Genomic DNA, 56,328 nt, shown 5'->3' on the forward strand with positions numbered 1-56,328 from the left:
ACATAGAAGATCGCACCAAGACACCGCCCTGGGGCGGGAATATATCGGCGGATATAACGAACCTTTCCAACTACTTTGTGTCATCGACTGGCCGGGATCTAATCGAACTTCTTCAAGAAGGGTTGGAAGCGTCGCGTGATGAGCGCCGTGTGACTGAGATTGTTCAATACTGATCGTGCGATGCTGGCACTCTTACCTAACAGGCAATCCCGATCGGGAATGGTCGAGATCTCGCAATCGTTCTCGGAATCGATCCTTTTTGGGAAAGGCGGCAGCTGCCCAATGTCTGCTATCGCGGCCTGCCTCAGCGAAAGCGGCCAGTCCGCTTTCCTTCCCAATTCGGCCATTTAGCTTACGCCTGCCAAATCCTATGACGAGGGAGACCCTGGACGCCGCGACCGTTTTCCGAGAGGCTTGGCGTCGCATGCGCTCGCAACAGCCGCGGACATGCGAAAGCCCCGGCGTGCGGGGGCACGCCGGGGCTCGCTGACCGCCAGTACAGGGGGATCTCAGCTGGCGGTGAGGCGGATCAGCTTGTCCATCGGCAGTTGCGTGCCGTTGACGCCGAGCGTGACCGAGCCGCCGGCGCCGCCGCCGACCACATCCTGGACGAGACCGGTGCTGGTGATGTCGACCGGTACCGCCTGGCCGTTCGCATCGATGCCGGTCAGCGACAGCGTGTAGGCGCCGTCCGACGCCTTCGATCCGTTTGCCAGCGTCCCGTCCCAGGCGACGCGGCCGGTCAGTCCGTCGGGCGCGATATCGCGCGTCGCGACGGTCTTGCCCGACGCGTCCGCGAACGTTGCGGTCAGCGTGGTGATCGCGCGGTCGGTCTTGTACCCCCATTGCGCCGGGCCGGTCGACGACAGGCCGGAGACGGGCGTGTCGAACGACGCCTGCCGGCCGATGAAGCCCGAGGCCTGCGCCATGTTCTGCGTCGACAGCTGCGTGAGGATCTCCTGCAACGTCGAGGTCTGCTTCGTGGTCTGCTGGACCTGCGTGTATTGCGCGAGCTGTTGCGTGTATTCGGTCGAATCCATCGGCTTCAGCGGATCCTGGTTCTGCATCTGCGTCGTCAGCAGCTTCAGGAACAGGTTGAAGTCGGAGGTCGCGCCCGAGACCGTGCCGTTCTTATCCTGCGCGGTCAGGGCGGTGCCGATCGTGGAAACTGTCATGCTGTCATCCTCAGGCCATCAGGTCGATGCGGCCGCGCGGATTGAGCGGTCGCCAAACGGGATCGATGTCGGCGCCGCCATCGGCGTCGGCGTCATCGGAATAATAGGGGCTGGCCGGCTGGTGCTGGCGCGGCTGGCCGTCGGCCGTGCCGTTGCCCCCGCTGCCCGTACCGCCACCGGTTCCGGCGCGCGTATCGAAGCGGAGGCTCTGCTGATCCGCGCGGACGCCGGCATCGCCGAGCGCACGGTTGAGATCGGCGCTGTCGCGCCGCAACAGGTCGAGCGAGGCGGGATTGTCCGCCGAGACGACCGCGCGCAGCACGCCGTCGTCGTCGAAATGCATCCGCACCTCGATCCGGCCTAGGTCGCGCGGGTCGAGCCGGACCGTCATCGCCTCGCCACCGTCGGTGCGGACGTGGCGCGCGATCGCGACGCCCATGTCGTGGCCCATCTGGCCGGGGGTTGGCGTGACGGTGACGGTGGCCGTGGCGGGCGTCGGTGTCGACGCGGTGGCGAGCGGCTGAGCGCTTGCCGCGGTCGGTATTGCCTGGGCGTGCACGGGCGTGACCGCGGACTGCAGTGCCGACGCGGTGTCCGCCTGCTGTCCGACGATCGGGGTACCGGCAGGCAGCGCGTCGGTTTTCAACAGCGGCGCAAAGGGCGTTGCGGAGTCCGTGGGCTCCGCGCCTGGGGTCGCCTGCGTCGGCGTCCCGGCGTCGGGCGAGGCTGCGATTGAGCGTGGCGCGGTCCGGCCGGCACCTGGCGATGGGGGCGTCGCATCGTCGTCGGAGCGGATGTTGGCGGCGGCCTGGTGCGGCGTCGCCATCTGCGCCACGGCGTTTGCCGGTGGTGTCACGAGCACGCCCGGGGGTGGTGGCGCGGTGTCGGGTGCCGGCGACCTCTCTGCGGTGCCCAGGTTCTCGGCATTCGGTGCGGATGAGGGGGCGGCCGTGTCGTCCGGCTCCGTCTGCGTCACGCCGGCTTTCCCGCCGCGTGTCGCTGTGACGGGACGTCCCGTCATCGTAGTGGCAGCAGCCGGGACTGCCGCCGTTGGAGCTGGCGTCATTGCGGGATTGGCGGACGACGCCGCGGTGGGGGCCAGAACTGTTGCGATCGCTGGCGAAGTCTGTTTCGTCGACGGCAGCGTGCGATCCGCCACGGTCTCGTCTTCAGAGGCCGGCGTGTCCTTGACCGCGCCGCGCACCGAAGTCGCTGGCGCGATCGGACTCGCTTTCGGAGACGGCGAAGCGATTTTCGACATCGCTATCGCGGTCGTCGAAGCCGGTCCCGGCGCGAGCTTAGCGGCGGGAGAGGACGAGATTGCGTCGCCGGTACCATTAGCGGTCGGCGTGGACGGCTTCACCTCGGCCTCGGTCGTGGTTGCGGGCAGCGCGGTCTGCGATGACCGATTGCCGATAGCCGCCGGCGCGAGGTCGGCGCGCGCAAGCTCGGTGGTCGGCGCCGGCGTAGCGACTGCGGGCGATACGGCTGTGTCCGTCGACTCCGTCTTCGCTTCACCCGCCACAGGGGCCACGCCTTGTGTATCCGAAACGCCCGTCGCCGGGCCCGGCGTGGCAGCGACCGACGGCGCGCCGAGGGTCGACATCGCGGGCATAGCGGTCGCGAGCCCGTAGGTGTCGGCGATCAGTCGCGGGGCGGGGGGCGACGACGCCGCCGCCATCTGTGCCAGCACGATCGGTGCGCCACCCGATCGGGCAGAGGCGAAGGGTAGCTGTGACGTCGCGTCGGCAGTCGTCGCGATACGCGATCCTTGCCCCGTTTTCGTCGGGCCGAACCCCGTTCCGGCGAGCGCCGCATCGAAGCCCGTGTCGGGCGACGTCGCCGGGCGCTGACCGGCCACCGCGACGGCGTCGAGACCTGGCAACACGGAGAAGCTCGGCGGGGTCATGCGTGTCCTCGACGCGGTGATCGGCGTATCATGGTCTTATTATAGGCGGTTCTCGGACTGTCGGGCGCGGCGGTCACCCGACGACCCCGAGCGACCGGATCCGCGCTCTCGCGTGGACTTCGTTCTGCGACAGGACGACGGTGGCGGGGCGGACGCGTTCGATAATCGAGCGGACGAACGGCCGGATCGCCGGATTCGTCAGCAGGCACGGGATCTCGCCCTCGGTCGCGAGCCGGTCGAAGGTCTCGCGGATCGCGGCGAGGAATGCGTGCAGGCTCGACGGCGCCATCGCCAGATGCCGGTCGTCGCCTTGCCCGACCAGGCTTTCGGCGAACGCCTCGTCCCATTCGCCCGACAGCGTGACGATCGGGATTGCTCCTTCGCGCGTCTGCTGCGCCGAGATTTGGCGCGCCAGCCGGCCGCGGACATGCTCGGTCATCTGGGTGATGTTGGAAGTCAGCGGCGCCGCCTCGGCGATGCCCTCGAGGATCGTCGGCACGTCGCGGATCGAAATCCCCTCGGCGAGCAGGTTCTGGAGGATGCGCTGCACCCCCGACACGCTGATCTTGGCCGGCACGATATCGGCGACGAGCTTTTCCGACTCCTTGTGGACTTCGTTGAGCAGCTTCTGCGTCTCGGTGTAGCTCAGCAGATCGGCGATATTGTCCTTCACCAGCTCGGTCAGGTGGGTGGTGATGATCGTGCCGCAATCGACCACGGTCAGACCGCGCATCCCCGCCTCGTCGCGCAGCTCGCGGTCGATCCACAAAGCGGGCAGGCCGAACACGGGTTCGCGGGTCGCTTCGCCGGGCAGCGACAGCGAGTCCTGCGGCGGGTTGATCACGAGCAGGCGATCGAGCCGGATCTCGCCGCGCGCGGCCTCGGTCTCCTTGATGTGGACGACATATTCGTTCGGCTTCAGCGCCATGTTGTCGAGAATCCGCACCGATGGCAGCACGAAGCCGAAATCGACCGCCATCTGCCGGCGCAGCGCGCGGACCTGATCGTCGAGTCGAGGCTCGCGGCGTTCGTCGTTGATGATCGGCAGCAGCGCATAGCCGATCTCGATCCGCACCGCGTCTATCGCCAGCGTGCGCGAGATCGGTTCCTCGTCGGGCATCGCATCGGCATCCGCCGCGGCCTTGTCCATGCGATCCTGCACCACGCGCGTGCGCGCATCGCGATCGAGCTTGTACGCGGCCCAGCCGCAAGCCGCCGAAAATATTGCGAACGGGATGAACGGCAGGCCGGGGATGATCGCCAGCATCCCCATCATCACCGAGACCATCCCGAACGCCTTGGGATAGCGGCCGAGCTGGTCGCCGAGCGCGGCGCCGGTCTTGCCCGCGACGCCTCCCTTCGAGACGAGCAGGCCGGCGGCGATCGACACGATCAGCGCTGGGATCTGGCTGACCAGGCCATCGCCGACCGTCAGCAGCGTATAGGTGTGGAACGCCTCGCCGAACGGGACGCCGTGCACCGCGACGCCCATGATCAGCCCGACGAAGACGTTGATCGCGGTGATCAGCAACGCCGCGACCGCATCGCCCTTCACGAATTTCGACGCACCGTCCATCGCGCCGTAGAACCCGCTTTCGGCTTCGACTTCGGCGCGGCGTTCCTTGGCCTGGCGTTCGTCGATCGTGCCGGCGTTGAGATCGGCGTCGATCGCCATCTGCTTGCCGGGCATCGCGTCGAGGCTGAAGCGCGCGGCGACTTCGGCGATACGGCCGGCGCCCTTGGTGATGACGACGAAGTTGATGACGATCAGGATCGCGAAGATGGTGAGGCCGATCACGGTCTCGCCGCCGATCAGGAATTCGCCGAACGCCGCGATCACCCCGCCGGCGGCATGCGAGCCCTCATGGCCATGCGCGAGGATCAGCCGCGTCGAGGCGAGATTGAGCCCGAGCCGCAGCATCGTCGAGATCAGCAGGATCGTCGGGAACGCCGACAACTGGAGCGGCTTGTCGATGAACAGCGCGGTCATCAGGATCATCACCGACAGCGTGATCGACAGCGCCAGCCCGAGATCGAGCATCCAGCCGGGCATCGGCAGGATCAGCATGCCGATGATCGCGATAACCCCGACCGCGAGCGCCATGTCGCGATTGGCGCCGATGCGCTGCAGGAAATTGGCGATGACTGGCGGCATGGCGATGCGGGTCCGGATCAGATGAGGAGGGAGGCAAGGGCAGGTAGCGGGCCGGATCAGGTGGCGGGGATGATCGCGATCCCGGCTTCGACGAAGCTCTTCAGCTTGTTGCGCATCGTCCGGACCGAAATGCCGAGGATGCCCGATGCGGAGGTGCGGTTGCCGCGACAGCGCTCAAGCGTCTTGAGGATCAGCGCGCGTTCGACATCCTCGACGGTGTGGCCGACGAGACGGTCGACGCCGGGCGTCGCCTCGTCGGTGGTGCGTGCCAGCCGCGTGCCGTCGGCGAGCACCAGATCGTCGGGACCGACCACCGGGCCGCGTGCGAGCACGGTGGCGCGGTGGACGACATCCTCGAGTTCCTGGACGTTGCACGGCCAGCTGTGGCGCGCGAGCAAGGCGAGCGCGGAGTCGGCGATCGGGCGGACCGCGATCTGTTCGACGCGCGCGGCCTGCTCCGCAAAATGCGCTGCCAGCGCGGGGATGTCGCCGACCCGGTCGCGTAGCGGCGGCAGTGCGATCCGCACCGTCCCGAGCCGCGCGGCGAGGTCTGCATGGACCGTCCCGGCGGCGGCGGACACTGCCAGATCGGCGTGCGCGGAGGTGATGATCCGGGTGTCCGCATAGCCCGAGGCGAGCGCGTGCGCGAGCCGGGTCTGCGTGTCGAGCGGCAGGCGATCGACCTCACGGAGGAACAGCGTACCACCGCGCGCCTCGTCGAGCTTGCCCCGCCGCGGCGGCAGGGCGCCACCCGCGGCGCGGCCGAACAGTTCGGCTTCGATCGCGGTCGGCGTGCCGTGCGCGGCGTCGACGATCAGGAACCGCCCGGTGCGTCCGGAGATCGCGTGGATCGAGCGCGCGAGCATCGTCCGCCCGGTCTTCGGTTCACCGACGATCGACAAGGCGATCCGGCTCGGTGCGATCGACCAGGCATAGCCGACCGCACGGACGAAGCTCGCGTCCTTGCCGATCAGCGTGCCCGGTGGTGCGGCCGCCGCGTTGGTGAGGATCGCGGCGATCAGCGCGTGGTCGGGTGGCAGCGAAACGTAGTCGCGGGCACCCGCCCGGATCGCAGCCACCGCCTGCTCGGCCTGAACGTCGATCCCGCAGGCGATCACCGGCACCACGAACGCCTCGACGCGGAGGCTAGTGATGAACCCGGCGACATCGGCGGCGACGTCGATCATCACCAGCCCGACGCTGGTCTCGCGCAGGATCGCCAGCGCCGTATCGATATCGTCCGCGATCGAGACGGTCGCACCGTTGTCGCGCGCCATCTGCGCGGCGACCTTCAGGACCGTATCCGCACCGATCAACAGCAGATGGGGGTCGTCGCCCGTGCGGATCACGCGCGGTTTTCCTGCTGGAGGATTTCGGTCAGCGTGATGCCGAGCATGTTGTCGATCAGCACCACTTCGCCGCGGGCGATCAGGCGATCGTTGACGAAGATGTCGACCGGTTCGCCGACGCGGCGATCGAGTTCGACGACCATCCCGGCCTTCAGCTTGAGCAGGTCGCCGATCAGCATCTTCGATCGGCCGAGGACGGCGTGAACCTTGACCGGCACGTCGAAGACCGCCTGCAGATCGGCATTGCCGGACATCGCCGCGGCGGCGACATCGGCGGGGTCGTCGAACTCCTCGAGGAACGCGACGGGCACGATGTCGTCGGGGTCGGTAAGATGCGGCACGGGGTTGGTCATCTGCGTATCCATCATGCGTTCATCCATTGGCGAATTACGGCGGCGGCTTCGGGCGGGGCCGCGGTGATCGCGTCACCGACCCGGCGAAGCGCGCCGAATTTGACTTGGCCATCGACCTGCGCGAGCGCGATTTCCTCATCGAGCGCGGGGCCGTTGGCTTCGAGCAGCGGGCGCTGGACCCCGCCCGGCACGGCGCCGGACTGGTCGGGCAGCGCCGCCAGCTCCGCGGTCTGCGCGGTGAGCAGGCGCTCGGCCGCGGTGCCGGTTTCGCCGTTCGCCTGCGGCCGGATCATCCTGAGCGCGACCAGCCCGACCCCGGCGATGAGCAACAGCTTGCCCAGCATCCACAGCTGATCGACGGGCAGCCGCGACAGGAAGCCGGAGTCGGTATCCTTGAGGCTGTCGTCGGCGGCGAACGCCATGCTTTCGATCACGACGCTGTCGCCGCGGGCAGTGTCAGCGCCGACCGCATTCTCGACCAGCCGGGTCAGCCGCTGGATCTGCGCCGCGGGTAGCCCCTTGGCGCCGCCATCGACCATCACCGCGACCGACAGCCGCTTGATCCGGCCAGGTGCGCGGTCGACGACGCTGTGCGTCTTGCTGTTGTCGTAGGTCGTATCCTCCGACGTCTCGTCATGCGCTTCGCTGCGGTTGGTCCCGGTGCCGCCGGCCTGGGGCTGTGCGTCGGGGAGCTGCCGGGCGATGCTGGCGCCTTGCGGAGCGGCCTGCGTGTCGGCGTTCTGATCCTTGCCGGAGACCGACACCTGATGCGCGATCACCTGTTTGTCGGGATCGAAGACGTTGGATTCCTCCTGCGTGCGGTCGCGGTCGATCTCGGCGGAGACTTCGGCGCGGACCTTGCCCTGACCGACGATCGGCGCGAGCATCGCCTCGATCTCGTCGCGCATGCCGGATTCGACGGTCGCCTGGCGTTCGTCGATGTCGCTCGATCCCATCGTTCCGGCGTCGCCCGCGCGGGCGAGCAACGCGCCGGTCTGATCGACGATCGAAACGGACTCGGGCGACAGGTCGGGTACCGAGGACGATACGAGGTAGCGGATCGACTGGACCGCTTCGGCACCGAGCCGACCCTTGGTCTTCACGGTGACCGCTGCGCTGGCCTTGGTGGTCTGGGTCGCGAACATCGCGCGGTCGGGCATGACGATATGGACGCGCGCGCGGGAGATGCTTTGCAGCGTCTCCACCGACTTCGCCAGTTCGCCTTCGATAGCGCGCGTCTCGTTCATCTTGGCGCGGCTGGCGGAGACGCCGAACGGCTCCTCCTCGTCGAGCACGTCGTAGCCGATCTTGCCGCCCAGCTTCTCGCCGGCCATGCCCATCCGCAGTTCGGCGAGCTTGTCCTCGGGCGCCATGATCGAGGTGCCGTCGGCCGACAGCTGGAAGGCGACGTTCTGCGCCTTCAGCTTTTCGGCGATCGACTGCGCCGCGCTCGGGTCGAGGTCGGTGTAGAGAAACCCCATAGTCGAGTCGCCGCCGCGCGTCGCCACCACCGCGAGAACGGCGAGCAGCGCAGCAGCGATTCCTCCCATCAGGAGCAGGCGCTGGCGACCGATCTGCCCCAACACTGTCCGTATCTGATCCAAGCGAAACCCCATTCGAAACGGCAGCAATGCCTGATTTCATTATAGGAGAGACGCGAGGCGGCAGTTCTTGCCGGGCGGAAACTTTTGCCGACCGGTCCGCGCAGCGTTGCGCGCGATCATAAACGGTGGCCCCCGGAGCCAGGCGTCAGGTATTCCATGCACGCCGTAAGCCTGTTTCCCCGCGAAGGCGGGGATCCAGACTGGGCTCCCGCCTTCGCGGGAGAACAAGGAAGGGTGTGGCTCCGTCGAAAGGCAAAGGCGCTAAGTTTCGATCCTCCCCCTGCCGGGGAAGGATTCAGCGTTAACCGTCGACGCGTTCCAGGACCGGACCGAGCGCTGCCTCGATGGCGGCGATGCGTGTTGCGGCTTCGAGGACGACGCCGCCGCGGTCCCAGTGGATATGCGCGTCACCGATCGCCAGCGCGGCATCCGCGTGGACGGTCAACGCGAGATGGCGGCGGTCGCCGTTCTGGCGGATCGCCACGAGGCGTTCGATCTCGGGGACCAGATCGGGTGCGACGGCGACACCGATCTCCTGTCCGCGCGCGACCTGTTGCAGCGCGCGGCCGATCGCCGCGTCGATCGCGCCGCCGGGATATTCGACGAGCGCGCGACCGGCGAGCAGCTCCGCGGCGACGATCGCGACCGATGCCGCCTCGCGTGCGGCCTCCTGTGCCACGCTTTCGAGCTCCGCCTCGACCGTCTCGATCGTCGCATGGAGCGCGTCGACCGCGGCGAGCAGCGCGGTATCGCGATCGGACTGCGCCTGGGCGAGGCCTGCGTCGAACCCGTCCGCCCGGGCGACCGCGACGTGGCGGTCGCAATCGGCACGGGCGAGCGCGAGTTCGGCCTCCAGCGTCGCGATCATCAGCTGGAGATCCTCGGTCTCCGCATGCGCGGTACGGAGCGGGACGGCGGTTTCGAACACGCGATCGAACGCGAACGGGCGGATGTGAAAGGCTGCGTCCATGGTCTCAGACGATCATCGCATCGTTGCTCTTCGGATCGACCAGCAGGATATCGCCGCTGTCGGCGAGCTGCTTGGCGAGCCGGACGAGCGCGGTCTGCGCCTCCTCGCAATCGCGCGCGCGGACCGGCCCCATCGCCGCCATGTCCTCGCGCATCAGCTTTGCCGAGCGCTCGGTCATCGTACCGAGGAACAGCCGGCGGATTTCGTCGGTGGCCCCCTTGAGCGCGAGCGCCATCTGTCGCTTGTCGGCCTGACGGACGATCACCGCGGCGGCCTGCGGGACCAGCCCGCCGAGATCCTCGAACGTGAACATCAGCGCGCGGATCCGCTCGGCGGACTCGGGAGCGTGTTCGTCGAGCGCGTAGAGCATCGCTTCTTCGGTCGACCGGTCCATCGCGTTGAAAACTTCGGCCATCGCCTCGTGCGGATCGTGGCGTTGCGCGCGCGACAGGTTGTTCATAAACTCGCTGCGCAGCGTCTGCTCGACCTGGAGCAGCACGTCCTTCTGGACGGTCTCCATTCGCAACATCCGCTGGATGACCTCCGTGGCGATGTCCTGGGGCAATTGCGCGAGCACGCCGGCGGCGTTTTCGGGCTTCAGTTTCGACAGGATGACCGCGACGGTCTGCGGATATTCGTTCTTGAGATAGCGCGCGAGCACCGACTCGCTGACGTTGGACAGCTTGTCCCACATCGTCCGGCCGGCGGGACCACGGATATCCTCCATGATCTCGCGCACGCGGTCGGTCGGCAACACGCCGTCGAGCAGGCGTTCGGCGGTCTCGTACGAGCCGTGCAGCGCGTTCATGCTGGTGACTTCGCCGGTGAAGCTGACGAGCAGATGCTCGGCGACATGCGACGGCACGCGACCGAGCTGGGCGATCGCCGACGACAGGTCCTTGACCTCCTCGACCGACAATTGATCCCAGATCGGTGCGCCATGCTCCTTGCCAAGAGTCAGCATCAGCGCGGCGGCGCGCTCGATGCCGGAATAGCGCTTAAGTTCGGGCGGTTCGGCCAGCGTCATGGTCCGCGTGTGCTCCAAAAGATCGCGTCGGGAACCGGCCCGTACGCTTCCCCCCTATTATAGGAGAGAGCGATCGATCCGGACGGCGCTCGAAGAGGAAGACATGAGCAATTTCTCGAATGGCCTGATCGGTCTCAGCGTGTTGACGGGCAGCGATGCCTTCTCGGCCTTTGCCGCGTCCAACGCGGCGACGCCGATCGAAACCAAGGCGCAGCGCAAGGCGAAGGCGGCGTTCACCACGCCCGTGACGACGCCGCCCTGGAAGCAGAAGGCCTCGACGCTCAGCGACTCGTCGCAGGTGTCGCTGATCAAGAGCATGAAGTCGATCATCGACAAGGCGAGCAGCAGCAGCGCTAGCGTGCCCGGCGATGTGCAGACGACCTTCGTCGCGTACAAGGCGCTCGATCGCCTGCGCCTGCTTGCCGAAAGCGCGGCCAAGGACACCACCGCGTCGAGCGAACGCACCAATCTGGAAAAGGCGTTCGCCAAGGGGTTGGCTGATCTCAAGACCTATCTGGGATCGGCGCCGTCGGACAAGATGGACCTGTCGTTCGGCAGCCTCGCACGGCAGGCGCAGACCGTCGGCGTCAAGGCGGCATCGTCGCTGAGCACCGCGACGATCGTCGGGACGGGCGTCAACGACACGCGCACCGCGCCGCTGGCGGGAATGACCGGCAAGGAAATTCTGCGTATCGACCTGTCGCAGCCGGGCGTCTCGGACAGTGTCACGGTCGATCTGTCGGGGACGCCGCAGCCGCCGACGCTCGACAGCGTCGCCGATGCGATCAACGCGAAGATCGTCGCGGTGCCAAAGCGCGATGCGAGCGGCAATGCGGTGCTCGACGACACCGGCAACCCGGTGCCGCGCTGGCCTTCGGTCAAGTTCGTCCCCGCCAAGACCGGCGAGAAATGGACGCTGTCGCTCGAGCGTGCCGGCTTCGAGACGGTGTCGATCGACCAGGTCGGCGCGAGCGATGCGCTGATGGTCGCGAGCGGCGTCACCGAACCCGATACCCCGACCAATACGCGGATATCGCGGTTCGACGATCTGACGACCGACCCGACGCGCAAGACGCTCGGCACGATCAGCGCGGTCGATCGGGCGGCGACCGCGCGGCAGGAGGTCGTCGCCTCGACCGATACGACCGGCAAGGCGAAGGCGACGACGATCTCGGCGGCGGCCAATGCACAGGCGATTGCGACCGACGCGAACGGGTTCAGCTATGTCGTCGGCACGACCGCAGGCGATATTGGCGGCAATCTGTCGCACGGTGCCGACGATCTGTTCCTGACCAAGGTCGACAGCGAAGGCAGCGTCGTCTGGCAACGCAATCTGGGCGCGGCGGGCTCTGCGCAAGGCGCAGCCGTCACGATCGCGCCCGATGGCGGGATCGTCGTGGCGGGGACCGTGACGGGCGGGTTCGACGGCGCCAACAGCGACGGCGACATGATGGTCGCGCGCTATGACGCGTCGGGCGGCGAGACGTTCTCAACTCTGGTCCGCTCGCTCGGCGCGCAATCCGCGACGGCGGTGGCGGTCGGTGCGGACGGTTCGATCTATATCGGCGGCCAGACCGAGGCGAACGGCGGCGATGCGTATCTCGCGCGGCTGGACGCGACCGGCACGTTGAAGGAGACACGCACGATCGGTGGCGCCGGTGCGGACACGGTCAAGGCGCTGGCGATCTCGGGCGACGGACAGGTTCTCGCGCTGACCAGCGAAAGTGGTCAAGCAACTGTCCACAAGCTCGACGCCCGATCGCTGGCGACCGATATTGCAACGCTCGGCCTGGGCAGGGCGGATGCGCGCGCTATCGCAGTGGCGGCGGACGGCACGATCGCGATCGGTGGCGCGACCGATGCCGCGCTGTCGGGGACGCAGGCGAACGCCGGCGGGGCTGGGCGCGATGGCTTTGTCGCGCGGATCGACGCCGGGTTGTCGGGCGCGGCGATCACCTATGTCGCGACGGCTGGCGAGGACCAGGTCGATAGCGTCGCGTTCCTGGGTGGTGAAATCTATGCGGGCGGCCGCACCAATGGGACGCTGGGTACGGCCAAGACCGGGACCACCGACGGCTTCGTCGCGCGGATCGACGCATCGACCGGCGCGATCGGGACGACCAGCCAGTTCGGCGTGATCGGCGCCAAGACCGAGTCGGTGCGCGTGTCGGCTATCGCTGGCGGCGACACCGTGCTCGGCGCGATCGGCTTGCACCGGGGCACGCTGACGCCGAGCGATTCGGTGACGCTCGAGGCGCAGACCAGCCTGCGCGCCGGGGACGAGTTCTCCGTCCGGATCAACGGCGGTGCGCTGCGCAAGATCGTGATCGGCGACGACGATACGCTGTCTACGCTCGCCGACCGGGTTCGGCAGCTCGTCGGGACGAAGGTCGCGAGCGTCACCACGCCGCTGAAAGGTGCGGGCCGCAATCTTCGCCTCGACCTGAAACCCGGCAACGAGATCGAATTCGTCGCAGGGTCGGCGGGCAAGGATGCGCTCGCCAAGCTCGGTCTCGACGCGCGGCGGATCTCGAGCCCGGCGTCGATTCCCGACGATGCGCCGAAAGTCAGGCCCGGCGGTGCGTTCGCGCTGGGGCTGAACGAGGCGCTCCGGCTCGATACGAAGACCGAGGCGGCCAACGCGCTGTCCCGGATCACGCAGGCGATCTCGTTCGCGCAGTCCGCGTATCGATCGCTCTATTGGGACGATACCAAGGCGTTGCTTGCGGACACCGGTGTGTCGAACGGGCGCAAGCCGGGCTCGACCGCGATCGAGCAGGCACAACTCGGCAATTATCAGGCCGCGCTGACCCGGTTGTCGGGCGGTTCGTCAAGCTACACGGGATTCTAGACATGGGCGTTCCCTCGATCCTCGCAGGCATCACGCGCGAGATGAAGCATCTGGCGGACCGGCAGCGCGTCATCGCGCAGAACATCGCCAATTCGGAAACGCCGGGCTTCAAGGCGCGCGACGTCGCAGCGCCCGATTTCTCCGAACTGCTCGCGCAGCAGACCGGCGGGCGCAGCGGCAGCCCGAGCATCGCGCGCCCTCGCGTGATGCTGACCGGGGCGATGAGCGCGCTGGGTGCGCGCGCGCCTCGAGGTGGCGGGGGGATCCAGCTCGATCACGACGTCAGCGAAACCAAGCCCGACGGCAACAACGTGACGGTCGAGGATCAATTGCTGAAGATGGGGCAGATCCAGGCCGACTTCACCGCGATGACCAATCTCTATCGCAAGCAGCAGTCGCTGCTGAAGACCGCACTGGGCCGTAGCGGTGGCTGAGCTGTGACTTGAGCCGGAGCGCACTCGGCTTGTATCTAAAAATACGATCGAACTCCGACGTGCCGTGCTCTTCGGCTAGGCTGAGGAAAGCCTCGTTCCGACATCCGAGTACGCGTTGCGTCGATCGATATTCGGCGAAGAGTGGCTCAGAAACTAGTCTGGGCTTTAAACAAGGGTCGGGCCGCGTTCGACCGTCAGTCCGCTCCTCCTTGTTCTCCCGCGAAGGCGGGAGCCCAGTCTGGGTCCCCGCCTTCGCGGGGAAACATTCTGCCGTTTGTTCGACGGGTTAGCCCCGATCCGTCCTAGACGTGATACGCCGCGATCACCGCGACGGCGTCGGCAGGGGCGAGCGTATCGAGCGCGACCGAGTCCGCCGGATCGAGGCCGTGCGCGGTCATCGCGCCCCGCGGATCCAGCGAGACCGCCATCAGGCGGTGGCCTTCGCCCGATTTGACGAGTGCGATCCCACCAGCCTGCGGATAGCGGTCCGGATCGACGATCACCGTCGCATGCCCGGGCAGTCCGCTGCCGAGCGGGGCGCGGCCGACGCGGAGGCCGAACGCACGCGGCCCGGCGAAACTGGGCAGCTCGACGGTTGCGCCGGTCGGCTGCATCGCGATCGCGCCGTCGGCCAGCGGCACGCCGTAGACCGTCGCGAGCCGAACCGAGGCGCCGACCGTCTGACCAGATGGCAACGCACTCCGGACGCTGGCCGGCGCGACGGGCGCGGAAACGCGTTCGGCGTGGGCAAGCTCCTGACGCAGCGCGGCGATGCGTTGCCGGGTCCGCGCCCTGCGATCCTCAGGCCCGCCGATCTCGTGCAGGAACTGGTCGAGCGCACCGCAGGCGTGCATCTGGTCGAGATGCGCGCGCAATGCCTGCTCGTCGGCGACGTGGAAGAACCGGCACAGCGAAGCGACCGTCGGTGCGCCCCAGCGCAGCAGGCCCTTCTGCGCGTTTTCGAGCCGCGACAGGATCACCGGCGCGATCCCGAAATCGGAATCGATCACTGCGGGCGATAGCGTCGGATCGCCGGCGCGTGTGGCGCGGATCGCCGCGGCCAGCGCGACCGCGGTCTCCGCCTCACCCTGATCGTCGAGCACCGCCGTATCGGCGAACGGGGCAAACCAGGTTTCGAGGTCAAACTGCGGCGATTGCACGTCGATCAGCAGATCTTCGGGCTCGACGTCCAGCGTTCCCGCGATCCGGACAAGCTCGATCGCGCGCGGGAAAACCTCGCCACGCTCGATCTTCGACAGGCGGATATACGGGATTTCGGGGATCGACCCGGCAAAGGCGAGGAGCTTGGGATGGCCGCGCTTCAGGCGATGTTCGCGCACGCGGTTGGGGAACACGACCGAGCGATAGCGATCGGCGACGATGACGCCACCGCCGGTTCCGCCATTCGCCAGGACATCGGCAGCCAACGGCTTCGAATGCCCCTTACGCGGCCGATCCTGCCGAGTGAGGACGGTCACTCACGCTGCTCCACTGCTCAATTCCCCTATACGTCATCTTCCTATCAAGAATTACGGATCGATGACAACGGAAACGCAGCGGTATAGGATGTCTCAAAGCGGGATATCGGACCGGTCGAGTGTCGGATCAGTTGAGTGGGGCGTAAAGACGGTCGGCGGCCATCAGCGTCCAGATGCTGTCGGGTGCTGGCGGAATGATGGCGACGGCCGTACCGCGCCGATCCGCGGCGGCGATCAGCGCGCTTGCGTCGCGCGGTGGCCGCCCCGTCATCAGGACCACGCCCGTTCCGTCGGTGACGATACAGGAGAAGGCGGCGCCGTGGCGTGCTGTCCGGATCGCGGCCAGTCGAGCGAACAATACGATGGAGGCTCGCTCGAGCGTGGCTACAGCGGGACCGAGAAGATGATCCGGGCGAGCGCAGCGCGGATCGCGGTAGGGGACGAGCGTCTCGTCCCATAATGTGAGGACAAGCGCGCCCTCGCTGGTTTGAGTTGGTAGTGCCAGCGTCAACAGGACCGCACCCTGGCACTGCATCAATCCCGATCCGATCAACGCAATATCGCGGGCGGCACGGATCAGGCGTTCGTCGATGTCGGATGGATTGTCGAGGGCCAGCAAATCCGTCATATCGTGCACCGGCATCTAAACCTCCCGTAAACCTTGTTCTATTTTAGGAGGGTTTAGGATGCCTGTGGCGCGGACGACACAAACTATCTTGGGCATGGCGAAAAAGCGTGGCCGGCGCGCTGTCACCGGCCAGCGTCAGATCACAGCGCGACCGACCCGATAGATTCGCGGCGGGGGCGTGCTGGAACGGGCGTCGACAGCGCTGCGGCGAACCGTGGCGTGCGATCCGCCATTTCGGCGATCGCCGCGGTGGCGCGCTTGGCGACCTGGCGAGTCCGCTCGCGGACCGCCTCGTCGTCGATCCGGGCGTCCTGCTCGGCATCCTCGGACAGGCGGCGTTCGATCGCCTCGCGGTGGAGCGCGATCTTGGCTTCCAGCGCGGCGAGGTCCGACGGGTCGATCGGATGGACGGACGAGCGCAGGCGCGGCCCGGCGATCTCGCGTGCACGCTCCGGAGTCGCCTTGCGAGCGCGACGTGCGAGCTGATCGGTGCCGACGTCGCGCAGGTGATCGACGTAATCCTCGATCAGCTTGGTTCGCGTGAGCGTCGCCATGTGCGCGGATGCGCCCGATTCGGTCAGCTCCAGCGCATTTTCGTCCATGATCATCGTCTCGAGCGTCATGTCCTCGCCATCGGCGTTCGACATCACGGCATGGAGCGACACGGTGGCGGCCGAGACCTTCTTCGCCGAGGGGCGCTGATCGGTCATCAGGCGAAAGCGGAGGCCCTGAAGCTCGCCGCGAAGCTGCCAGTTCACGAAGGTCGTGAACTGCGCCTTGGTCGGGTCATAGCCCTGGATCGCACGGTGCACGCCGATCGCGCAGCACTGCTCGGCGTCCTCCCAATGCGAGACCAGCCCGTATTGGCGGATGAAGTGGCGGATGCGCGGGGCGATGAGCTTCAGGATCCCGGCAAAGGCGCGGTCGCCATACACGCGCTGGCGGTTGGTCATCGCTGCGCCATCGGCCGGTGTGTTTTCGATAACGATTGCGACGGCGGCCTCTAGCGCGGCGGTGATCTTCGACATTGGTAGTCCCCAAACCTCGGTCGCTACAGCGCTTCCGAACAATCTCCTTTTGGGGTCAATTAGTTAACATCCTGTATCTCCCATATAGGATGTAATTGGATTGTACGGAATCGTCAGCCGGAAATGTTTGCGAACTGCTGCGGACGGATTTTGCGGTCCATGAAATCGAGCAGCCAGTTGCGGTGCGCGACCGTGGCGTCGCCGGTCGAGGCGATTCGACGACTGCTGTCGCCGGCGCCGATCTGGGCATTGAGCAGCGTATGCGCGCGCGATTCGGACAGCCCGCCGTCGCGGACGAACCGCACAGCATCGCCCAGTCCGAGGTGGTGGCCGAGATACGCCAGTCGCGCGGTTGCACCGACCTCGCCGTGCGCCGAAACGCCCGCGCGATCGAGCCCGTCGAGATTGCGTCGGGCGAAGTCGGCGATGCCGTTGATCGCCGCGGTCGGATCGTAGCGCAGCGACAGCACCGTCGCCCGTGCGCTCGCGAGCACCTTGCCGTTGTCGCCGAGCAAGCCATTGGCGCGCGCGAATCCGTTCAGCCATGTTCCGCCGGTTTCGGCCATGCCTTCCCAGGTCCGGCTGAGGAATTGACCGAGGCCGGCGGCGCTCGATCGTGGATTGCGCGAATAGGTCTGCCAGGTTCCGTCGCGCGCCTTGCCGGCTTCGGCGTCGACGATCGCGGCCAGTGCCGCTGCCGGAATACCGGTGCGCGCCGCGGCGGCCTGCAAGGTCGGCGCGTGCCGAGCATTGCGCCCGAGTCCGTCCACCGCAGCCGCTGCCGTATGCGGGGCCGAATCGATTGTAGGACGGTGCAGAGCGGGACCCAGGTCGGCCGTTGCAAAGCGTGCGCGAACCTCCGCGGCTCCGGCAACCGGATCGGGTGTCGTCGCAGGAACCTTGGCTTCCGGCATCAGCAGCGCGATCAGCGAATCGAGCGAGGTCGGCGACGATGCGTCGCGTGCCGTCACCGAGGCGGAGTCGTCGTGCGATCCGGTCCCCGATCCGCCGAGCGCGGCCTGCCAGAGATGCTTCGCCATCTCGGCTTGTGCGGCACCATAGATGATCGCGGCCCGGCGATCGCGCGGGACGCTCGCCAACCCTGTCGGATCGATCACGGCGTGGGCATCTTGCTGGTCGGAGCAAGTCGGGCGTTCGCGACATGGGCCGCAAATTTGCGGCCGCGCCGTGACGCGGGGCGGGCCGCGGTGAGGTCGTCGAGCATCGCCTGTTCGGCGGCGGCGAGACTGCGGGCCTCGGCCTTGCGGTGCGCGCCGACGGCACCTTCGATCGCGGTGCGCGAGCCATAGACCTCGACCGCCTTGCGACGGAGCGACTCGAGATGCAGGTGCGCGGCGGCACGGTGCTCGGCGAGCTGGCGACGATGGTCGCGGGCGCGGACGAAGTAGCGATCGGTGGTCAGGCGGGGTTCGCCGAACGCGACGAGACCTTCGCGGATCATCGCGTTTTCGACCGCGATATGCGCTTTTTCGATCCGCTCGAGCTCGTCGATCGCAAGGCCGATTGCGGCCCGGACCGCGTCGAGCTTGCGTTCGACGACGCGCAACGCGGTATCGTAAGGCGTCGTCATGCTGCCATCTCCAGCGTGGGTTCAGGGCGCGCGTCCGCCGTCGCTGCAGGCTCGACCGCCAGCAACTCGGCCAGGATCGCGAAGGTCTGTGCGGCGTTCGCCTGATCCTGCTTGCCCTGCGTCAGCAGTGCCTCGATCTGCGGCGCGAGGCGGATCGCCTCGTCGACTTCGGGGCTCGACCCAGGCTTGTACGCGCCGAGACGGACCATCTCCTCCATGTCGCCATAGGTCGACAGGATGCGGCGCGCGGCGAGGCGGATGTCGTTCTCTTCGGGCGTGTGACAGCGCGGCAAGGTGCGTGAGACCGATTTCAGCAGGTCGATCGCCGGATAACGGCCGCGCTCGGCGATTTTCCGCGTGATCACGACATGGCCGTCGAGGATACCGCGTACCGCATCCGCGACGGGTTCGTTGTGATCGTCGCCATCGACGAGGACGGTGAACAGACCCGTGATCGTACCCTGACCGGGAACGCCCGGCCCCGCGCGTTCGAGCAACCGCGGCAGCTCGGCGAAGACGGTCGGGGTATAGCCCTTGGTCGCGGGCGGTTCGCCCGACGCCAGACCGATCTCGCGCTGCGCCATCGCGAACCGCGTGACCGAATCCATCAGGCACAACACCTTGAGACCCTGATCGCGGAAATGCTCGGCGATCGCGAGCGTCGTCCAGGCGGCCTGGCGGCGCATCAGCGCGGGCTCGTCGGAGGTTGCGACGACCACCACGCTGCGCGCGAGACCGGCAGGCCCGAGATCGTCCTCGACGAACTCCTGGACCTCGCGGCCGCGCTCGCCGATCAGCCCGATCACCGCGACGTCGCAGTCGGTCCAGCGTGCCAGCATCGACAGCAGCACCGACTTGCCGACGCCCGATCCGGCGAACAGCCCGAGCCGCTGGCCTTCGCAGAGCGGCGCGAAGACGTCGAGCGCACGGACGCCGGTCTCGACCTTGGCACCGACGCGCGCACGCCCGGCGGCGGGCGGGGGCGTCGCGCGGATCGGCCGCGGTACCAGCCCGGTGGGCAACCCGCCCTTGCCGTCGACCGGGCGGCCGAGGCCATCGACCATCCGGCCGAGCCAGGCGGCGCACGGGCGGATCGCGAACTCACCCGCGGCGACGACCGCGCGGGCGCCCGCCGCGACACCCTGCGGGTCGCCGAACGGCAGGCACAAGGCGCGGCCATTCTCGAGCCCGGTGACTTCGGCGTCGATCGTGCCGGTGCGGATGGCGATGCGGATCCGCGAGCCGATCTGCGCGGCGTTGCCAAGCCCGTCGACTTCGATCAGCGCCCCGCGTGCGGCGACGACGGTGCCGTAGCGCTCGTCGAACGGCATCTCCGCCAGGGTGGCGGTCGCCGCCGCGAGGACCTGCATCGTCCGCATCTCAGGCGGCGCGGCCTGCGAGACGATCGAACGCCGCGGTCTCGTAGTCGATCAGGCGGCGGCAGATGCCGAGCGCGCGATAATATTCCGCGGTGGCGACGCAGTGCGCGAATTCGAGGCACAGCATGCGCGCCGCGGCGGTTTCGAACGCCGACAGCAGTTCACCGAGCAGCACGACGATCCGATCCTGATGCGCGTCGCGTGCCGTATCGTCGATATAGGCCATCATACAGGCGAGGTAGAGCCGCCGGGCGGGCGTGGTCGCCTCGTCCGGCGCCATGATCTCGCGACCGCGGAGCAGCGCGACCTGGTTCTCGACGATCAGCTCCACGCGACCGTTGGCGCGCAGCACCGCGCCGTTGACGATCATCTTTTCCCCGTCCCGCAAGGTTATCCGCAACGTCATCCAACCACCCTTCATGTGTCTGGATCGTTATAGGATGGATTAACGAAGCCCGGTCGCGACCCGGCAAGATTTGCCGCATCGTGAGCGAGGGGCGCGTCGCCGCGACTTTGCGTCGCCGGCATCTTCACGAAACCCGCGCGCTCCCGACCGGCGATGCGTGGACGCCCCTATAAAGTGACGAGAAGGGGCGCGTATCCGCCCACCCTGTCGTCGATGTCCGCTTGGAGACGTATTCGCATGAGCCTGTATTCAGCCCTGTTTTCCGGCGTGTCCGGCCTGTCCGCCGAAGCCAGCGCGATGGCCGCGGTCGCGGACAACATCACCAACGTGAACACGGTCGGCTACAAGGCCGTCGAAACCCAGTTCAGCACGCTCGTCGGCGACGGCCGCGCCTCGAACAGCTACACGGCGGGCGGCGTGACCGCGCAGCCCAAGGCGCTGATCTCGAACCAGGGCCTGTTGCAGGCGTCGAGCAACTCGACCGATCTCGGCATCGAGGGGCAGGGGTTCTTCATCACGCGGTCGAGCAGCGACGCGAAAAGCGGCGTGTCGCTGACCCGGTCGGGTTCGTTCTCGCCGGACAAGGACGGCTTCCTCAAGAACACGTCGGGCCAGTATCTGCAGGGCTGGCGGCTCGATACGAAGGGTGCCTACGTCAACACGGGTAGTGTTAACGCGCTCGAACCGATCCGCGTCAGCGACCTGACCGGGACCGCCGCCGCGACCAGCAAGATCCAGATGCGGGCGAATTTCCAGTCGACCACGGCCGCCTATACGGGCGCTTATACCGCGGGCGACATGGCGAACGGCACGGTGGCGTCGCCGAGCTTCTCGCGATCGGTCGACGTCTACGACCAGCAGGGCGGCGCCCACCGTGTCGCGCTGAGTGCGATCAAGACCGGCCCGAACAGCTGGAAGGCCGAAATCTACGCGCAGCCCGCGACCGACGTGACCGCGGCGAACGGCCTGCTCGCCAGCGGCGACATCAAGTTCAACGCCGACGGCAGCCTCGACCGGGCGAACAGCTCGCCGGCGCTGTTTTCGTCGGTCACGCCGACCTGGACGAACGCGGCGGGCGCCGATCCGATCGCGCTGTCGCTGGGCACCGACGGCAAGGTCGACGGGCTGACCCAGTTCGGCACCGAGTCTTCGCTGGTATCCTCGTCGGTCGATGGCGGCATTCTCGGCAACGTCGCGTCGGTGTCGGTGTCGAACCAGGGCGTCGTCAGCGCGACCTTCGACGACGGCCGCACGCGGGCGATCTTCCAGCTGCCGGTCGCGACGGTGCCCAATCCGAACGGCCTGACGCGCATCAGCGGCAACGGCTATAGCGCCTCCAGCGTGTCGGGCGCCTATGCGATCAACGCACCGGGGTCGCTCGGCGCGGGCAACATCAAGGGCTTCGCCCTGGAAGCCTCGACCGCCGACCTGGCGCAGGAGTTCACCAACATGATCCGCTTCCAGCGCGCCTACAGCGCGTCGTCGAAGATAATCACGACGGTCGACGACATGCTCCAGGAAGCAAGCAACCTGAAGCGATAAGCCCGACTAGCACCCGGCTCAACAAAGGTACTGCGCGTGTCGCTCAGCGAAATCCTGTCTTCCGCCCTGTCCGGCCTGAACGCCACGCAGGCGGCCATGCGGACGGTGTCCAACAACATCGCCAATGTGAACACCGCGGGATACGCACGCGAAAAGGTGTCGCTGACGACCGGGGTCACCGCGGGTCGGGTCTCCGGCGTCGTGGTGGGCGAGCCGAGCCGCGTCGCCGACAAGTATCTGGAGACCACCGTCTATGCGCGATCGGGCGATGCCGGTCGCGCCGAGGTGGTCTCCACCTATCTAGATCGGTTGCAGTCGGTGCTGGGTGCGTCGGATTCGGATTCGGGCATCTCGGCGCGGCTGAATGCGGTCGCATCGGCGGCGACTGCGATGACCGGCAGCGCTGGTGGTCCGCAGACCAGCGCGGCGTTCGTCGGATCGGTCGCCGATGCGGTCGGCACGATCCAGCAGCTCGGCACGGACGTCTCGGCGATCCGGTCGGACGTCGAAGGCGAGGTCGGCTATTCGGTCGACCGCGCCAACACGTTGTTGCGCAATATCTATGACTTGAACGATTCGGTCGCGCGGCTCGAGGGGCTGGGGCGGAGTTCGGCCGGCGTCGCCGACCAGCGCACCAGCGCGATCCAGGAATTGAGCGGGCTCATCGGCGTGAACGCGCGCGAACAGTCCGATGGGCGCGTCACGATCGAGACGACCACCGGCGTCCAGCTGGTCGACCGGCGTCTGCGTCAATTGTCCTATGCGGACAGTGGTGCCGGATCCTCGCAGCCGATCTATGCGCCGATCGAGGTGCGGTTTGCCGCCCCCGACGGCTCGCCCGGCGCCACGACCGGCGAGAAAATCGACAGCCCGTCGATCGGCGGCAAGCTCGGTGGCCTGCTCGACCTTCGCGATCATCAGCTTCCGGGGTTTTCCGATCAGGTCGCCGACGTGTTCGCGGGGATGGCCCAGGTGCTCAACACCGCGTCGAACGCGGGCACCGCGGTACCGCCGCCGGCGACGCTGGAGGGGCGCGCGACGGCGTTGACCGGCAGCGACCGGCTCGGCTTCACCGGCGCGGCGACGTTCGCGGTGACCAAGAGCGACGGTACGCTGGTGGCCAAGACCAAAATCGATTTCTCCGCACTCGGGGCGAACGCAACCGTCGACGACGCGGTCGCGGCGATCAATGCCGGCCTCGGCAGCGCGGGCACCGCGAGCTTCGTCGGCGGAAAGCTGACGATCGCGGCGAGCGCGAGCGGTAACGGCGTCGCGATCGGCCAGGATGCGACGAGCCCGAGCGCCCGCGCGGGGATCGGGTTCTCGCAATATTTCGGCCTGAACGACGTCGTTCGCAGCGACACGGCGATGCTCGCGCCGTCGGGCTTCAAGTCGGGCGACGCGCATGGTTTCGCCGCGGGCCAGTCGGCAGACCTCGCATTGCGCGATACGTCCGGGCGAGTGCTGGCGCGGTATACGCTGGGCGCGACCGGTTCGACCTTCGGCGATCTCGTCACCAATCTGAATGCGAGCCCGCTGGCCGGCTATGGCAGTTTCGCGATGGACGATGCGGGGCGGATCCGGTTCTCGCCGACCGCCAGCAACGCAGGGGCTGCCTTGTCGGTGGTTTCGGATACGACCGATCGCGCGGGCACGGGCCGCAGCCTGTCCGAGATCACCGGGCTGGGCGGTGCGACCGCTAGCCTTGCTGGTGCCGAGGTGCGCCGCGATATCGTCGCCGATCCGAGTCGCCTTCCGCTCGCCCGTCTCCAGGACGTCGCGGTCGGAGCGAAGGCACTCGGCGCGGGCGATCGTCGCGGCGCGTCGGGGTTTGCCGATGCCACCGAAGCGGTCGTCGATCTCGGCAGGAACGGCGTGACGTCGGTGTCGCGGCTGACCGCGAGCGTGCTCGGCAATGCCGCCACCGCCGCGTCGCGCGCGCAGACCATGCAGACGACCACGACGACGCGCCGCGACGACGCGGTCGCCAGCCGCGACAATTTTTCGGGCGTCAGCATCGACGAGGAACTCGGCCAGATGGTCGTGCTCCAGAACAGCTATTCGGCCGCAGCCCGCGTGATGAGCACCGCCTCGGCGATGTACGACACGCTGCTGGCCATGGTGAGATAAGAAAGTTGAACCGATGATCCGCGTCGCCACCGTTCCGTTCCAGAACACCCTGTCGCAGGCCATCCAGCGTGCGCAGAGCAAGCTGGCCGCGACCCAGACCCAGCTCAACACCGGCAAGAAGGCGTCGACTTTGGCGGGGCTTGGCACCGATGCGGCGCGGACTCTGTCGGCACGTACCGTACTCGCGCGCCAGGAATCGCAATCGGCATCGGCGACGCGGCTCGGGACGACCTTGTCGTTGTACGATGCCAACATCACGTCGATCGATACCGGCGCGACCGATCTCCGGCAGAGCATCCTGACCGCGATCGGGACGGGGAGTGGGGCTGGGCTCCAGGCCTCGATCGACAGCGCATTCGGGCAGTTCCGGACCGCGCTGAATGCGACCGACGGCAGCGGACCGCTGTTTGGCGGATCGCAGACCGGCGACGTCCCGTTCAAACCCGCGACGCTTGCCGATACGATCGGTGCCACGCCAGCGACCGCGTTCGCCAACGATCTGGTCCGCGCCTCGGCCCGCGTCGCCGAGGGCACCGACCTGACGTACGGCGTCGTCGCCAGCGATCTCGGCAGCACGATGCTGGCCGCGTTCCGCACGCTCGCGGAGGCAGGGACGATCGGCGACAAGATGACCGCGGCGCAAAAGGATGCGCTCGGCACCGCGGTCAACCAGATCGCGACCGCGCTGACCGGCGTGCGCGCGGTCAATGCCGAGAATGGCCGCAAGCAGTCGCAGGTCGAGACGCTGGCGACGCGCGGCGAAGAGCGTGCGACGCTGCTCAAGGATTCGATCTCGCGCGTCGAGGACGCCGATTTCGGCCAGATCTCGACCGATCTCGCACAGCAGCAGAGCGTCCTGAAGGCGAGCTATTCGGTGTTCGGCCAGCTGACCAGCATGAGCCTGGTCGACTACCTCAGATAGGGCGGCGAGACGGTTAGGGACTGAATGCCGATCTTCCCCCGCCAGGGGGAGATGGCAGGCGTCAGCCTGACGGAGGGGGAGGGATGCGGCGACTCGCGTTTCGCGTGCCGCCCCCTCCGTCGCCTTTGGCGCCACCTCCCCCTGGCGGGGGAGGATTATGAGGGCGATCTACATTCAGGTCGAAGCGCCAGATCAGCTCTTTTCTCTGTCGTGCCGGACTGCTTCCGCATCCGAGGTGCCGCACAATCGATAGAATTTGGCTTGCGAGACGGTGGATCCCGGAACCGGTCGATGGCTATCCCTTTGAGAAAGTAAGACTTGTTTCCCCGCGAAGGCGGGGATCCAGACTGGGCTCCCGCCTTCGCGTGAGAACACGGAAGGGCGTGGTGCCGTACGACCGCGGACTCGTACTCGTTCGAGGGGGACAGGAACCGAGCCAGTCCGGGGCGACGGAATGATTTTGAGGCCGTCACGCCCTCACCCGCTACCTATCGATCCTCTCGGTATGGCGCGGCCGCTGATACTTGGGCGCGCCTTCCGTATCAGCCCGCCTTCGTCGGATGGCTCATCGCCGCGCTGCCCTGATCGAGCAGGTCGCCGAACGCGCCCGCCGGGCTGGCGGCGGGGAGGGCGGCCATTGCGTTGCTGAGCGTCGCCGGATCGATCGAGCCCGACTGCGCGGTCAGCGTCGCGAACGCCGAGCCGGTCGGCAGCGTTTCGAACGCGCGGCCATACCGGCTGCGCAGCGCGGCGAGGTCGGATTCGCGGCCGAGCATCGCCAGCGCGATCGCCTGGCGCAGGACGATCGCCTGACCGACTTCGCTCAACGCGCTGCGACCGGCACCGGGCAGCGATTTCGGCAAGGCCTGCTCGCCGACCGCGGCAAGACGTGCCCAGTCGTGCGCGCGCCAATAGAGTTCGGCAGTCAGCGCACCGCCGCCGGGAACATCCTCGACGGTCGCCAGCGCCTCGGCGGATTTGCCGAGCAGTTGCAGCGCGGCGGCCTCGACCCGGCGTCGGTCGGCCAGGGTATCGGGCGGATAGGCGAGGATGTCGGTACCGCGCAGCGTGCGGATCGCGGCGTCGGGTGTCCCGGCGAGGATCTGCAGGCTGGCGATGCGGACGGTCAGCGGACCGCGCTCGACGTCGCTGGCCTGCGTGTCGAGGCGGTGGTCGAGCAGATCGGCGGCGCGACCGTACAGGCCCGCGGCCTGGAGCCTGTTCACGAGGTTTTCGACGAGCTGGTTGCCGACCGGGCCGGCGGGCGCGATATCGCGATAGTCCCAGAACATTCCGGCGGCCTGGACCAGCGACAGCGCCGAGCCGAGCGCGAGCGCCTGCGCGAGCTGCGTCTGGAGCTGCGCGACGAGCGGACCGGAGGCCGCGCCGAGATCGAAATAGCGGAACAGCGTCGCGCCGCTCGCGAGCATGCGACCGGTATCGTGCGTGGCGGTCGCGAGGCGGACCGACAGCTCGAGCGCGCGGCGTTCGATCCGGTCGCCGCGCCAGGTAAACAGCAGCGTCTCGAGCTGGCGGGTCGCTTCGCCGACCGGCAGCGTGTGCGACGCGACGCCGTTCTCGATCGTCGCCAGGCGGGCATCGGCCTGCTCGACGTCATCGCCGCTCAGAATGACGCGGTCGAGACGAAGCCGCGCCGGTTGCATCTGGCCGAGCAGCGCATAGGCCTTGCCGCGGAGCAGATTGGCGGCGGGATCGTCGTCGGGCACCGCGTTCAGCCACGCCATTGCGGGTGAGGCGCGGCCCAAGTCCAGCGCCGCACTCCCGGCGGCGATGATGAACGGGCGGCGGGCAGCCGACGTCCGGCCCGTGAGCGCGGGCATGGCGCAGCGCAGCTGGCCAAGCGCCTCGGCTGCGCGATACGAGTCCGCGAGCGTCCGCATCCGCCAGAGACAGGCTTCCGAATCGCCGAGCAGCGTGTCGTCGCCGAGCATCGTCAGGGCTTCGCTGGTGTGCCGGGCCATCGCGGCTGCAACGCCGCGCGCGCGCATCCACGCGGGGACGAGCGCCAGATCGGGATCGTCTGCGCGCATCACGTCGAGCACGCCGATCGCTTCTGCTGCCAGGCCGCGCGCGATCAGGCTGGTCGCATAGTCCCATCGCACCGCCTGCCGGGTGGCGGGCGTCGCAGCGGCGAGCGAAGCCCAGGCGGCCTCGTCGCCTTTGGCCGACCAGGCGGCGGCGCCTGTCGGCAAGGGCCGCTCGGCCAGCGCCGCCGCGAAACCAGGCAGGCGCGCGGGGGCAAGGCTCGCTTTCGGCGGCGTGGCGACGAGCGCAGCGGCGCCGATCAGGAGACCGATCACGCGAAGATCACCGCGACGGCTGCACCACCGGCACCACATCCCAGCACGAACAACAGCGCCAGGATCATGCCGGCACGGCTGGACATCGCCGACGACAGCGCGCCGGATGTCGCGACGGGCACCGGGGCCGGCGACGCGGCGACTGATCCTGCTGCGCTGCCGTCGATGACGATCGGCGGCGTGTCGCCGCGACGCCGGGACTGCTCGCCGCTGGCGTCGAGCAGTCGGACCTTTCCGGGTTTCTGATCTTGGCTCATGGCGTAAACGTCCCTTATCTTCATCCAATTATAGGATGTCGGAGCTACCGAGGGGCGTCGTCCCGCGCGAAACATGCTGTTGGCGGGCTGGGCTATGGGTTGCGAGTAGGATTTTCGATGGCTGCGTTCTGTTCCCTTCTGCACATCGCTGCGGCCGCCGTGGCGATCGTCGCGGCAACCGGCTCGTCGGCGTCGGAAGGCGGGTCGGCGTCGGAAGGCGAGTCGCAGCCGGCGATGGATGCGACGTTCGTGGCGATGCCCGAACTGGTCGTGCCGATCATCGACGGCGATCGCGCGGATGGCCGGCTCAAGATCAAGATCGTGCTGAGGGCGGCGGATGTCACGGCGGCGGCGCGCTTGAAGGCCGCGATTCCGAGCCTCCGGGAAAGCGCGCTGGCGTCGGCGAGCGAGTTCGCGCGGCTTCGCGCCTCGCCCTACAAACCGGTCGATGTCGCGCGATTGGCGCAGGACATGACGCGTGTGCTGCGCGGGCGGAACCCGGATGTCGCAAGCGTGCTGGTGGTCGAAGTATCGGCCCGACCCGCCTGAGCCGTTAGGCGCAGGCCGGCGGTCGAGATTGGGGTCGAAGCCGGGGCCGGGGCCGGGGCCGGGTTACTCGGCGATGCGGACGGCGCGGGAAAGCTCCGCTGCGACCCGTGTATTCCAGGTACGCAGGAACGGCGGCGGCCGGACGGCGCCGATCGCCGCGGTGGCGGCCCGCGGTTTGATCTCGGCGGTCGGTACGGAAATTGCCGGTACGGAAATTGCGGCGCCAACCGAGTCGCAGCTCAGCGTGACGAGGTCGCATCCCGCCACCGACGGTTGCAGCAGGAGCAACAGGCACTCCGCGATTTCGGGATCCTCGCGCGGGCCGATCATCTCGACGACGGTCTCGGGCGTCGTGTCCGGATAAGTCATCGCCTTGGCCGCCGCGGCATCCCACAGCGCCGACGCGTCGTCGATGTTCAGCTGGCACCGCAGCTCATATAGCGCGTTGCTCACGATCGATCCGATCCGTAAGCCGGATGCCTGTATTGTACCGTCACGTTTGAACCCTTGCTTGTACGCGTATGTCACTAGAAATACTCGATGTTGTTCGAGATATGGGGCAAAATGGGTTCAACGGAAATTAGGTAGTTATACGTAATACGATTTTAATGTCGGGTTGTGACGTTCGGGTAACACAATGAAACGTTACGAAAAAAACCGGGACCGACTTTCGCCGATCCCGGTTCCCGGTAGCCCGCCGACGGTTTGGGGGTGCCGACGAGGCGCCCGCTCCCGTTTTACCGGAAGAGCGACGTGATGGTCTGCGGCGCCTGGTTGGCGATCGACAGAGCCTGCACGCCAAGCTGCTGCTTGACCTGCAATGCCTGAAGCTTCGCCGATTCCTTGGCCAGATCTGCATCGACGAGATTGCCGATGCCGCTTTCGATGGTGTCCGACAGCTTGCTGGTGAACGTCGTCTGGGCGTCGATCTTGCGCGATGCCGAACCCAGATCGCTGAGCTTGCCGTTAAGCGACTTGCTCAGTGTATCGAGGGTATCGACCATCTTCTTGGACGTTGCCGAATCGGTCAGCTCCGAGTTCTGGCCGAGGGTGCCGGTACCGGCGCCGGTCGACTGAGTCTCGGTCGTCGCCAGATCCAGACCCTGGTTGGCAATCGACAACGTGTCGGGGGTGTACGACGTGCCGCTGCCCGTTGCGGTATTCGACAGCGACTGAAGTGCGCTGACTGCGCCACCGCTGCTCTTCAGCAGGTTGGTGCCGTTGAACTCGGACGAGTTGACGATCGTGGTGATCTGATCGCGAAGGGCCTTGAAGTCCTTGTTGTAAGCAGAGCGCGTATCGGTCGAGATGCCGTCATCCGACGCCTGCTTGGCAAGCGTCTTCATCTGGTTGACCACGTCCGAGATCTGCTCCGCCCCTGCGACAGCCACGTCGGTAACGCTCTTCGCCCGGCTGAGCGACGAGCTGACCGCCTTCAGACCGCCCAGATCGCCACGAAGGCCCTGTGCGATGGTGAAAGCTGCCGAATCGTCCTTGGTCGAACTGACGTTCAGGCCGCTGTTGATGCGGTTCTGAACGGTGGCGAGACCCTTGCTGGTCGCGTTGAGAGCCTGGAGGGCTGCCATTGCGCCAGAGTTCGTGTTGACGGACAATGCCATGATGATTTCCTTCTGGAATAAATACGCTGGCTTCTGCCGACGTGGACCGGTTCGCCGATCCTCGACAGCCTCGGTGCGAGGCCGGTCCTTTATTCTGGGAAGAAATTCGGAAGTTCGGTCGGGCTTGTCGGAAATTTGGTGGTTAACGAAAGCTTAGCCACCGCGCGGGTTCAGAACGGGAACAGCGCGTCGTAGATCTGCTGGCCCCAGCGGGCCTGCTGCGCACTGCTGAGCTGGCCACGGCCGCCATAGCTGATCTGGGCCTCGGCGATCTGGGTATGGCGAATACTGTCGTCGCGGGCGATATCCTGCGGACGCACGATGCCCGTCACGATCAGTTCGCGCAGTTCGTAGTTCACGCGGATCTGCTGCCGGCCGCGGATCACCAGATTGCCGTTGGGCAGCACATCGGTGACCATCGCCGACATCGTCATGTTGATCGTCTCGCTGCGGCTGATGTTGCCGCTGCCATTGAACTTCGACGCGGAGTCGCCCGCCACCAACTTGGCCGGATCGACCGATCCCGGCAGGATTTTCGCAAGCGGAGCCTGCAGCCCTAGCAGTGCCGACAGTCCGGCGGATTCGGATCCGCCCTGGCTGCGCGCGGTGGTGTTGCCGACCACCGCCTTGTCGGCGACGTTGATCCGCACCGTCAGGATATCGCCCGCGCGCGAGGCGCGCTGATCGCCGAGGAACGCGCCCGCGCCCGCGCGGAACAGCGACGCGTTGGGGGCGGATGTCTCCACTGCCGCCGTTCGCCCGCCGATCATGTGCGGCGTCGATCGGCCGAGCGAATCCTCGATCGGCGGACTGTCGACCGGCAGCGCCTCGGTAAAGGTCGGCGCTTTGCCGACTTCCTTGAGGCGTCCGACCGCGCCGCAACCGGACAATGTCGTGACCGCGAGCGTCAGGCCGGCAAGCGTCAGCACGGGTTTCAGAATAGGGGAAAACATGGAGGTCTCCGGAAGAAAGCTCGGCAGGAAAGGGGGGCGGCTCAGGGCACCGATCAGGGCCGCAGATCAGGGTAGGGGGACGTGCACGGCCCCGGAGCCCTCGACGGTGGCATCGAACGTGCGGTTGGTCGACTGCGCGACGACGCGGACGAGATCGCCCATCCCGCCCGCCGACAGCGCCCGGCCGGTGGTCGCGATGACGAGCCCGCGACTGCGCAGGTTGATCGTCACCGGATCGCCGCGCCGGACGAGCCGCGGCGCGACCACGTCGCCCGCGCGCACCACCGCGCCGGCGACGAGATTGCGTGCCGCCTCGCGGCCAGCGGCGACATCGGGCGCGATCGCACCGATCGCGTAGCCGGGGGGACGGGGCTGCGCCTCGAAGTCGGTGGCGGCGAGGATGTCGCCGCGTGCGACGGCGTGCGACAGGACCGAGGTCGCGACCGGCTCGGCCGCGGCCATGACCGGAACCGCAAGGCCGAGGCCGGCGAGGACGACGATCGTCGCGGTGCGGAAGCGCATGACGGTCAACGCATCTGGCTGGAGGTCGCCAGCATCTCGTCCGCGGTCTTCACGACGCGGCTGTTCATCTCATACGCACGCTGCGCGGTGATCAGCGCGGTGATTTCCGAGACCGGGTTGACGTTCGAAGCCTCGACGAAGCCCTGCATGGTCGTGCCGAAGCCCGGATCGCCCGGCGCGGCGATCGTCGCGGTGCCCGAGGCCGAGGTCTCGGTGAAGACGTTGCCGCCCTGCGCCTCGAGGCCGGCTTCGTTGATGAACGTCGCGAGCTGGAGCTGACCGACGGTCTGCATCTCGGCGGCACCGGCGACCTTGATCTGGACCAGCCCGGTCTTCGAGATCGCGACGTCGACCGCGTCCGCCGGGATCGTGATCCCCGGCTCGACCGCGTTGCCGTCGGCGGTCACCAACTCGCCCTGGTCGGACAGCTGGAACGAGCCGTCGCGCGTGTAGCCGGTCTCGCCACTTGGCAATCGCATCTGGAAATAGCCGCGGCCCTGGATCGCGACGTCGTAGCGGTTGCTGGTCTGGTTCGGTGCACCCTGTTCGGTGATCCGGTAGACGCTGCCGGTCTTCACGCCCGAGCCGATCTGGATCCCGGTCGGGATCTTCGCGGTGCCGCTGCTGTCGGTCGAGGAGCCGGCGCGCGTTTCCTGCTGATAGAGCAGGTCCTGGAACGCCGCGCGCTGGCGCTTGAACCCGGTGGTGTTCATGTTGGCGATGTTGTTCGAGATGACGTCGACGTTGGTCTGCTGTGCCAGCATCCCGGTGCTGGCGATCGAAAGAGTGCGCATCGCGTGGTCCTTTGCTGAAATTGGCGTTGATTAAGGGGAAGGTCAGCCGAGCTTCGACAGGCGGTCGATCGCGCGTTTGCGCATGTCGTCCATGTCCTGCGAGATCTTCATGCTGGTCTGGTAGGCGCGCAGGATGTCGACCATCGAGGTGGTCTCGACGATCGGCTCGACGTTCGATCCCTCGATACCGCCGGTCCGCAGCTTGGTCTCGTTGGCGGCCAGTTCGCGCCCCCCGGTGGCAGTCATCAGGCCGTCGCCGCGCGGGGTGACACCGCGTTCGTCGTCGAACACGGTCACCGCGATGCGCCCGACCGGGCCGGCCTTGCCCATGACCGAGCCGTCGTTGCCGATCGAGAGCGTCGGCAGATCCTCGGGCGTGACCGCGATCGGCTTGCCGCCCTCGCCGAGAATACGCTGGCCGCCCGCATTGGTCAGCTCGCCGGCCTCGTTGACCTTGACGAAGCCCGCGCGCGTGAAGGCGGTGCCGCCGTCGGGGGCCTCGACCGAGAGATAGCCCGGGCCGTCGATCATCAGGTCGAGCGGGTTGCCGGTCGACTGGAACGCGCCGGCGCTGGTGTCGTGCATCGCGCCCATATCGAGCACGAACGAGGTCGTCCGCGTGATGTCGGGCGTGCTCTCCTTCTGCTGCTCGACGAATTCGCGGAACACCGGGCGTTCGCGCTTGAACCCGGCGGTGCTCATGTTCGCCATGTTGTTGGCGGCGACGTCCAGGCGGCGACGCAGCGCCTGCTCCTGGCTCAGCAATATAAAGGAGGAGATGTCCATCGGGGCCTGGTCCAAATTTTCCGCATTATCGGCGCCGGTAGGCAAATTCTGCCTGCCGTCTCTCCTATAATAGGTTGGTACGAGGGGTGCCGGTTGGCGCTTCCCCTCGAAATCGCGAGCACCGGCAGCGCCGGGACCAAGGGGACGACGATCGTGGCGACTAAGGAAACGGCGCAGGACATCGGTGACGACACCGATGGCAATGCGGGCGAGGGTGACGCCGTCGCCGCAGCAACCAAACCCAAGCGCGGCAAGAAGAAGATGATCGTGCTCGCGGCGGTCGGCGGCGTGCTGCTGCTCGGCGGTGGCGGCGCGGGCTATATGATGCTCGGCGGCAAGCCGGCAGCGGCGGCGCATGATGGCGCGGCAGCCGAGACCGAAACTGCCGACAGTGAGGGTTCGGGCGAGGGCGGCGGGCATGAGGCGGCAGCGCCGCTCGATGTTCCGCCGATGCTGGTCAACCTGCGCTCGGCCGATGGTGCTCCGCATTTCCTTAAGGTCCACGTCATGCTCGTCCCCGGCGCGAAATCGAACGTCGAGGCGCTGAAGACCGACCTGCCGGTGTTGCTCGACGCGTATCAGCCGTTTTTGCGCGAACTGCGCCCCGAGGACCTGTCCGGGTCCGCGGCGGTGTTCCGGATCAAGGAAGAATTGCTGATCCGTGCGCGCACGACGATCGGCGCAGACAAAGTGAAGGACGTCCTCGTGCAGGATCTGGTGCAGCAATGAGCGACGATTTCGAAGACCTCGAAGACTTTTCGCTGCCCGATCCGCCGACCGCGGAGCTTGGCGGCGCGGCGTTCGACCAGGCCGGCATCGACGCGCTGTTCGGCACGTCCGGCGGCCCCGAGAAACCCCGCAGCGGCCTCAAGGCGGTCATCGAATCCGATGTCATCAGCTATGAGCGGCTGCCGATGCTGGAAGTCGTGTACGACCGGCTGGTCCGCACCTTCGCGACGTCGATGCGCAACCTGACTTCGGACGCGATCGACGTCAGCCTGGAAGACATGAGCTCGATCCGGTTCGGCGATTTCGTCAACCGGCTCGCGCTGCCGGCGATGATCGGCGTGTTCCGCGTCGAGGAGTGGCGCAACTACGGCCTCATCACCGTCGAGCCGAGCCTGATCTATTCGGTGGTCGATGCGCTGCTCGGCGGACGCCAGAGCGGCAACCGGTCGATGATCGACGGGCGCGCGTTTACCGGGATCGAAGTCGGCCTGGTGTCGCGGATGCTCGAACTCGCGCTCGCCGATCTCAGCGCGGCGCTGCAACCGATCGTCGCGACGACGATGAAGCTCGAGCGGATCGAGACGAGCCCGCGCTTCGCCTCGATCGCCGGGCCGACCAATATCTGTACCGCTGCTACGCTGCGCGTCGACATGGATGGCCGCGGCGGCTGTTTCAGCGTGCTGTTGCCGTATGCGACGATCGAGTCGGTCCGCTATCGGTTCGGCCAGCGCTTCATGGGCGATACCGATGGTCCGGAAAACGTCTGGGGCGCGCACATGGCGGCCGAACTGCGCAAGACCGAGGTCGCGGTCGACGTCGTGCTCGGCGAGGCGACGATGAGCTTGGGCGATGTCCGGTCGCTGCAAGTCGGCCGGACGATCGCGCTCGGCACGCGGCCCGACGATCTGCTCGGGATCCAGGTCGGCGGGGTTTCGCTCGGCAGCGCGCAGATCGGCCAACGTCGCAACAATATCGCGGTCCGTCTCGCGACCGATATCGTCAGGGGAGCAGGCGCATGAACTTTTCGACGGTCGCGAACATCGCGACGATCATCCTGTGCGCGGCGGTGCTGGTGCAGAGCGTGCGGATGATGCGGTCGCTGAAGGCGGTACGCGGTGGCGCGATCGCCGATGTGGTCGAGGCGCTCGACCGCTCGACCGGGCAGGCGCGCATGGTTCTGTCCGAACTGCGCGATGCGCTGGGCGAATGCGCGCACAGCGCGCGGGCGGTGGCCGACGGCAAGGCGATCGCCGACGAACTGACCGTGATGATCGGGATCGCCAACGCGTCCGCCGATCGCATGGCGGACGCCGCCGATGCGGCGCGTCGTCAGCAGGCCGGGGACTATGGCGCGGCCGATCACAACGCGGGGGGCTGGGCATGATCGGGCGTCCTTCGTTGTTGATGCTGACCGCGGCGTCGGCGGCGGTGGCGATGGTCGGCAATGCCGTCGGGCTGGCGGCGATGCCGAGCGGCGCGCAGGCGGCGGGATCGCCGGCCAGTTCGCGACTGGGCGTGGCGATCGCCGACGATCTCGGCGCGCGCGACCAGGCAGCGGTGCGGCGTGGTCGCGCGCTCGATATGCGCGAGCAGGCGGTCCGCGCGACCGAAGCGCGGCTCAAGGCGGACGCCGGCAGCCGGCAGGACGCGGCGGCGGCGGCACCCGCCCAGCCGAGTTCGCCGGGCGCGCCCGCCGGGGCGACGCCACCGACGGATCAATATGACGATCTGGCGCGGATCTATCAGGCGATGAAGCCCGCCTCCGCGGCGCTGGTCCTCGAACAGCTGGATCTCGACGTGCAGATGCGGGTCGCGCAACGCATGCGCGAACGCTCGACCGCGATGGTGCTGGCAGCGATGACGCCGCGCGGCGCAGCTGCGCTGACGATGGCGCTGGCACGGCGCGACGCGCGTCGTCCGCCGAGCGCGGTCAGGCCTGCGGGGGCGGCGTTGTCGAAGCGCTGAACCGCGGTGGCAGGCGGATGACACGAAAAAGGGGAGCGTACCGGACCGGTACGCTCCCCTTTTTTACGGGCGGCGCGGTGTCGCTCGGTCGCGTGTCAGATTTCGGCCCGGTCGGAGGCGAAGCGAACCGATCGGTCGGTCTGCCACGCCGACACCTCGGCGAACGACAGCATCTCGAGGAAGGCGAAGCCGACGCTCTCGCCGTTCGACCAGCGCATCCGCGCGCGGCGCGGTGAGAGGCCCGGGATCGTGATCCGGACTTCGCTGTCGCGCGGCAGCGGGCTGGCGATCAGGATCCGGCACCCCGATTGCGACAGGTCGCACAGCACCGAGGCCGACAGTGTTCCCAGATGCCAGAGCACGGTGGGGCAGTTGGCCGCGATGCGCGGGGTACGGGCGATGATCGCCGAGCTGTCCGGGACCGTGCCAAGTACCGCATCGATCACGATCGGGCCGTCGAGCTGCAACCCGGCGCGTCCATCGCGCGCCCAGGCGACCCGCGCGTCGACCGCTTGCAGGTTGCGCAGTTCGACGCGGACGCGATCGTCCTCGGCCAGGACGGTCGAGCATTCGATCATCATCCCCGTCTGCGACAGGTTGCGGACGCGGCAGACGTGATCGATCCCCGCGGCCTCGAGACGCGCGACCAGCAGGATCGTCATCAGCCGCGTCTCGCGCCGTCCGAACGTGCCACCGGCGGGTTCGACATGGGGAAGTCTGGACGCGCCGGTTGCGTGGACCGGACTTGATGTTTCAGGAGGCGGAACGATCATGACCTGTGTCCTTCAGGACGGTTCGGCACGCGTGATCGCGGCGCGGCGTACGATGCCTGGGCCGAAAGCCTCGGGGGCGGCGGTCATCACGACCTTACGCAACGCGCCAATGTCGGGCAGCATCCCGTCGGGACCGGCGGCGAGCGGCGTGCGGTAGGTCCGCAGGTTGATCGCGTGGAGCAGCAGCGGCAACCGCGCGGCGACCAGCGCGCCATCGTCGACCGACACCTGCAATTCGACATCGAACGAGACATAGCCCGCCAGGCGACCATCGCCGAACACCAGGGGGGCGACGATCTTCTCCGCCTTGACGAACGTCAGGTCCGGAACCGAAGTCTCGTGCGCGTCCGCCTTGCCGTGAGACGGCCCGAGTATCGCCCGCGTCGCGAGCGCGGCACCGCCGCCAACGCCCGTACCGGCAATCAGAACGGCGAGCGGGAACAGGATCTTTTTCATCGCGAGGGTCCTAGAACCGGAAGCTGGCGTCGCTCGGCAGGGAGGCGGCCGCCCCCTTGACGACGATCGTGATACGGCGGTTTTCGGGCCGGGTCGGCTGGTCGGGATAGACCGGGCGGGTGTCCGCCATCGCCACCATCTCGGCGAACCGGCCGGGCGCGAGCCCCGCGCCGATCATCGCCGATCGCGCGGCGATCGCGCGTTCGCCCGACAATCGCCAGCTCGAATCGTCGCTGCCGCTGCCGTCGCCGTCGGTATGCCCCTCGATCGCGATCTGCGCGTCGGAACGGGCGAGCTTGCCGGCGACGCGCGCCATCATGTCTCTCGCGTACGGGTTCAGCGTCGCGGTGCCGACCTTGAACATCGAGCGCTTGGCGGTGTCCATCAGGCTGATGCGCAGGCCGTCCCGGTCGTCCTCGACGCGCATCGCCTTGTGGCCGTCCTCGGCGGGCGGCAGGCTGTCGATCGCCACGCGCAGTTCCTGTGCGAGGACACGCAGCGACGCATCGGGAATATTCGCGGTACCGCCGCGTGCGGTGCCGGCGGTCGCGGCATTGGCGCTCGGCTGGCCGGTCGGCGTGCCGGTCGCGCTGGCCTGGCTACGGCTGCCATGACCGCCCGCGCCCGGCATCGAGCCGATCCCGCTGGCCGAGGCGGTCGCATCCGACGTCTGCGACATCGCGGTGGCGGCCGGCGAGAAATATTCCGCCAGCCCCTTCAGGCGTTGCTTGTCCGGATTGCTGATCAGCCAGAGCAGCATGAAGAACGCCATCATCGCGGTCACGAAATCGGCATAGGCGACCTTCCACGCGCCGCCGTGATGCGCGGCGGCGGTCTTCTTGATCTTGCGGATGATGATCGGGCGGGTGTTGGCACCGGCGACGGCCATGGTCAGGCGGCCTGCGCGGCGAGCGCGTGCGTGGCTGGGGCATGCGCGGCCGGGGCGTGCGACATCGCCGCGAGCGCCAGCGCGGCGTGGAGCCGGCCCTGGATCGCGCTCAAGCGGACCGGCGCGATCGCGGCGTCGGGCGTGATGCCACCTGCGACGCGGTCGAGCACCGCGGCGCTTTCGTCGGCGCTCTGCACGATCAGGTCGAACACCTGAAGCTGGTCGATGTGCCGCATCACGAAGTCCTCGTCGCCGACCAGCGTCTCGGCGAGTTGCTCGACGAGCGCACTGACGCGACGCAGCTCGCTCGCCAGAGCGATGTGCAGGGCCGCATGGGAAGGGGACTGGATCATGATGCGCGCACTCTGGTTGTCTGGCGGGGTGGGTAGGGCAGTCCGAACGATTCCGGACGTCAGAAGAGTTCGAGTTCGCCTTCGGACTCGGGCATCGGCGGACGGACGATCGGACGGACCGGCACGGCTTCGGCGACGCAGGTCGACCGTGCCTTGCCTTCGAACGGCAGGAACTCGATTTTTCGCGCGCAGACGCCGCCGACGTCGACATGACCGATCGCGAAGCCCTCGGTCTCGATGAAGCGGCGTGCGAACGCGGCGTTGTCCTGGCCGATCCCGCCGAGCCCGGCGATGATCTTGGCGCCGCCATAGATGTGTGCGCGCAGTCGCGACCGCATTGCGCCCTTCTTCATCATCGCGTTGATCAGCAGCTCCATGGCGTGGACGCCGTAGCGCTGGCGGTCCTGGATCCCGACGGCATGTCCCGCTTCCGGCTCGCCGAGCAGGAAATGGTTCATGCCGCCGACCCGCGCCTTGGCATCGTACAGGCACACCGCGATGCACGAGCCGAGCAACGTCGTCAGCATCGTGTCCGGCTCGGCCATCGCCATATGGTCGCCCTGGATAAGGGGGATCCTGCGCATGCCGATCAGGCCAACGCGCCGAAGACGCGCTCGATCTTTTCCTTCAGCGCGGCCGGGGCGAACGGCTTGACGAGATAGTTGTTCACGCCGAGCGCCGCGGCCTTCTGGACGATCTCCCGATCGGACGAGCCGGTGAGCATGATGAACACCGTCTTGCCGATCACCGGATCGTTGCGCACTTCCTCGAGGAACTGCAGACCGTCCATGTCGGGCATGTTGTAGTCCGAGATGATGAGATGCACGCGGTCGCTCCTGACCGCCGCGAGCGCTTCGGGCGCACCGCCCTTGTCGCGCACGTCGCGAAATCCCAGGTCCTGAAGGGACCGGCGGATCATCGCGCGCATACTGGCCTGATCGTCCACGACCATGACCTTGATTTGAGATGCAGCCGGCATCGTCTTCCAATCCCTGTGTTTACTTGCCGCACGCCGCGAGGATCGCCTCGGGCAGTGCAGACAGACTCAATTCACGCTCGACCGCGCCAAGTTCGACCGCCGACCGCGGCATGCCGTAGACGACGCAGGTGTCCTTCGACTGGCCGAAGGTCCGCGCGCCCGCCTGGCGCATTTGCAGCAGGCCCTCGGCACCGTCGGATCCCATCCCGGTCAGGATCACCCCGACCGCCTGGGCGCCGCGTTTGGCGACCGACCGGAAGAGGATGTCGACCGACGGACGATGGCCGCTGACGAGATCGTCGGCCTTGAGGCGAACGACCCCCTTGGCACCACCGACGAGCTCCATGTGTCGCGGCCCACCAGGTGCAATATAGGCGGTTCCGGGCATCAACGGGCTTCCGTCGACCGCTTCGCGCACCGTAATCCGACATTCGCGGTCGAGCCGTTCGGCGAAACTCGCGGTGAACGTGCCGGGCATGTGCTGGACGATCAGGATCGGCGGGCAACCGGGCGGTAGTGCCGCGAGCAGCGAGAACAGCGCCTCGACGCCGCCGGTCGACGCCCCGATCGCGATCACCACGTCGTCGCGCGACTGCACCGTCATTTTTGCGGGACGGACGGTCGGCGTGACGCGGACCGCAGACCGCGCCGCGGCCTTGACCGTCGCGCGCAGCAGGGCCGCATCGCGCGCCAGTTCCTCGGGATTGCCCGACGGCTTGGCGATGCAGTCCACCGCACCCAGCCGCAGCGCCTCGATCGTCACCGCCGCACCCTGCGCGGTCAGCGTCGAGCACATGACGACCGGCATCGGCCGCAGCCGCATGATGCGTTCGAGGAACGACAGGCCGTCCATCCCCGGCATCTCGATGTCGAGCGTGATGACGTCGGGTTCGAGATCCTTGATCATCTGTCGCGCGATGCTCGGCTCGGGGGCCATGCCGACCACCTCGATCTCGGGATCGGCGGACAGCACGCGGTTGAGCGCGGCGCGGATCGCGGCGCTGTCGTCGACGATCAGCGTACGGATGCGCCGCATTATCGTCCCCCCTGCTTGACGTAGATGGTCTGGCCGCAGCTCTGCATGATCTGCGCGGCGGACCCGAACAGCCGTTCCGAATGGCCGATATACAGATGGCCGCCGGGGACGAGCAGGTCGACCAGCCGCTCCTCGAGTTCGGCCTTCGCGCGATCGTCGAAATAGATCATCACGTTGCGGCAGAAGATCGCGTCGTAGCGCTGGCGCATCGGCCAGGCGTCGAACAGGTTGAGCACGCGCGCCTGGACCAGCGCGCGCGCCTCCGCAGCGATCTCGAACTCGCCACCGGGCGCAGGCTTGACCCAAGCCGACCGATAGTCGGCGGGGATCGCCGCAACGGTCTGTTCCGCATAGGTCGCGCGGCGGACGCTTTCGACGACGTGCGGTGCAAGGTCGGTCGCCAGCAGCTTCAGGTCGGCGTCGCGCATCCACCCCGCCGCCGAGCGGTCGCGCCCGAGCAGGCACATCGCGATCGAATACACTTCCTCGCCGCTCGAACAGCCCGCCGACCAGATCCGTACCGGCGCCTGCCGAACACGCTGTTTGAGCGTCGGGATGACGACGTTGCGGAAATGCTCGAAATGATGGTTTTCACGGAAGAAATGCGTGTGGTTGGTGGTCAGCGCGACGACCATCGCCGCGCGTTCCTCCTTGTTGGTCTGGACCAGGCGCACATAGTCGCGGAAATTGGCGAGACCGTGCATCCGCAGGCGACGCGACAAGCGGCCGTGGACCAGCGTCTTCTTGATATCGGTCAGGTGGATCCGCGCGTCGCTCTGCATGATCGTCGCGATCGCGGCGAACTCGGCGGCGGCGAGCGGCGGACCGCTCCCCGAACCGGCGACGTCGGCTCCACCTGGCAGGGTGGCAGTGGTCACGCCGCGATATCCATCTGCCGGGTCAGACCGAGCGCCTCGAGATCGAGCAGCAGGACCATGATGTCGCCGGCGGCGCCCTGCGCTTCGGAGGCACGGGTCTGCGTCTTGACCAGACCGGCGATCACGCTGGGTTCGCCGATCTCGACGTCGGGCGCGGGGCGGATCTCGTTGGCGTCGATCAGGACGATGTCCGACACTTCGTCGACCAGGAACCCGGCCTGCTTGCCGGCGATGCTGACGACCAGGATGCACGAGCGCGAGTGGATCGCGCTTGGCTCCCATCCGAGGCGCTCGGCGAGACCGATCACGGGGACGACGGTCCCGCGCAGGTTGGTGACGCCCTTGATATAGTCGGGGACGCCGGGAAGCGGGGTCGGCTCGTCCCATTCGCGGATCTCGATCAGCGACGACATGTCGATCCCGAAGATCTGCGTGCCGAGCGAGAAGGTGACGATCTTGCGTTCACCCGGGGCGTTGGTCGTGGTCATGCGGCGAGTCCTTTGGTGATGTGGCGAACGGAGGAAGACGGGCCGACGAGCGCTTCGATGTCGAGGATCAGCGCGATCGAGCCGTCGCCGAGGATCGTTGCGCCGCCGAGCCCGCGGATCGGATGCAGGTTCTGCTCGAGGCTCTTGATGACGACCTCGCGGCGGTCGTCGATCGTGTCGACCATCAGCCCGACATGCCCGGCGGTCTCGCTCTCGACGATGATCACCAGCGATTCCTCGGGCGAGCGGGCATCGTTGTCGGCGAACCCGAAGGTCCGGGTGAGACGGCGGACGGGGACGTAGTTGCCGCGCAGTTCGATCACCTCGCCGGTGGTCGTGGTCGGGCGGACCTGGCCGGGTTCGGGCTGGACCGTCTCGACGACGTTGGCGAGCGGCAGCACGAAACGCTGGCCGGCGAGCCGCACGATCATCCCCTCGAGGATGGCGAGCGTCAGCGGCAGCACCATCGTGAAGGTGGTGCCCTTGCCGGGCACCGAGCTTATCTCGACGCGGCCGCCGAGCGCCTCGACGTTCGAGCGGACCACGTCCATGCCGACGCCGCGCCCCGAGATGTTCGAGATCGTCTCCGCGGTGGAAAATCCGGGTGCGCAGATCAGCTGGTCGATCTCCTCGTCGGACAGGACCGCGTCGGCGGCGACGATGCCCTTCTCGACCGCCTTGGCGCGGACGCGGACCCGATCGATACCGGCGCCGTCGTCGGCGACCCGGACGAAGATCCGTGCCCCCTTCTGTTCGGCGGACAGGCGGATCGTGCCCTCGGGGGGCTTGCCGCAGGCGATCCGGTCGGCCGGGCTCTCGATGCCGTGATCGACCGCGTTGCGGATCATGTGGGTCAGCGGATCGCCGATCTTCTCGATCACGCCCTTGTCGACCTCGGTCATCTCGCCGGTCGTCTCGAGCGTCACGAGCTTGCCGGTCTCAGTGGCGAGATCGCGCAGCATGCGCGGCACGCGGCTGAACGACTGCTTGATCGGCTGCGCACGCAGCGACATAACCGTGTCCTGGATCTCGCGCGTCAGCCGCGAGAGCTGCGGCAATTCGACGCGCTCCTGGTCCTTCGGGCTCAGGCGATCGGCGAGGATCGAGCCGCGGATGACGAGTTCGCCGACCAGGTTGAGCAGCATGTCGAGCTTGGTCAGTTCGACGCGGATCGTCTGCGATGCAGGCTCGACGCGTGGCGCCTCCGGGCTGGCCGGTGCGGCCACCTTGGCGGCAACCGGAGCGGCGGGCGGCGCGATGCTGGCGGTCGACACGACCGGCGCGACGGGCGGCGGCGCCTGCGTCACCGGAGCGGATGCTGCCGGGGCGACGCTGTCACCGCGGACGATCGTGACGACCGAGTCCGGATCGACGAAATCGAAGCAGTCGGTGATCGCCGATTCCTCGATCGCCGCGGGGACGCTGACGGTCCAGCCGATATAGCTGTGCTCGGGATCCATGTCGCGCAGCGAGGGCAGCCGCGACAGGTCCGCGCCTATCACCGAGCCGCCGAGCAGTTCGAGTTCGCGGATGATCAGCATCGGCTCGCCGCCGTTGGACAGCGCGGCGTTGGACGGCAGGAACGTCACCGTCCAGGGCGCGGCGATGTCGGGGGCGCTGTCGAAGTCGTCGAGCGAGACGCCGACGGGCTCGAACCCGAACGGATCGAACGATTCGATCGCGCCGGCGATCGGCACGAAGCCGAACGGATCGGCATCGACCTCTACAGGGGCGGGGGCCGCGACAGGCGCTGTCGCATCCGGCGCGCCGCCGTTCTTGAGGACCTCGTCGAGCGCCTCCAGGGCTGCGGCGTCGTTCGGGAGGCCGCGCGTGCCCTGCGCCGCGGCGACGTGATCCGACAGGATGTCGAACGCGGTCAGCATGACGCCGGTGACGCCGGGGGTCGGCGCGATGCGGCCGGCGCGAACCTCGTCGAGGACGTTCTCGAACCGGTGCGAGAAGGCGGTCAGCGCGGCGTGGCCGAACGCGCCCGCGCCACCCTTGATCGAATGGACGGCGCGGAACACGCCGGCGATCACGCCGGCCGACACGTCGCCCGCGTTCATCGCGGACAGGCCGGTCTCGGCAGTCGTCAGACCTTCGGCGCATTCCTCGAAGAAGATCGCCTGGATATCGTCGAGATCATCGCTCATGGACATACCCGGCGGATCGCCGTCCCCAGCTTGGCGGCGTCGAACGGCTTGGTGATCCAGCCGGTCGCGCCGGCGCCGCGTGCGCGGGCCTTCTTCTCGTCGGAGAATTCGGTCGACAGGACCAGAATCGGCAGGCCGCGGAATTCGGGCACCGCACGGACCGCCTCGATCAGCTCGAACCCGTCCATCTCCGGCATGTTGATGTCGGTGATCAGCAGGTCTGGCTTGACCTCGTGCATCCGCTCGAGACCGTGGCGGCCGTCATTGGCCGCCTCGATCGTGAAGCCCTGCGCGGTCAACGACGCTTTCAGGAGCATCCGCATGCTCGCCGAGTCGTCGACGGTAAGGATGGTCTTGCTCACGAATGGATTTCCTTCTGGTTGTCGAGACCGATGGCGTCGGCCAGTCGGCAGGCCGTCACGCGCTCCACGAATGCGGGGCTGGGCGCGGCGATGGTGAAGCTGTGGCCGTTGGCGATCGCATCGGCATGCGCGGCGACCAGCAACTGCAGCGTCGCGTGGCCGATGCTCTCGACACCCGAAGCGTCGATCACGATGTCGCCGTCGAAATCCGCCGCGAGGACCAGGCGGACCCCGATGTCCTGCGCGTGCACCGTGGTACACTGGCCGGGAAGTATCAGCGTACGATCCTCTGGGGGTTTCGCGTCTGCGGTGGCGGCGAGTGCCATGTCAGGCGGTGAGAGCGTTGAAATCATTTTTCGCCTCCTCGAGGGCGGTTTCTAACTGTTGGAAGGTCGGTGCCTTCGTCGATGGTGTCATGCGGCGGGCGATCTCGATCGCGACCTGCGTCGGCAGCCCCTGCGCGTGCGCGACGATCGCGCTCTTGACGATCAGGAACGGCTTGGCGTCGGCGTCGATCGTCTCGTGCAATTTCGCGGCGAGCGGACCGACCAGGCAATAGGCCAGCATCACGCCGAGGAAGGTGCCGACCAGCGCGCCGCCGATCATCGCGCCGAGCACGTCGGTCGGCTGGTCGATCGATCCCATCGTCTTGATGACGCCGAGCACCGCGGCGACGATGCCGATCGCGGGCAGGCCGTCGGCCATCAGCTGGAGCGCGTGCTGCGGCGCCAGCTCCTCGTGATGATGGTTCTCGATGTCGTTATCCATCGCCTCGGCGATCTGGTGCGGATCCTCGAAGCTGACCGTCATCATCCGCAGATAGTCGCAGATGAACGCCACCAGATGATGGTCCGCGAGGATGCGCGGATAGCGGCTGAAGATCGGGCTTTCCGCCGGCGTATCCAGATGCGGCTCGATCCCGATCGCGCCGCTCCGCTTGAACGTCGACAGCAATCCGAACAACAGGGTCAGCAGATCGCGATAGTCGCTCTCGGTCCAGCGTCCGCCCTTGAAGGTGCGGAGCAGACCTTTGCCGGCCTGCTTCACCGTCGGCACCGAGTTGGAGACGATGAACGCGCCGATCGCCGCGCCGCCGATCGCGACCAGCTCGTGCGGCAGCGCGTGCATCACGATATCCATCTTGCCGCCGGACCAGATGAAACTGCCGAACACGCAAGCGAGGATGATGATGAAACCTATACCATTTACCATGGTCCGCGACCGTTCCTTCGTACCGGGTTTATGTTGTTATAGGAGGGCCGCAGGGCCTTCGGTCCGGTCCGCGGCATTAAGCGGCGACCGGATGGTCGCGCGTCATGTGGCCGTCCTGCCAATCGATTACCGCGAGGTAGTTGCGCAGGCGGCTTTCCTCGATCCGGGCGAGCAACGCATTGTCGTGCAGGGGTAACAGCAGCGCCGCGACCGCCTCGCTCCACGGCGTGTCGGCGGCAAACACGACGCCCAGGCCGAACACCGCGGGAAGATAGGCGAAGGCCAGCGCGCGACCGTCGGTGGTGGCGTCGGCGACGAAATCCTCGACCGCGGTCAGCACGCCGTTGCGCGGGCCGCCGGCCTGCAAGGCGAAGGCGAACTGGCCCATGCCGCGAAAGCCGCGACCGGGGGTCAGGTCGTCGCGGTCGAGCAATGCGCCCGCGGTGTAGCTGTGCGGATGGCGGTGCTCGGCCGGAATACGGTCGGGCGCGTAATACATGTCGCGGCGCGCGCACGGCCAGCCGACGTCGTGGAGGAAGGCGAGCAGCGGCTTGCCGTCGCGGCGTCCGATCCGGTCGATCTCTGCGAGTTCGCGCGAGACGGTGTGGTAGTTGTGATCGCCGTCGATCAGCCACGCATCGATCCCCGCCAGCCCGGGCACCGCGTCGAGGCTCGGCTGGGCGATATGACGGACGCAGGGCGTGGCGGCGGCCCAGGCGGCGAAGCCGGGCGCGGGGGAGGGGTCGATGCTCGTCAGATGCCCGTCGATCGGCGCGAGATGATCCGCTAGCCGGTGCGACATGCCGCCGAACTCCGCGCCGATCTCGGCCACGGCGCGGGCGTCCGCCGCGGTCAGGCACGCGAGGATGGTCGCGGAGAATTCGGCCATCGAATGGATCAGCAGTTCGCTCATGCGACGGCTCCTGCTAGGACGGGGGCGTTCTGGTCGGTGCGCGGCGCGACCGGATCGCGCGGCACGAGCGGACGGAAGACGATCGCCAGCATCATCGGGACGGTGTCGCTGCCGGGCGTAAGCGGCGGTGGCGGAACCATCAGGAACGCGTCGGGGTCGGTGCACTGGAACAGATGCGGGGCGACCTGTTCGAGCCCTTCGCATGACGGCATCGCGGGGATCGCCCGGGCGCTGGCCCTGGCATCGCCGACGAGGAACGCCTCGACCGGGAGAAAATGCGCGGACTCGATCTGCAACCATTCATGCTCGCGGCCGAACTGCACGCCGACCGTGTAGCGGCAGGCGCCGACCGGGATCGCCGCGACGTGATAGCCGTCGTGGGTCGGCGTCGCGCGCACGCTGTCCGCGAACGCGTCCTGCCCGTCGACCATCAGCACCGGGATATCGATCCCGGAATCGCAGAAATCGGCATAGCGCAGATCGAGCCCGAAGCGGCGTTGCGCGAGATAGGCGAGGCTGGTCGGCAGGCCCTGACCGCGCAGTTCGGCGGGCAGGTACATCCGGTCGCTGTTCTTGAGATAGAACAACCCGCGTTCGCGCAGGCCGCGGCTGGCAGTGGCCGGATCGAACAGCGTGATCATGTGATCGGTACCGAGATTGGCGTCGTGTTCGAAGCGGGCGAACAGCGCGATCTCGTGCGGGAGCGGCAGGAACAGCAACCGGGCCAGCGCGGCGACCGCCGCCGGTTGCGTCGTCGTGGCTGCATCGCGATCATGGCGGCGGATTGTCGCCGACCGCTCCGCCTGCGCAAACACGACGCAGCCCGCCTGGACGCGTTCGCGCGCCTCGCTCTGCTGGCCCTTGATCCCGGGCGTGCCGCGGACCGCAACGCCGTCCGCATAGTCGATCACCGACCCCTGCGACGCGGTGCAGAGCTGTTCGACGACGGCGATCGATCCGATCAGCGCGTCGAGCACGCCCTGGTCGTAGGTGGTCGCATCGATCATGCCGCATTTGTCGAGCCCGCTCGGCAAGGTCTCCGCGAGCAGCAGGTAGCGGCCGGCGACATGCACCCCGAACGCGTCGGACAGCACCGCCTCGATATTGTTCTGGACGCTGCCGTTATAGCCGAGATCGACGAGCATCAGCGTGTCGCCGGGCGCGGGATCGACGAGGGCGCGGATATAGGCGATCAACCGGTCGGCGAACGCGCGGCCACGCTGTGCGATGCGCTCTGCCCAGGGCGCGGCGCCGATCGTTTCGGCGAGCGAATAGGCGCCGTTCTTGGTCGCGGCGTCGGCGACCAGCGCGTCGGCTTCGTCCGCGTCGATCAGCAGCTGGCGAAGGAAATCCTTGCCCGATCCGTCGCCGATCTCGTCGACCACGAACCGTCGCGCTGCGCCGTCGCGGCCGAGCCCCGCGGCGATCGCGGTGAAGCGGCTGATCTCGACCGCGTGCGTGGTGCGATCGGGAAACGCTGCGTCGAACACGAGCCGCGGCAAGAAGCCGTCGCGCATCAGGAACAGCAGATGCGTGGTGCCGCCGCGCTCGGCCTGGTTCGCGTCCGCTTCGGTCGCGATCCAGTGCGCGAACGGCGTCATGATCGGGCCCAACGTGGCGAACCCGAGCGCGGCCGCGGGATCCTCGATCGCGGGCTCGCCGAGCGCCACCGCGGCACGGTGCGGCTGGAAGATCGCATCCGTGTCCGGCCCGGCGACGAGCGTGGCGACGCTCCGCTCGAGCCGGTGACGCTGCACCGCGGTCTCGGTGAACTGGACCAGATGCAGCGCGCGCAGGCCGTGGCGGGCTGCGGACACCCCGTCCGCGACCGGGTTGTCGCCGATATGCAGGATGCGGTCGGCGCGGACCGCGGTCTGGCGCAGGACGGTGTCGAACAGCGCTTCGGCCTTGGCGCTGCGATGCTCGCACGAGCAGAATATCCGGTCGATCAGGTCCGCGACCTCGTCGCCCGCCGCCGCGCGGATCAGCGTTTCGAGCTGATCGCGTTCGAGATAGGTATCGCTGACGATCACGACCTTCAGCCCGCGCCGCTTGGCCTCGCGCATCAGCGCAACCGTCGGCGCGAACGCGTAGCAATGCTGCGCTTCGACCAGGATCTCGTGGTTCACATAGCGCTCGCGCGTGGCGGTATCGGCGTCGGGGAGTAGCGCCGCGTAGATCTCGCGCAGCGTGACTTCGCCCGAGCGGCGATGCTCCAGCAATCGCGCTTTCCGCGCGACGGCTTCGGCACGGATCCGCTGGTCAGGCGACACGCCGTCGAGCAACGTGAAGATATCGGCCGGCCTGTGGGTATCGCGCCACAACAGCGTATCGAAACAATCGAGCGACAGCATCGACAGTCCGCGATGGCCATCCAGGGCGTGCGGCAACTGGTGAGGCAGGATGGTCTGCATGGACGGGCTTTCCGGCTAAATGGCGTCCCGTGGTGCCGCCCGCAGCGGACCCCTGTGGAACCCCGCAGTGGGACATGACCATCTTATAGGACGCAACCGGCACCGCCGGCCGCTGCTGCGTCCTAGAATAGGGGAAAGACCGAACGGAGCTGCCGATGTCCACGTCCCCGATGTCCCTCAACGCGTATCAGCGCACGCGCACGATTACCGAGAGCCCACGCGCGACCGAATGCCGGCTGATGCGCCAGATCACCGGCGAGATGATCGCCGCGCGCGATGCCGGTGTGGTCGGCGTCCCGCTGACCGCGATCCTGTTTCGCAACCGCGAAGTCTGGAACGCCTTCTCGACCGCGTGCGCGGCGCGCGGCAACCGCCTGCCCGATTCCCTGCGCGCCTCGATCGTATCGCTCGGCCTGTGGGTCGATCGCTTCACGAGCACGGTCGTGGCCGGTCGCGACGACATCGACGGGCTGATCGACGTGAACCGGGCGATCATCCAGGGGCTCGAGCAGGACTGACTCGGTCGATCGTCGCATCCACGAGTGCGACGATCGGGTGGCGATGCGCGGCATCGGGCCTAACCGCCAAGCGCGCGGTGGAGCTGGATGTGCGCGAGCGTCGACGCGACGCGCTGGCGAACGACCGCGAGCTCTGCCGTCAGTGCGGCTTGGCGCGTGTCGAGCAGGGGCAGTGCGCCGATATCGCCGCGGGCATAGCGCGCCTCGACCATCGCGACCGTTTGCCGCCGCGACGCCAGATCGCGATCGTAGAGCGTAGCGCGTTCGGTTGCGGCGCGCGTTGCGGACAGCGCGTCGTCGACTTCGCGCCAGGCGTTGAGGACGGTCTGGCGGTAGGCGATCGCGGCGCTGCGGTCTTCGGACCGACGCAGGTCGAGTTGCCGTTGCAAGCGTCCGCCTGAGAAGATCGGCAGCGACAGGCTGGGGCCGATGCTCGTGCTGCGCGCGTTCCAGCCGAAATCGGCCAGGTTCAGCACGTCGATGTCGAACAGCCCGGTCAGGCTGATCTTCGGATAGAAATCGGCCTGCGCGACGCCGATCTGCGCGGTCGCCGCATGAAGCCGCGCTTCGGCCTCGACGATATCGGGGCGGGTCCGGGCGACCTCGGAGGGCAGGCGTACCGCTACCGACGGGAGCGGCCTGAGCGGTGCCAGCGTGGTGCGGTCGAACGGCGCTGCATCCGGCGTGGCACCGACCAGGATCGCCAGCGCGCGCTGCGTGGTTGCCGCCTGATGGTCCAGCTCGACGATATCGCCGTGCAGCGCACGCAGCTTGTCCTCGGTCGCCGCAAGATCGATCGGCGTCGCGAGACCGCGGTCCAGCAGTGCGCGTGCGATCGCGGCGTTGCGCTCGGCGAGCCCCACGCCGTCCTGTGCGATGCGGTGTTCTTCCCACAGGCCGCGTAGCTGAACATAGGTGCGCGCGACCTCGGCTTCGACCGACAGGCGTACGCCGCGCGCGGCGGCTTCGGTGGCTGCGACCGACGCCTGCGCTGCCTCGGCCTGGCGACGATGACCGCCCCAGAGGTCGAGCTCCCAGCTTGCGCCGACGCCGACGCTGTAGAGATCGAAGTCGACGCCCTTGGGCGGGGCGGTCGTCGGGCTGACGCCGAGCAGCGTCTGCGTCACCGAGGCGATGCCCGCAGTGCCGACCCGCTCGCGGCTGTAGCCCGCCTGACCCTCGACCTGCGGCGCTCCGGCGGCGCGGGCTTGCCCCCGTTCGATCCGTGCGGCGGTGATCCGCTCGATCGCTGCCGCGATATCGAGGTTGTCCGAGCCTGCGCGCGCCTCCAGCGCATCGAGCACGGGATCGTCGAAGCTGCGCCACCAGCGCGCATCGGTGCTACCCGACACCGGGGTCGCACCCTGCCAGACGGGCGGCAGGATCGGCGCGGGGGGCGTGAAGTTCGGGCCGACCGTGCAGCCCGCCAGCGCCGCGGCGAACAGCAGCGGCAAAGCCCGCGTGATTTTCGGATCATGCATCGTGGTGGTCCTGCTGCGGAAGGCTGGATGTGCGATCGAACGCGAGCGCGTAGAGCGCGGGCAGGGCGACCAGCGTGAGGATCGTCGCGCCGATCAGCCCGCCGATCATCACGATCGCCATCGGTCCCCAGAAGATGTTGAAGCACAGTGGAATGAACGCCAGCACCGCCGCCAGCGCGGTCAGCACGACCGGGCGCGAGCGGCCGATCGTCGCGGCCCGGATCGCCGCGTGCAGGTCCATGCCGTCTGCCTGGTTGTGCGTCACCTGATCGACCAGGATGATCGAGTTGCGCATGATCATCCCCGCCAGCGCGATCAGCCCGAGCAACGCGACGAACCCGAACGGCGCGCCCGTTACGACCAGCGCCGCGACCGCGCCGATCAGCCCGAGCGGCGCGGTCGCCAGTACCAGCAAGGTGCGGCCGATGCTCTGCAACTGGATCATCAGCAGCACGAGCATCAGCGCGAAGGTGACAGGCAGCAACGCATAGATCGCGTCGTTCGCCTTGGCCGACAACTCGCTGTCGCCGCCATCCTCGATCCGGTAGCCAGCGGGCAGCGATGTCTTGATCGCGGCGACGCGCGCGGCGGCGGCGTCGACGACTTCGGACGCCTGCACGTCGCCGGTCATGTCGGCCTGCACGGTCATGCAGAGTTCGCCGTTGCGCGTCCATAGGATCGGCTGCTCGGTGGTCGCGTCGATCCGCGCTACCTGGCCGAGCGGGACCGGACCGCCCGGCGTGCTGACCGCCATGTCGGCAAGCCGCCCCGGATCGGTGCGATCTGCCGCCGTGCCGCGCACGACGATGCCGATCCGCTTGGTCCCGCGGAGGACGTCGCCCGCCGGCTGACCCGACATCATGGTCGCGACGTCGCCCGCCAGCCGCGCGCGATCGAGCCCGAGCCGCGCGACCCGTTCCGCGTCGAGATCGAGCCGCATCGCAACCGATGGCGTCCCCCAGTCCGCCTGGACCGCGGTCGTCCCCGGCGTCGCGCGCAGTACCGCCTCCAGCCGTGCGGCGATGGTCCGCAACATTTCCGGATCGGGGCCGATCACGCGGTATTGCACGGGAAAGCCCGCACTCGGCCCGAGCGACAGGCGTCGGATGTGGAGCTTGGCCTCGGGGGACGCGTGGTTCGCCAGCAGCTGCGCGATGACGCGTTCGCGGGCGTGAAGGTCGGTGGCGACCAGCACCATCGTCGCGGTCGCCGGGTCGGGCAGCGAGGGGCCGTAGGGCAGATAGAAGCGTGGCGACCCCTGGCCGATATAGCTGTCTGCCTGCGCGATATCGCGGTTCTTGGCGATGCTCGCCTCGATCCGCTTTACCGCCGCCGAGGTTGCCGCGAGCGAGGACCCTGGTCGCAGGCTGACGTCCACGATGATCTCGGGGCGGTCCGATACGGGAAAGAATTGCTGGCGGACCAGCATCGCGCCCGCGAGACTCGCGATCAACAGCGCCGCGGTGACCGCGACCACCGTCTTGCGGCGCGCCATGCATGCATCGACGACGCTGCGCAGTCGTCGATAGACCGGCGTGTCGTACATCGCGTCGGCATCGTGATGCGCGTGCGCCTCGGGGAGCAGCCGCACACCCAGATACGGCGTGAACACGACCGCGACGACCCAGCTGACCAGCAACGCCGACCCGGTCACCCAGAAGATCCCGCCGGCATATTCGCTGGTGGTCGATTGCGCGAACCCGACCGGCAGGAATCCGACGATCGTCAGTAGCGTGCCGGTCAGCATCGGGAACGCGGTGTGCGTCCAGGCATACGCGGCGGCATCGGACCGGCTCGCGCCCCTTTCGAGCTGGACGACCATCGCCTCGACGCTGATGATCGCGTCGTCGACCAGTAGCCCGAGCGACAGGATCAGCGCGCCGAGCGAAATCCGCTCGAGCCCGATCCCGCTCGCCCCCATGAACAGCGCGACGATCGCGAGCGTCAATGGGACGGACAGCGCGACGACCACGCCGGTCCGCCAGCCGAGCGTCACGAACGCGACCAGCAGCACCACCGTCAGCGCGCAGAAGAACTTGATGAGGAACGCGTTCACCGCCTCGCGGATGTTCTGGCTCTGGTCCTCGACCTGGGTCATCGTGACGCCGGCGGGCAGCGTGCGGCCGAACGTGGCGGCGACCTGCGACAATTGCTTGCCGAAACCCAGCCCGTCGGCACCCGGCGCCATCGCGATCGCCAGCACCACCGCAGGCTTCGCCGCATGGCGGACCAAGCCGTCGGGCGGATCTGCATAGCCGTTGCTGACGGTGCCGACGTCGCCGACGCGGATCGTGCCGTTCGCGCCGGGAATGGCGGTGGTCTCGACCGTATCGATGCCGTCGACCGTTCCGCCGATTCGGACGGGGACACGCATCGACCGCTCGACCACGCCAGCGGGCGCGACGCTGCTGCGCTTTGCCAGCGCCTGCACGACGGCGTCCGGCGACAGCCCCAGCGCGGCGAGCCGGCGGGAGTCGACATCGACGAACAGCCGGCGCGGCACCTCGCCGGTGATCTGCACCTTGCCCGCGCCGGGGATGCGCAGCATCGCGTCGCGCGCCTGCTCGGCCAGCGTCACCAGCCGCGCATTGTCCGCGCCGGTCAGCGTGAAGACATAGCCGTAGACGTCGGCATAGTCGTCATCGGCGGCAACCGTCGCCCCCGCGGGAAGCCCCGGCTCAAGATCCTTCAGCTGCTTGCGGACCTGTTGCCAGATCACCGGCACGCGGTCCTTCGGCGCGCTGTCCTTCAGCGAAACGCGGATCGCGCAGCGACCGTCGACGCAGTAGGTCTGGAGGAAATCGAGGTCTTCGGTCGCCCGTAGCCGGCGTTCGATCGGGTCCGCGACCTGCGCGCGCATCTGTGCCGGCGACGCACCAGGCCACGCCGCGGCGACGATCATCTCCTTCAGCGTGAAGGTCGGGTCCTCGTCGCGCCCCAGCGCGAAGAACTGCGCGGCGCCGGCCGCGAACAGCAGCGCGATCAGGAAGCCGACGAGCGCGGGGTGACGGATCGCCCAGCGTGACAGGTTGAAGCGGTCCATCGCTCAGTTGCCGCCCGCGACGAGGCCGGCCATGACGACGCGCTGCCCTTCCGACAGCGTATCGCCACCGCTTGCGACGATCTGCTGGCCATCGGACAGCCCCGAGACGATCGCATCGTCGCCGCGCAGTTCGACCAGATGCACCGGCTGGCGGTGGACACGGTCGCCGGCCCCGTTGCCGCTCTTGTCGCCGACGCTCGACAGCGACCAGACGTGCGGCTGGTTGCCCCGTGCGCCGAGCGCGGTCAGCGGCACGCGGATCGTCGCCTTCGGATCGGCCATCCGCAACGTGAGCGTTGCCGAGCTGTTGAATGGGATCTGCGAGACGTCGCCGAGCACGCTGAACCGCGCGGTCCGCAACCGCAGCGCGCCGTCCGCCGCCGGTCCGACCAGCCTCAGTCGCGCCTCGGCGATCGTGTCGGGCGCGGACCAGAAGCTCGCATCCGCCATCGTTCCGCTGGCAACTTGCACGCGCTCGGGCAGGCGCACCTCGATTTCGGGACCGCCCGCGGCCAGCCTGACGACGGTGGTGCCGGCATCGACGACGGTACCCGATTCGACCGTGCGTTCGGTCACGACGCCGTCCTCTGGGGCGATCAGCACCGCGTCGGATAGCGTCGCTCGGCTGTGGTCGAACGCCGCACGCGCCGCATCGCGCTTCGCCGCTGCGGCGCTGGCCGCCAGCGCGCGGTCGCGGACCTCGGAGGCTGACAACGCGCCGATCCCGTCTAGTCCGGAGGCACGTCGTGCCGCGTCGCTCGCGCGGATCGCCTCGGCGGTCGCGGCGGCGAGGTCGGCACGTGCCTGTCCGGTATCGGCGATCGCCTCGGCGTGCGAAAGGCGGGCCAGGACCTGCCCGGCGCGGACGTGATCGCCGACCTGGACGTTCAGCGCGAGGACGCGGCCACCGGTCTTGAAGCCGAGCGCGATTTCGCGGCGCGGGCGCAGGACGCCGTCGAACGTCGCGGTCTGTCCGCCGGCGTGATGGATCGTGACCACGTCGACCAGCGTGGCGTCCGATCTGGGCGATACGACCGGTTCGGAGGAACAGCCGGCGCAGGCGAGAAGGGTCAAACCAGCGGTGATCAGCTTGCTCGGCAGCCTAGTGGGGGCAGTGGAAATCATCGGCATCGTCGCGTCCCGTTGTGAACGCGATCGCCCTGCCGATCCGGGCCGATCCTGGCCTGCCGATCCTCGAAACCGACCGGTCGATTTCGAAAACGACCGGTGCCGACGTCTGTGAACCGGCTTCGCTAGCCTTCCAGATGCCGCCGTCGAAACGCACTGGGGGTTTCGCCGAGGCGGTCCTTGAACACCCGGTTGAACATCACGAGGCTGCCGAACCCCGCATCCATCGCGATCGTCAGGATCGGTACGTCCTTCTGCGAAGGGTCGGCGAGCGCGCTGCGGACTTCGGCGATTCGGTGTTCGTTGAGGTAGTCGCTGACGTTGCGATAGCCGAGCCCGCCGTTGATATGCCGCCGCACGCGGTATTCGGGCGTCTCGACCCGCGCGGCGATCATCCCGATCGTCAGGTCGGGATCGCGGTAGGCGCGGTCTTGCGTCATCATCGCCGCCAGGCTCTGGCCGAGACCGACGTCGAGCGGTTCGGGCGCCGCGACCGCTGGAACTTCGCCGACCACCGGGGCGGCATCCGCGCTCAGGAAAACCTCGGGGTGGCGCAATCCGAACAGCAGCGCGCTGATCACGAACGTGCCCATGAACAGCCCTGCGGCGGCGGTCATTCCGGATACGGCTAGTTCGCCGGTCGCGCGACCGACGATCTCGCTGCCGAGCAGCCACAGGATGATCAGCCCGATCGACACCACGAAGATCGTCCGCGCCTGCCGCCGCGCCTCGACCAGATCGCCCTGCCGATTGCGCCACGCCAGCCACTGCGCATGGATCGCGAACGCCATTCCCCCAACATAGGCCACGATATCTAGCCCCTCGATCGGCGCGGCCAGCCCGCGCCCCTGCAGGCTGACATACAGCGTGCAGCCCAGGAACGCCGCCGCCAGCGCCATATCGATCGGCTTGGGTCTGAACGCATCGTCGAACCATGCGCGCGCGAACAGCCAGAACAGGGGAATCGCGGCGCTCGAACTCAGATCGAGCAGCGGATCGAATGCGGTCGGTGCATGCGGCAACCCCGCCAGCGTACCGACCACCGTACACAGCGTCAGCGCCAATCCGAACCGACTCGGCAAGGACGCCGGCGACCGCGCGAACACCACCGCCGCCAGCATCAGCAAGCCGATCGCACCACCGCGAAACAGGAGATCGAGCTGAGGAATCACCGTCGACGATACCGGGTCATGCTGGCCATCAGCGGCGACAACCATGCCGTCGCCGGTATGTCCAGTCCTACCGTTTGCGGCGGTTTGGGGACGGAGACGCGCGCGGGCGGGGTCGCCGCCGGGTCGGGCAGGCAACGCGTCGCGAATCCGGGCTGCGGGTCATGTCCGTGCCGCGCGAAGGCGCCAACGAAGCAGCATTGTCACGATCGGTTGGGGAAGGACGGTGGCGATGCGGACAAGCCAGCTGATCGCAGCCGGAAAGCGATAGTCGCTTCGTTCGGTGCGCAGCGCGCGGATGATGTGCGCGACGCCGCGTTGCTCGGAGATTTCGAACGGCGAAGGCATGGCATGCGCCTGCGTTCGCGCCGTGGCGACGAAGCCAGGATAGATGCTGACGAATCGGATGCCGTGATCGGCGAATTCGACCCGGCACGTGTCGATCAGCAGCCGCATCGCGCCTTTGGCGGCAGAATACGGCCCTTGCAGCGGGACGCCCATCAAACCAGCGAGAGAATTGGTATGCGCGACCATGCCGGAACCTTGGCGCATCATCTGGTGAAGCACCGGGAACAGGTAGTTGACGCAGACGTCGTAATTGCTCCGCATATAGTCTTTGACCGCGCCGACGCCGATCATCCGCAGGTCAAGATCGGG

At 67.8% G+C, this 56,328-nt stretch carries 55 protein-coding genes (1 of these 55 only partly in view); 12 read left to right on the forward strand and 43 right to left on the reverse strand.

All coding sequences use genetic code 11. The annotated features are described in order from the left end of the window. The first annotated feature begins 53 nt into the window (after positions 1-53). Positions 54-173: a hypothetical protein gene (locus tag C8J47_RS16060; protein ID WP_404969289.1), complete on the forward strand. Its 120-nt coding sequence runs from the start codon at positions 54-56 to the stop codon at positions 171-173. A 336-nt stretch (positions 174-509) separates the two neighbouring features. Here C8J47_RS16060 and C8J47_RS16065 read toward each other — a convergent pair whose 3' ends face one another. From C8J47_RS16065 to C8J47_RS16100, 8 genes are all read right to left on the reverse strand, one after another. Continuing rightward, entirely contained in the window at positions 510-1,175 is a 666-nt protein-coding gene (locus C8J47_RS16065; protein WP_121886538.1) for a flagellar hook assembly protein FlgD, read from the reverse strand. Positions 1,176-1,185: 10 nt separating this feature from the next. Continuing rightward, a complete protein-coding gene (locus C8J47_RS16070; protein ID WP_121886539.1) occupies positions 1,186-3,084 on the reverse strand; it encodes a flagellar hook-length control protein FliK in 1,899 nt (632 codons plus the stop codon). Positions 3,085-3,157: 73 nt separating this feature from the next. Continuing rightward, entirely contained in the window at positions 3,158-5,239 is a 2,082-nt protein-coding gene (flhA, locus tag C8J47_RS16075; protein WP_121886540.1) for a flagellar biosynthesis protein FlhA, read from the reverse strand. A gap of 56 nt (positions 5,240-5,295) precedes the next feature. Then, positions 5,296-6,588 (reverse strand): sigma-54 dependent transcriptional regulator, encoded by a 1,293-nt coding sequence (locus C8J47_RS16080; RefSeq protein ID WP_259467605.1) that lies wholly within the window; start codon positions 6,586-6,588, stop codon positions 5,296-5,298. After that, on the reverse strand, positions 6,585-6,956 hold the full coding sequence (fliN, locus tag C8J47_RS16085) for a flagellar motor switch protein FliN (protein ID WP_231420814.1): 372 nt from the start codon (positions 6,954-6,956) through the stop codon (positions 6,585-6,587). The genes C8J47_RS16080 and fliN overlap by 4 nt, the downstream gene beginning before the upstream one ends. Continuing rightward, entirely contained in the window at positions 6,953-8,545 is a 1,593-nt protein-coding gene (gene fliF, locus C8J47_RS16090) for a flagellar basal-body MS-ring/collar protein FliF (RefSeq protein ID WP_121886648.1), read from the reverse strand. The genes fliN and fliF overlap by 4 nt, the downstream gene beginning before the upstream one ends. Positions 8,546-8,846: 301 nt before the next feature. Continuing rightward, entirely contained in the window at positions 8,847-9,515 is a 669-nt protein-coding gene (locus C8J47_RS16095) for a FliH/SctL family protein (RefSeq protein WP_121886541.1), read from the reverse strand. A 4-nt stretch (positions 9,516-9,519) separates the two neighbouring features. Next, complete coding sequence (locus tag C8J47_RS16100) at positions 9,520-10,542, reverse strand: flagellar motor switch protein FliG (RefSeq protein ID WP_056055622.1); 1,023 nt, start codon at positions 10,540-10,542, stop codon at positions 9,520-9,522. Positions 10,543-10,645: 103 nt separating this feature from the next. Between C8J47_RS16100 and C8J47_RS16105 the strand changes: the two genes are divergently transcribed. Beyond that, positions 10,646-13,393, forward strand: a complete 2,748-nt coding sequence (locus C8J47_RS16105; protein ID WP_121886542.1) for a hypothetical protein — start codon at positions 10,646-10,648, stop codon at positions 13,391-13,393. A 2-nt stretch (positions 13,394-13,395) separates the two neighbouring features. Beyond that, positions 13,396-13,827, forward strand: coding sequence for a flagellar basal body protein (locus C8J47_RS16110; RefSeq protein ID WP_121886543.1), 432 nt, complete (start codon positions 13,396-13,398; stop codon positions 13,825-13,827). 302 nt (positions 13,828-14,129) lie between these two features. Here the strand turns inward: C8J47_RS16110 and C8J47_RS16115 are convergent, their stop codons facing one another. The 7 genes from C8J47_RS16115 to C8J47_RS16145 form a co-directional block, all read right to left on the reverse strand. Then, positions 14,130-15,305 carry a helix-turn-helix domain-containing protein gene (locus C8J47_RS16115; RefSeq protein WP_147454351.1) on the reverse strand — a complete coding sequence of 392 codons (1,176 nt, stop codon included), beginning with the start codon at positions 15,303-15,305 and terminating at the stop codon, positions 14,130-14,132. Positions 15,306-15,432: 127 nt separating this feature from the next. Then, positions 15,433-15,948 carry a hypothetical protein gene (locus C8J47_RS16120; protein ID WP_121886545.1) on the reverse strand — a complete coding sequence of 172 codons (516 nt, stop codon included), beginning with the start codon at positions 15,946-15,948 and terminating at the stop codon, positions 15,433-15,435. 125 nt (positions 15,949-16,073) lie between these two features. After that, the gene (locus tag C8J47_RS16125; protein WP_183128813.1) at positions 16,074-16,961 is read right to left on the reverse strand and encodes a sigma-70 family RNA polymerase sigma factor; all 888 of its coding nucleotides are present in this window, start codon (positions 16,959-16,961) and stop codon (positions 16,074-16,076) included. Between the two features lie 113 nt (positions 16,962-17,074). Continuing rightward, complete coding sequence (locus C8J47_RS16130; protein ID WP_121886546.1) at positions 17,075-18,079, reverse strand: peptidoglycan-binding protein; 1,005 nt, start codon at positions 18,077-18,079, stop codon at positions 17,075-17,077. Beyond that, positions 18,076-18,552, reverse strand: coding sequence for a hypothetical protein (locus tag C8J47_RS16135; protein ID WP_121886547.1), 477 nt, complete (start codon positions 18,550-18,552; stop codon positions 18,076-18,078). The genes C8J47_RS16130 and C8J47_RS16135 overlap by 4 nt, the downstream gene beginning before the upstream one ends. After that, positions 18,549-19,922 carry a flagellar protein export ATPase FliI gene (gene fliI / locus C8J47_RS16140; protein ID WP_121886649.1) on the reverse strand — a complete coding sequence of 458 codons (1,374 nt, stop codon included), beginning with the start codon at positions 19,920-19,922 and terminating at the stop codon, positions 18,549-18,551. Before fliI ends, C8J47_RS16135 begins: the two co-directional genes overlap by 4 nt. Positions 19,923-19,932: 10 nt before the next feature. Continuing rightward, positions 19,933-20,337 carry a flagellar biosynthesis repressor FlbT gene (locus C8J47_RS16145; protein ID WP_056056059.1) on the reverse strand — a complete coding sequence of 135 codons (405 nt, stop codon included), beginning with the start codon at positions 20,335-20,337 and terminating at the stop codon, positions 19,933-19,935. A 237-nt stretch (positions 20,338-20,574) separates the two neighbouring features. On the opposite strand from C8J47_RS16145, the gene C8J47_RS16150 reads away from it, so the two are divergent. Genes C8J47_RS16150 through C8J47_RS16160 form a run of 3 tightly spaced genes read left to right on the forward strand, consistent with a single transcriptional unit; the run spans position 20,575 to position 24,931 of the window. After that, on the forward strand, positions 20,575-21,879 hold the full coding sequence (locus tag C8J47_RS16150; RefSeq protein ID WP_121886548.1) for a flagellar hook protein FlgE: 1,305 nt from the start codon (positions 20,575-20,577) through the stop codon (positions 21,877-21,879). Between the two features lie 36 nt (positions 21,880-21,915). Further along, the gene (gene flgK, locus C8J47_RS16155; RefSeq protein WP_121886549.1) at positions 21,916-24,009 is read left to right on the forward strand and encodes a flagellar hook-associated protein FlgK; all 2,094 of its coding nucleotides are present in this window, start codon (positions 21,916-21,918) and stop codon (positions 24,007-24,009) included. Between the two features lie 13 nt (positions 24,010-24,022). Next, positions 24,023-24,931, forward strand: a complete 909-nt coding sequence (locus C8J47_RS16160) for a flagellin (RefSeq protein ID WP_121886550.1) — start codon at positions 24,023-24,025, stop codon at positions 24,929-24,931. 542 nt (positions 24,932-25,473) lie between these two features. Here C8J47_RS16160 and C8J47_RS16165 read toward each other — a convergent pair. After that, positions 25,474-27,252 (reverse strand): hypothetical protein, encoded by a 1,779-nt coding sequence (locus C8J47_RS16165; protein WP_121886551.1) that lies wholly within the window; start codon positions 27,250-27,252, stop codon positions 25,474-25,476. Next, on the reverse strand, positions 27,249-27,509 hold the full coding sequence (locus tag C8J47_RS16170) for a hypothetical protein (protein ID WP_121886552.1): 261 nt from the start codon (positions 27,507-27,509) through the stop codon (positions 27,249-27,251). The genes C8J47_RS16165 and C8J47_RS16170 overlap by 4 nt, the downstream gene beginning before the upstream one ends. A gap of 117 nt (positions 27,510-27,626) precedes the next feature. Between C8J47_RS16170 and C8J47_RS16175 the strand changes: the two genes are divergently transcribed. Further along, positions 27,627-28,058 (forward strand): hypothetical protein, encoded by a 432-nt coding sequence (locus tag C8J47_RS16175; RefSeq protein WP_121886553.1) that lies wholly within the window; start codon positions 27,627-27,629, stop codon positions 28,056-28,058. 63 nt (positions 28,059-28,121) lie between these two features. Here the strand turns inward: C8J47_RS16175 and C8J47_RS16180 are convergent, their stop codons facing one another. The 6 genes from C8J47_RS16180 to C8J47_RS16205 form a co-directional block, all read right to left on the reverse strand. Next, positions 28,122-28,511 (reverse strand): hypothetical protein, encoded by a 390-nt coding sequence (locus C8J47_RS16180; protein WP_121886554.1) that lies wholly within the window; start codon positions 28,509-28,511, stop codon positions 28,122-28,124. A gap of 284 nt (positions 28,512-28,795) precedes the next feature. Beyond that, on the reverse strand, positions 28,796-29,677 hold the full coding sequence (locus C8J47_RS16185) for a flagellin (RefSeq protein WP_056055662.1): 882 nt from the start codon (positions 29,675-29,677) through the stop codon (positions 28,796-28,798). 170 nt (positions 29,678-29,847) lie between these two features. Beyond that, positions 29,848-30,630: a flagellar basal body L-ring protein FlgH gene (flgH, locus tag C8J47_RS16190; protein WP_121886555.1), complete on the reverse strand. Its 783-nt coding sequence runs from the start codon at positions 30,628-30,630 to the stop codon at positions 29,848-29,850. Between the two features lie 66 nt (positions 30,631-30,696). Then, positions 30,697-31,152 (reverse strand): flagellar basal body P-ring formation chaperone FlgA, encoded by a 456-nt coding sequence (gene flgA, locus C8J47_RS16195; RefSeq protein ID WP_121886556.1) that lies wholly within the window; start codon positions 31,150-31,152, stop codon positions 30,697-30,699. A 5-nt stretch (positions 31,153-31,157) separates the two neighbouring features. After that, complete coding sequence (flgG, locus tag C8J47_RS16200) at positions 31,158-31,946, reverse strand: flagellar basal-body rod protein FlgG (protein WP_056055665.1); 789 nt, start codon at positions 31,944-31,946, stop codon at positions 31,158-31,160. A 42-nt stretch (positions 31,947-31,988) separates the two neighbouring features. Then, entirely contained in the window at positions 31,989-32,732 is a 744-nt protein-coding gene (locus tag C8J47_RS16205) for a flagellar hook-basal body complex protein (RefSeq protein ID WP_056055666.1), read from the reverse strand. A gap of 93 nt (positions 32,733-32,825) precedes the next feature. Here C8J47_RS16205 and C8J47_RS16210 point away from each other — a divergent pair, with 93 nt between their 5' ends. From C8J47_RS16210 to C8J47_RS16225, 4 genes are read left to right on the forward strand one after another with little or no spacing between them, the layout of a single operon-like run. Next, on the forward strand, positions 32,826-33,461 hold the full coding sequence (locus C8J47_RS16210; RefSeq protein ID WP_310886139.1) for a flagellar basal body-associated FliL family protein: 636 nt from the start codon (positions 32,826-32,828) through the stop codon (positions 33,459-33,461). Further along, complete coding sequence (fliM, locus tag C8J47_RS16215) at positions 33,458-34,480, forward strand: flagellar motor switch protein FliM (protein WP_056055669.1); 1,023 nt, start codon at positions 33,458-33,460, stop codon at positions 34,478-34,480. Before C8J47_RS16210 ends, fliM begins: the two co-directional genes overlap by 4 nt. Further along, the gene (locus C8J47_RS16220) at positions 34,477-34,845 is read left to right on the forward strand and encodes a DUF6468 domain-containing protein (protein ID WP_121886557.1); all 369 of its coding nucleotides are present in this window, start codon (positions 34,477-34,479) and stop codon (positions 34,843-34,845) included. Before fliM ends, C8J47_RS16220 begins: the two co-directional genes overlap by 4 nt. After that, positions 34,842-35,426, forward strand: coding sequence for a MotE family protein (locus C8J47_RS16225; RefSeq protein ID WP_121886558.1), 585 nt, complete (start codon positions 34,842-34,844; stop codon positions 35,424-35,426). The genes C8J47_RS16220 and C8J47_RS16225 overlap by 4 nt, the downstream gene beginning before the upstream one ends. A 95-nt stretch (positions 35,427-35,521) precedes the next feature. Here the strand turns inward: C8J47_RS16225 and C8J47_RS16230 are convergent, their stop codons facing one another. The 15 genes from C8J47_RS16230 to C8J47_RS16300 form a co-directional block, all read right to left on the reverse strand. Then, a complete protein-coding gene (locus C8J47_RS16230) occupies positions 35,522-36,199 on the reverse strand; it encodes a PilZ domain-containing protein (RefSeq protein WP_121886559.1) in 678 nt (225 codons plus the stop codon). A gap of 12 nt (positions 36,200-36,211) precedes the next feature. Continuing rightward, on the reverse strand, positions 36,212-36,655 hold the full coding sequence (locus C8J47_RS16235; protein ID WP_121886560.1) for a hypothetical protein: 444 nt from the start codon (positions 36,653-36,655) through the stop codon (positions 36,212-36,214). A 10-nt stretch (positions 36,656-36,665) separates the two neighbouring features. Next, a complete protein-coding gene (locus C8J47_RS16240) occupies positions 36,666-37,544 on the reverse strand; it encodes a flagellar motor protein MotB (protein ID WP_056055686.1) in 879 nt (292 codons plus the stop codon). A gap of 2 nt (positions 37,545-37,546) precedes the next feature. Next, positions 37,547-37,897, reverse strand: coding sequence for a hypothetical protein (locus C8J47_RS16245; protein WP_183129147.1), 351 nt, complete (start codon positions 37,895-37,897; stop codon positions 37,547-37,549). Positions 37,898-37,956: 59 nt separating this feature from the next. Further along, positions 37,957-38,481 (reverse strand): chemotaxis protein CheD, encoded by a 525-nt coding sequence (locus tag C8J47_RS16250; RefSeq protein ID WP_056055689.1) that lies wholly within the window; start codon positions 38,479-38,481, stop codon positions 37,957-37,959. Between the two features lie 5 nt (positions 38,482-38,486). Further along, positions 38,487-38,876 carry a response regulator gene (locus C8J47_RS16255; RefSeq protein WP_056055692.1) on the reverse strand — a complete coding sequence of 130 codons (390 nt, stop codon included), beginning with the start codon at positions 38,874-38,876 and terminating at the stop codon, positions 38,487-38,489. Positions 38,877-38,895: 19 nt separating this feature from the next. After that, on the reverse strand, positions 38,896-39,912 hold the full coding sequence (locus tag C8J47_RS16260) for a chemotaxis response regulator protein-glutamate methylesterase (protein ID WP_060527504.1): 1,017 nt from the start codon (positions 39,910-39,912) through the stop codon (positions 38,896-38,898). Then, the gene (locus C8J47_RS16265) at positions 39,912-40,790 is read right to left on the reverse strand and encodes a protein-glutamate O-methyltransferase CheR (protein WP_121886561.1); all 879 of its coding nucleotides are present in this window, start codon (positions 40,788-40,790) and stop codon (positions 39,912-39,914) included. The genes C8J47_RS16260 and C8J47_RS16265 overlap by 1 nt, the downstream gene beginning before the upstream one ends. Next, the gene (locus C8J47_RS16270; RefSeq protein WP_056055703.1) at positions 40,787-41,278 is read right to left on the reverse strand and encodes a chemotaxis protein CheW; all 492 of its coding nucleotides are present in this window, start codon (positions 41,276-41,278) and stop codon (positions 40,787-40,789) included. The genes C8J47_RS16265 and C8J47_RS16270 overlap by 4 nt, the downstream gene beginning before the upstream one ends. After that, positions 41,275-43,431, reverse strand: a complete 2,157-nt coding sequence (locus C8J47_RS16275) for a chemotaxis protein CheA (protein ID WP_121886562.1) — start codon at positions 43,429-43,431, stop codon at positions 41,275-41,277. The genes C8J47_RS16270 and C8J47_RS16275 overlap by 4 nt, the downstream gene beginning before the upstream one ends. Beyond that, entirely contained in the window at positions 43,428-43,793 is a 366-nt protein-coding gene (locus tag C8J47_RS16280; protein ID WP_056055708.1) for a response regulator, read from the reverse strand. The genes C8J47_RS16275 and C8J47_RS16280 overlap by 4 nt, the downstream gene beginning before the upstream one ends. Further along, a complete protein-coding gene (locus C8J47_RS16285; RefSeq protein ID WP_082444452.1) occupies positions 43,790-44,146 on the reverse strand; it encodes an STAS domain-containing protein in 357 nt (118 codons plus the stop codon). The genes C8J47_RS16280 and C8J47_RS16285 overlap by 4 nt, the downstream gene beginning before the upstream one ends. Further along, a complete protein-coding gene (gene motA / locus C8J47_RS16290) occupies positions 44,121-45,005 on the reverse strand; it encodes a flagellar motor stator protein MotA (RefSeq protein ID WP_056055714.1) in 885 nt (294 codons plus the stop codon). The genes C8J47_RS16285 and motA overlap by 26 nt, the downstream gene beginning before the upstream one ends. A gap of 76 nt (positions 45,006-45,081) precedes the next feature. Further along, the gene (locus tag C8J47_RS16295) at positions 45,082-45,918 is read right to left on the reverse strand and encodes a class I SAM-dependent methyltransferase (RefSeq protein ID WP_121886563.1); all 837 of its coding nucleotides are present in this window, start codon (positions 45,916-45,918) and stop codon (positions 45,082-45,084) included. Continuing rightward, positions 45,915-48,332, reverse strand: coding sequence for an HAD family hydrolase (locus C8J47_RS16300; RefSeq protein ID WP_121886564.1), 2,418 nt, complete (start codon positions 48,330-48,332; stop codon positions 45,915-45,917). Before C8J47_RS16300 ends, C8J47_RS16295 begins: the two co-directional genes overlap by 4 nt. Before the next feature lie 155 nt (positions 48,333-48,487). Here C8J47_RS16300 and C8J47_RS16305 point away from each other — a divergent pair, with 155 nt between their 5' ends. Then, positions 48,488-48,850, forward strand: coding sequence for a flagellar biosynthesis regulator FlaF (locus C8J47_RS16305; RefSeq protein ID WP_404969223.1), 363 nt, complete (start codon positions 48,488-48,490; stop codon positions 48,848-48,850). A 59-nt stretch (positions 48,851-48,909) separates the two neighbouring features. Here C8J47_RS16305 and C8J47_RS16310 read toward each other — a convergent pair whose 3' ends face one another. The 5 genes from C8J47_RS16310 to C8J47_RS16330 form a co-directional block, all read right to left on the reverse strand. Beyond that, positions 48,910-50,331: an efflux transporter outer membrane subunit gene (locus tag C8J47_RS16310; protein ID WP_121886565.1), complete on the reverse strand. Its 1,422-nt coding sequence runs from the start codon at positions 50,329-50,331 to the stop codon at positions 48,910-48,912. Continuing rightward, positions 50,324-53,374: an efflux RND transporter permease subunit gene (locus tag C8J47_RS16315; protein ID WP_121886566.1), complete on the reverse strand. Its 3,051-nt coding sequence runs from the start codon at positions 53,372-53,374 to the stop codon at positions 50,324-50,326. Before C8J47_RS16315 ends, C8J47_RS16310 begins: the two co-directional genes overlap by 8 nt. A gap of 3 nt (positions 53,375-53,377) precedes the next feature. Next, on the reverse strand, positions 53,378-54,505 hold the full coding sequence (locus C8J47_RS16320) for an efflux RND transporter periplasmic adaptor subunit (protein WP_121886567.1): 1,128 nt from the start codon (positions 54,503-54,505) through the stop codon (positions 53,378-53,380). A gap of 122 nt (positions 54,506-54,627) precedes the next feature. Beyond that, positions 54,628-55,719 carry a helix-turn-helix domain-containing protein gene (locus C8J47_RS16325; protein ID WP_121886568.1) on the reverse strand — a complete coding sequence of 364 codons (1,092 nt, stop codon included), beginning with the start codon at positions 55,717-55,719 and terminating at the stop codon, positions 54,628-54,630. 114 nt (positions 55,720-55,833) lie between these two features. Continuing rightward, positions 55,834-56,328 carry the 3' portion of an SDR family oxidoreductase gene (locus C8J47_RS16330; protein ID WP_121886569.1) on the reverse strand. It continues 279 nt past the right edge of the window, so only the last 495 of its 774 coding nucleotides appear in the window; the start codon falls outside the window, past its right edge; it ends in the stop codon at positions 55,834-55,836.

The organism is Sphingomonas sp. PP-F2F-G114-C0414 (genome assembly GCF_003688595.1).
Classification (GTDB): Bacteria; Pseudomonadota; Alphaproteobacteria; order Sphingomonadales; family Sphingomonadaceae; genus Sphingomonas.

Coding starts and splice junctions, on each gene's coding strand:
- C8J47_RS16240 (WP_056055686.1), bottom strand. CDS start 37,544: ATGGCCGTCGCCGGTGCCAACACCCGCCCGATCATCATCCGCAAGATC.
- C8J47_RS16135 (WP_121886547.1), bottom strand. CDS start 18,552: ATGACGACGCCTTACGATACCGCGTTGCGCGTCGTCGAACGCAAGCTC.
- C8J47_RS16300 (WP_121886564.1), bottom strand. CDS start 48,332: ATGCAGACCATCCTGCCTCACCAGTTGCCGCACGCCCTGGATGGCCAT.
- C8J47_RS16170 (WP_121886552.1), bottom strand. CDS start 27,509: ATGAGCCAAGATCAGAAACCCGGAAAGGTCCGACTGCTCGACGCCAGC.
- C8J47_RS16285 (WP_082444452.1), bottom strand. CDS start 44,146: ATGATTTCAACGCTCTCACCGCCTGACATGGCACTCGCCGCCACCGCA.
- fliI (WP_121886649.1), bottom strand. CDS start 19,922: ATGCAGGTCCTCGCGGCGGCGACCGCCACCCTGGCGGAGATGCCGTTC.
- C8J47_RS16145 (WP_056056059.1), bottom strand. CDS start 20,337: ATGACGTTGCGGATAACCTTGCGGGACGGGGAAAAGATGATCGTCAAC.
- flgA (WP_121886556.1), bottom strand. CDS start 31,152: ATGCGCTTCCGCACCGCGACGATCGTCGTCCTCGCCGGCCTCGGCCTT.
- fliM (WP_056055669.1), top strand. CDS start 33,458: ATGAGCGACGATTTCGAAGACCTCGAAGACTTTTCGCTGCCCGATCCG.
- C8J47_RS16150 (WP_121886548.1), top strand. CDS start 20,575: ATGAGCCTGTATTCAGCCCTGTTTTCCGGCGTGTCCGGCCTGTCCGCC.
- C8J47_RS16230 (WP_121886559.1), bottom strand. CDS start 36,199: ATGATCGTTCCGCCTCCTGAAACATCAAGTCCGGTCCACGCAACCGGC.
- C8J47_RS16305 (WP_404969223.1), top strand. CDS start 48,488: ATGTCCACGTCCCCGATGTCCCTCAACGCGTATCAGCGCACGCGCACG.
- C8J47_RS16175 (WP_121886553.1), top strand. CDS start 27,627: ATGGCTGCGTTCTGTTCCCTTCTGCACATCGCTGCGGCCGCCGTGGCG.
- C8J47_RS16205 (WP_056055666.1), bottom strand. CDS start 32,732: ATGGACATCTCCTCCTTTATATTGCTGAGCCAGGAGCAGGCGCTGCGT.
- motA (WP_056055714.1), bottom strand. CDS start 45,005: ATGGTAAATGGTATAGGTTTCATCATCATCCTCGCTTGCGTGTTCGGC.
- C8J47_RS16295 (WP_121886563.1), bottom strand. CDS start 45,918: ATGAGCGAACTGCTGATCCATTCGATGGCCGAATTCTCCGCGACCATC.
- C8J47_RS16110 (WP_121886543.1), top strand. CDS start 13,396: ATGGGCGTTCCCTCGATCCTCGCAGGCATCACGCGCGAGATGAAGCAT.
- C8J47_RS16220 (WP_121886557.1), top strand. CDS start 34,477: ATGAACTTTTCGACGGTCGCGAACATCGCGACGATCATCCTGTGCGCG.
- C8J47_RS16065 (WP_121886538.1), bottom strand. CDS start 1,175: ATGACAGTTTCCACGATCGGCACCGCCCTGACCGCGCAGGATAAGAAC.
- flgH (WP_121886555.1), bottom strand. CDS start 30,630: ATGTTTTCCCCTATTCTGAAACCCGTGCTGACGCTTGCCGGCCTGACG.
- C8J47_RS16260 (WP_060527504.1), bottom strand. CDS start 39,912: ATGCGGCGCATCCGTACGCTGATCGTCGACGACAGCGCCGCGATCCGC.
- C8J47_RS16070 (WP_121886539.1), bottom strand. CDS start 3,084: ATGACCCCGCCGAGCTTCTCCGTGTTGCCAGGTCTCGACGCCGTCGCG.
- C8J47_RS16325 (WP_121886568.1), bottom strand. CDS start 55,719: ATGGTTGTCGCCGCTGATGGCCAGCATGACCCGGTATCGTCGACGGTG.
- C8J47_RS16100 (WP_056055622.1), bottom strand. CDS start 10,542: ATGACGCTGGCCGAACCGCCCGAACTTAAGCGCTATTCCGGCATCGAG.
- C8J47_RS16160 (WP_121886550.1), top strand. CDS start 24,023: ATGATCCGCGTCGCCACCGTTCCGTTCCAGAACACCCTGTCGCAGGCC.
- C8J47_RS16225 (WP_121886558.1), top strand. CDS start 34,842: ATGATCGGGCGTCCTTCGTTGTTGATGCTGACCGCGGCGTCGGCGGCG.
- C8J47_RS16270 (WP_056055703.1), bottom strand. CDS start 41,278: ATGACCACGACCAACGCCCCGGGTGAACGCAAGATCGTCACCTTCTCG.
- fliN (WP_231420814.1), bottom strand. CDS start 6,956: ATGATGGATACGCAGATGACCAACCCCGTGCCGCATCTTACCGACCCC.
- flgG (WP_056055665.1), bottom strand. CDS start 31,946: ATGCGCACTCTTTCGATCGCCAGCACCGGGATGCTGGCACAGCAGACC.
- C8J47_RS16245 (WP_183129147.1), bottom strand. CDS start 37,897: ATGATCCAGTCCCCTTCCCATGCGGCCCTGCACATCGCTCTGGCGAGC.
- C8J47_RS16095 (WP_121886541.1), bottom strand. CDS start 9,515: ATGGACGCAGCCTTTCACATCCGCCCGTTCGCGTTCGATCGCGTGTTC.
- C8J47_RS16250 (WP_056055689.1), bottom strand. CDS start 38,481: ATGCGCAGGATCCCCCTTATCCAGGGCGACCATATGGCGATGGCCGAG.
- flhA (WP_121886540.1), bottom strand. CDS start 5,239: ATGCCGCCAGTCATCGCCAATTTCCTGCAGCGCATCGGCGCCAATCGC.
- C8J47_RS16120 (WP_121886545.1), bottom strand. CDS start 15,948: ATGCCGGTGCACGATATGACGGATTTGCTGGCCCTCGACAATCCATCC.
- C8J47_RS16125 (WP_183128813.1), bottom strand. CDS start 16,961: ATGTCGAAGATCACCGCCGCGCTAGAGGCCGCCGTCGCAATCGTTATC.
- C8J47_RS16255 (WP_056055692.1), bottom strand. CDS start 38,876: ATGCCGGCTGCATCTCAAATCAAGGTCATGGTCGTGGACGATCAGGCC.
- C8J47_RS16275 (WP_121886562.1), bottom strand. CDS start 43,431: ATGAGCGATGATCTCGACGATATCCAGGCGATCTTCTTCGAGGAATGC.
- C8J47_RS16235 (WP_121886560.1), bottom strand. CDS start 36,655: ATGAAAAAGATCCTGTTCCCGCTCGCCGTTCTGATTGCCGGTACGGGC.
- C8J47_RS16105 (WP_121886542.1), top strand. CDS start 10,646: ATGAGCAATTTCTCGAATGGCCTGATCGGTCTCAGCGTGTTGACGGGC.
- C8J47_RS16315 (WP_121886566.1), bottom strand. CDS start 53,374: ATGGACCGCTTCAACCTGTCACGCTGGGCGATCCGTCACCCCGCGCTC.
- C8J47_RS16320 (WP_121886567.1), bottom strand. CDS start 54,505: ATGCCGATGATTTCCACTGCCCCCACTAGGCTGCCGAGCAAGCTGATC.
- C8J47_RS16310 (WP_121886565.1), bottom strand. CDS start 50,331: ATGCATGATCCGAAAATCACGCGGGCTTTGCCGCTGCTGTTCGCCGCG.
- C8J47_RS16185 (WP_056055662.1), bottom strand. CDS start 29,677: ATGGCATTGTCCGTCAACACGAACTCTGGCGCAATGGCAGCCCTCCAG.